The organism is Nonomuraea sp. NPDC059023 (genome assembly GCF_042740095.1).
Taxonomy (GTDB): Bacteria; Actinomycetota; Actinomycetes; order Streptosporangiales; family Streptosporangiaceae; genus Nonomuraea.
Genome location: NZ_JBHYIO010000047.1, coordinates 1 through 55,619, shown reverse-complemented (window position 1 = coordinate 55,619; position 55,619 = coordinate 1). Strand labels below are relative to the sequence as shown.

The following is a 55,619-nucleotide window of genomic DNA, read 5'->3' as shown; positions in this document are numbered from 1 at the left end:
GGGACGTCGGCGGCGAACTGCTGGTGGAAGCGGTCCTGCTTGATGGTCAGCTCGGTGCCCGTGCCGCCGCCGGGCAAGGGGTAGGAGGCGCTGCTCACCGTGTCGCCCAGGGTGCTACCGGGGAATTTGGCCGCCAGTTCGGCGGCGTTCTCGCCGGTGGCGGGGATGAACGCGGCGATGTAGACCAGGGCCTTGACGTTCGGGTTGCCGGCGGCGGCCTGGGTGATGACCGAACCGCCGTACGAATGGCCGGCCAGGATGACGGGGCCTTGCACGGTGTCCAGGAGGCTGCGCACGTAGGCGGCGTCGTCGTGCAGGCCGCGCAGGGGGTTGGCCACGGCGATGACGCGGTAGTGGTCGCGGCGCAGTCGCTTGATGACGTCGGCCCAGCTGGAGGCGTCGGCGAAGGCGCCGTGGACGAGGACGACGGTCGGCTTGGCCCTGCTCGAACCCCTGTCATGGGAGGCGGCGGCGCCGGTCGTGGTGGCGGCCAGCAGGGAGCCGATCACGAGGGGCGCGAGAGCCAGCTTGGCCAGGTTACCGACGGCCGGGCGAGAGGTGGTGCGTTCGGGACGGAACATGATGTCTCCTTGCGGAAGGGGCGACCGGTGCGGGAACTCCGTTCCGCGCTTGCGTGGGTCAGTTCTGGTGGAGTGCGGTGCGCAGTGCGTGGACGGCCTGGTCGATGGCCGCTTGGGCGGCGTGGGTGTCGCGCAGGGCGTTGAGCATGACGAAGTCGTGGATGATGCCGAGGTGGCGAACGGCGACGACGGGGACCCCGGCGGCGCGGAGTTTGGCGGCGTAGGCTTCGCCTTCGTCGCGCAGCACGTCGGCCTCGGCGGTGATGACCAGCGCCGGTGGCAGTCCGGCCAGATCCTCCAGTGACGCGCGCAGGGGCGAGGCGGTGATGTCGGCGCGTTCGGCGTCGATGGTGGTGTACTGGTCCCAGAACCACCGCATGGCATCACGGCGCAGGAAGTAGCCTTCGCTGAACTGATGGTAGGAGGCGGTGTCGAAGCTCGCGTCGGTGACCGGGTAGAACAACACCTGGGCCCACAGGGACACGTCCCCGCGTTTGTTTGGCCATCAGCGTCAGCGCGGCGGCCATGTTCCCGCCGACGGAGTCACCGGCCACGGCGACGCGCTCGGCGTCCAGGTTCTTGCCGGCGCCGTGGGTGACCACCCAGCGGGCGACGGCGTAGTTCTGCTCGATGGCGACCGGGTAGCGGTGCTCGGGCGAACGGTCGTACTCGGGGAAGACCACGGCGGCCCCGATGCCGACGGCCAGCTCGCGGACGAGACGGTCGTGCGTGTGGGCGTTGCCGAACACCCATCCGGCGCCGTGGATGTAGATCACCACGGGGACCGGTCCAACGGCGTCCCGGGGCCTGACGATCCGGGCTCTCACCGAGCCGGTCGGGCCGCCTTCGACGGTGACCCACTCCTCATCCACCTCGGGCTTGGCGACCTCGCCCGCCTGCACCTCGTCGACCGCGGCGCGAGCCTCCTCCACGGGGATCTGGAACAGGTAGGGCGGCTGGGCGGTGGCCTCGGCGAACGCCGCTGCCGCCGGTTCGAGCACGGGAGCGGTGGGGGTTCTCTCAGACATGCAGGCTCCTTGACCGGACAGCTTCTCCAAAACGCGAGAGCTTCTCTCGCTAGAGGGAGTATGCAACATAGATGCAGAGACATTCAACCAAGCGCAAGAGATTCTTTCCTTTACGCGCATGTGTTACGTTCGGCATAGGAAGTCGGCAGGCGGACAACGTGCTCGACACCGGCCGCCCCTGACGTCGGGTTCCGCATGACAGACACCTGCGACTCTTCCAAGGTCATCGGAGCGGATGAAGGCCGCGTACTTCCTGGGAGTGCCACACCCAGGACAGCACGCTCCCGCTTGCCGCGAATGCCGACAAATGACCCTTTCGTAGCGCTGCCCAGAAGGAGGGCCGGGAAGTGAGGAGAGGGCCAGGATCATGAGCGGCCCTGAGGAGTAGTTGTGACCGACCTGCCCTCGTTCGATGACCGGACAGACTTCACCGACGCCGACAGAGGATTCGTCGCGACCGCGGCGGAGACGAAGATCACCGGTGAGTCCGGGGCGGTGGTATGGGATCTGGAGTGGTACGCCTTCCTCGACGGCGACTGCCCGGACACGGCCAACCCGAGCCTGTGGCGCCAGTCCCGGCTCTGCGCCAAGCACGGGCTGTTCGAGGTCGCTGAAGGCATTTACCAGGTACGCGGGTTCGACCTGTCCAACATCTCCTTCATCGAGGGCGAGCGCGGCGTCATCGTCGTCGACCCCCTGCTGTCGGCCGAGTGCGCCGCGGCGGCGCTCAAGCTCTACCGGGAGCAGCGCGGCGACCGTCCGGTCACGGCCGTCATCTACACCCACTCCCACGCCGACCACTTCGGCGGCGTCCGGGGAGTCGTGCCCGACGGCGCGGACATCCCGATCATCGCCCCCTCCGGCTTCCTGGAGCACGCGGTGGCCGAGAACGTCTACGCGGGCACCGCGATGAACCGGCGGGCGATCTACATGTACGGCGCGGAGCTGGCCAAAGGCCCCGCCGGCCAGATCGGCGCCGGACTCGGCCAGACCACCTCCACGGGGACCATCTCGCTGATCGAGCCGAACCTGTCCATCACCGAGACGGGCCAGGAGGAGACGGTCGACGGCGTACGCATCGTCTTCCAGCTCACGCCGGGCACCGAGGCGCCCGCGGAGATGAACTTCTCGCTGCCCGACCGGCGTGCCCTGTGCATGGCCGAGAACGCCACCCACAACCTGCACAACATCCTGACGCTGCGCGGCGCCATGGTTCGTGACCCGCGGGTCTGGGCCGGCTATCTGACCGAGGCGATCGAACTGTTCGCCGGCCGCTCCGACGTGCTGTTCGCCTCGCACCACTGGCCGACCTGGGGCACCGAGGCGCTCACCACATTCCTGACCGAGCAGCGCGACCTCTACGCCTACCTGCACGACCAGACGCTGCGCATGCTCAACCAGGGCTACAACGGCGCGGAGATCGCCGAGATGATCCAGCTCCCGCCCACGCTTGCGCGGTCCTGGCACGCGCGCGGCTACTACGGCTCGGTCTCCCACAACGTCAAGGCCATCTACCAGCGCTACATGGGCTGGTTCGACGGCAACCCCGCGCACCTGTGGGAGCTGCCCGCCGAGGAGTCGGCCAGGAAACATGTGGAGTTCATGGGCGGCGCGGAGGCCGTCCTGCCCAAGGCCAAGGCCGCCGTCGACGCGGGCGAACTGCGCTGGGCGGCCCAGGTGCTCAACTACGTGGTCTTCGACGACCCGGACAACACCGACGCCCGCGACCTGCTCGCCAAGGTCTACGACAAGCTCGGCCACGGCGCCGAGAACGGCCCCTGGCGCAACTTCTACCTCCAGGGCGCCGCTGAACTGCGCGGCGACAAGGCGGACGCCAGCCTGGACACCGCCAGCCACGACGTCGCCCGCGCCCTGAGCGTCGAGCAGATCTTCGACTCCATCGCCATCCGCATCGACGGCCCCCGCGCCTGGGACACCCGCCTGACGATCGACTGCCACTTCACCGACCTTCAGCAGACGGTACGGCTCCGCCTCGCCAACGGCGTGCTCGTACAGACGCACGACCACGACGGAACCCCAGCCGACCTCACGTTGACGCTGACCAAGCCGCAGTTGCTCGGCATGGTCGCGACGCGCAGCCACGACGGCGTACGGAGCGAGGGCGATCCGCAGGCGCTCATCACGCTGCTGGGGCTCCTGGACACCCCGGATCGCGACTTCAACATCGTCACGCCGTAGCCCTCCCGCGGCCCCGAGATGAGAGATCGACTGGTCCCCTCCGCGCGGCGCCGCACGCCGGAGAAGCTCGGCGCGATGATCAACGCACCCCTCTCGCCCTGGTTCGTCCTGGGAGGGGGTTGCCCGCGCCGGGTCGCCGCAGAAGTTCCACCTCCTGTGCTGGTGCGGACCACGCAGCGCCCGCTGATCCCCGTGCGGCGGGTGGCGGGCTCGTGAAGCTGGGACGGCCCACCGGCCGGGACGCCATCGCCGGGCTGGTCACCGGGCTGTTCAGCATCCCCGAAGGCATGGCATACGCCAACATCGGCGGCTTCAATCCCGTGCTCGGCCTGTACTCCGGCATGGTGCCCACCCTCGTGGGCTCGCTGACCGCGCGCACCGTACTGATGGTGACCACGCTGACCAGCGCCATCGCCCTGTCGGCGCAGAGCGTCCTGGCCGAGGCCGGGCTCGACCCGCACAACCTGGGCAACGTGGCCATGCTGACCGTCATGGCCGGCGTCGTGATGCTGCTGTTCGGCTTCCTCAAGCTCGGCGCGCTGATGAGCTTCGTGTCGAACGCCGTCATGACCGGCTTCACCACGGGAATCGCCGTCCAGATCATCGTGGGCGCCTTCGGTGACGCCACGGGGTACGAGCCCGCGGGACACAACAAGCTCCGGCAGATCGCCGACTGGATCACCCACATCGCTTCCTGGAAACCGGTCACCGTCGGAGTCTGCCTCGCGACGATCGCGGTGTGGGCGGCGGCCTGGGCGCTGCGCCCGCTGCGGCCGATCGCCACGCTGGTCGCACTGGTCGTCGTCACCGTGGTGGTCGCGGTGGCCGATCTGAAGGTGGAACTCGTCGGTGACATCGCCAAGGTCACCTCCGGCCTGCCGCTCCCCCAGCTCCCCGGCCTCGCCGCCGCACCGGCCCTGGGGCTGGGCGCCTTCGCGGTGGCCCTGGTCGCCCTGGCGCAGGCCGCCGGGATCGGCGCCGCCGTACCCAATCCCGACGGCAGCCGCACCGACGTCGACGCCGACTTCAAGGCGCAGGGCTACGCCAACGTCCTCGGCGGGCTGTTCCAGGCGCTGCCCACCGGCGGCTCGCTGTCCCGCACCGGCATCGCGACCAGCGCGGGAGCCCGCACCAGGTGGGCCGGGATCTTCGCCGGGCTGTGGCTGGCCGTCATCGTGCTGGCGGCCGGATCCGTCACCGAGCTGATCCCCATGCCGGTGATCGGCGGGCTGGTGATCGTCATCGGCGTGGAACTGGTCGTCCACCGGCTGGGCGACATCAAGCTCGTCGCCGCCACCTCCTGGGCGCCGCTCACCTCGATGATCGCGACCTTCCTGGCGACCACGCAGTTGCCGCTCCAGCACGCGATCCTGATCGGCAGTTTCCTGTCGCTAGCCCTGTTCTGTGGGCAGATCGCCAAGAACGCCCGGCTCGTCCGGCTCACCCGCTCACCGCGCAGCGGCCGATGGACCGCCTCCGAACCCCCCGAGCAGCTCGAACCCGGGCAGACCCTCGTGCTGCGCTACACCGGGGTCAGCTTCTTCGCCGAGCTCAACAGGATCAACCAGAGCTGGCCGCGCATCGACCACGCTGATAGGAGCATCCTCGTGCTCTTGTTGCAGACGCTTCCCGACGTACCGTCATCGACCTTGATGAAGGCCTTCCAGAAGCACGCCACCAAGATGCGAGACGTCGGCGGGACCCTGATCCTGGCCGGGGTCCAGCCGTCCCTGCGCAAGGTCCTGGACAAGACCGGCACCACCGAGATCATCGGAGCGGACAACATCATCCCCGCCGGCGCGGACTCCTCCGACGCCTTGGACGAGGCGCTGGCTCGCGCCGGCAGGCTACGTTCCCCTTGAGACGGGGGACGCCAAGAGCGGCCAGGCAAAAGGGCGCGGTGCCGGAGAGAGTGCCAGCCGCGCCCTCGCACCTAGCCGGGATCAGCGCAGAGCTGGGCGGTCAAGGCAGTGCGAGCCCACTCTTCCCAGGCGTCCGGCGGCCAGCCGCGGTCGCGGACGAAGATCAGGTAGAGCTGCGGGCTGAGCAGGCCGAACAGCAGGTCCGCCGCCATCTCGACCGAGAGGCCGGGACGGATGTCGGGCTTGCCGGCCAGGGCTACGGCCGCCGCGTACTGCACGGTGTAGCGCGGATCGGGGGTGTCCGGCCACTGCTCGGCGATCTCAGGGTCGGTGGCCGCGGCAGCCGCGATCAGCGGCATGATCGGAGCGACCCGGCCCAGGATCTCGCGGGTGCCGCGGACGTGCGCCCGCAGTTGCCCCGCCGCGGTGGGCTCGGCGCACGCGGCGCGAAACCACTCTCGATCCATGGTGGCGACCGGCTCGGCGTCACCGGCGATGGACGTGTCGACGACGTCCTTGAACAGCGTGCGCTTGTTGTGGAAGACGAAGTAGATGGTCTGGACGGCCACGCCCGCCCGGTCCGCGACCTCCTGCAGGCTCGTCGCCCCGTAACCCTGCGCGATGAACAGCTCCCGAGCCGCCTCGATGACCTTTTCACGGGTACGCCGCGAGCGCTCGGCCCGCTTGTCCGGCCGCTTGACCTTTTCCATATTGGGAGTATATCTCTAGAGTGCACCACTAGAGTTCAACTCTAATCTCTTGGAGGAGACGATGAACGAACCGGACCTGGCCTCCGCACGGCAGGAGGAGAAGTCCGTCCACCGCGCGCTGGAGGGCTACTACCGCGCCGGCAAGCCGCCGTGGGACACCGGCGTGACCCCGCCCGAGCTGGTCGCCCTGGTAGAGGGGCACGGCGCACTGCCACCCGGCCGCGCCCTCGAACTCGGCTGCGGCACGGGAACCAACGCCGTCTACCTCGCACGGCACGGCTGGGACGTGGCGGCCGTCGACCTGATCGACCGCGCCGTCGACCAGGCCAGAACGAAGGCCGCGACGGCCGGCGTAGCGGTACGGCTGCTGCACGGCGACGCCACCCGCCTCGACGAGCTGAACGTGCCCGGCCCCTTCGACCTGTTCTTCGACCTGAGCTGCTACTGCGGCATCCCACCGCACCGCCGCGACGCCTACGCCGCCGGGCTCACACACCGCGCCGCTCCCGGCGCACGGCTGCTGATGTTCGGGTACGGCCCCGAGCCGCTCGGCAACCCGGTCCCCGAGGTCACGTCGTGGGCGGCGGGCGTCACGGCCGACGAACTCCGCACCAGGTTCCGCGGCTGGGAACTCCTCGACGTCACACCGGGCACCAACTCGGTGCCGACCTTCTGGTTCACGCTGCGCCGCGACACCTAGCGAGCTCCGGCCGCGGATCCCTCGGCTGGGCGCCAGCTTGACGCGCTTGCCGGCCACACAGCTCAGGGAAGCAGCAGTGGCGGAGTCCAGGAGCGGGCGGTGCGCGGGGCGTCAGGGGCCAGGTCGGCGAGGATGTGGAGGATCTTGGTGTGGTCGGCGTCCTGGGCCAGCGCCAGGCAGAGGAGGCGGGCCGACAGCGGGGCGGGGGCGAGCCGGGCCAGGGACGCCAGCGCCAGCGCGCGCTCCCGCGGGTCGGCGATCGACGCGGCGACGGCCTGTGCGCGGTCGAAGTCGCCCAGCTCTCCCCAGGCGCCGGCCAGGCACCTCGCCGGGAAGTCATGGTCGCTGCCGGACACGACGCCTTCATGGGCGGGAGATCGGCCCTCATCCGGTCACCTTCCTGGGCGGAGCGTCAACCACGTGACCTCAGGCCGGGCACGAGTCAGTCGAGCCGTACCCCGCTGTCGGCCTTCCCGCCACCGGAGGCGTCCGCGTGGCCGGTGCCTTCCACCCGGACGTCATCCGGCAGTACGCCGGCCGCCGCCACGATCCCGGTGTTCGCCTTGCCGCCGGGGCCGGCGGTCGCGTTACCGCAGCGCCCCCTGACGGTGTACGCCAGGCAAAGCCGCGCTCATATTGAAGTCAACGGTCTGGACCTGCCGGCAAATCAAACGAGTACGATGGTAGAACGCAGTGGTTCATCTTCATGAGGATCGGCCTTACCGGGCCATCCAAAAGTGCCTTCATGAGGAAGGAGATGAGGATGTACGGAAAACGTGCGCTATTCGCCAGCCCGCTGATCGCCGCCCTCCTGTTGGGGACGGTCGGAACATCGCAGGCCTCGATCGTTCAGAAGTCCACTGGTGAAAGCCAGGTCACGGCGGCCTCGGAGGCCGCGCCGCCCGTCTGCAGAAGCTTCGGGAAAAAGCAAAGGAAGATCTGCTCGAACGGCTACGCAGAAGGATTCGAAGCCGGAGCGAAGTGCGGCAACCCTTACTACGGAAGGTCCAACCAAGAGGCCTACGACATCGGCTTTGCCGCAGGATTTAGGGCAGGCCAGAGAACGTGCTAGACGGTAACTCCAATGCCACTTCATTAACCCTACGGCCATGCCAAGATTTCTCGGTGATGATTGTCCATCGTTTATGGCACAAACCCGCTCACCCACCTGGGCACCGCTCCGCCGAGCGGCCGTGCGGTGCCCGGTGTTGCGTGATTGCCGCGTGAAGGTCAGCCCGCGGCAGCGGACTCCGGCTCTGGCGCTCGTGAACGTCGTGCGTACACCTCGATCTCGAACTTCATGCGGGGATCGGCGAGGCCGCACACGAGCATGGTCGCGGCCGGGCGGATCTCGCCGAAGCAGCGGCGCAGGGTGGGCCAGCACGGCTGGAAGTCCGCACGGTCGGGGAGCAGGTATCTGACCCGGACGACGTCGGCGAACGAGCAGCCCGCCTCGGTCAGTGCCGATTCGACGTTGCGCAGGCACTGCTCGGCCTGCTCGACCACGTCGTCGGAGATGGTCATGGTCGCGTAGTCGAACCCGGTCGTCCCGGACACGTGCACCCAGTCGCCGTCGATCACCGCCCGCGCGTAGCCGATCTCCTCCTCGAACGTGGAACCACTCAAGATCACGCGTCGCTCACTCATGCGGCGAAGGTAGACACCCAGCGGTGATATGTCCAATACCTCTGCAGGAACCCTGTGATATCTCTGCAGATATGGACCGCCCTGAACTCGGACTCCAGCAGCTTCACGCCTTCGCGGTGCTCGCCGAGGAACTCCACTTCGGACGCGCAGCGGAGCGGCTGGGCATCGCGCAACCGCCGCTCAGCCAGCAGATCCGCCGCCTGGAAACGAAGGTCGGACACCCGCTGTTCACCCGAGGACCCGGCCGGGTCGCCCTCACCGCGGCGGGACAGGAACTTCTGCCCGCCGCCCGGCGCGCGCTCGATGAGATCGCCGCCGGCCTGGACGCGGCCCGCCGTACCGGCAGTGGTGAGGCCGGTCGCATCCGGATCGGCTTCTCCGCATCGCTCGCGCTGACCGTCCTGCCGGGCCTGTTGCGCGCTTACCACGACCGGTATCCCCAGGTGGACATGGAGATCCGCGAGATGACCACGGCCCCGCAGGTGATCGCCCTGCACGAGCACGTGATCGACATCGGGCTCCTGCGTGAACCGCCGGACGAGCCGGGGCTGGCGACGGAGACGATCCTGTCCGAGGAGTTCATCGCGATCCTGCCGGCCGCCCACCCCCTCGCGGCCCAGCGCGTCCTGCCCATCGAGGCACTCGCGGACGAGCCGTTCGTACTGCTGCCCCGCGGTGCGGGGCCGACGGTCCACGACCAGATCCTCGGCCTGTGCCGCAACGCGGGATTCGAGCCCCGCCTCGGCCAGCAGGCGGTCGAATGGCAGACGGTCTGCGCGCTCGTCGAGGCGGGACTCGGCGTGTCGCTCGCCCCCGCGAGCATCCGCCGGATCCGCCTCAAGGGTGTCGCCTACCGCCGGATCGAACCCAACAACATGCGCACCACCGTCGCAGCGAGCTCGCGCCGGGACGACCAGAACCCCCTGGTCGCCCGCTTCCTGGAGGTCGCCCGCAGCAGCTCCCCTTTCAGGTGATCTTCCGCCCCAGATGGCGACTCGGAGCCTCGCCGCTCAGCCTGGGCGCCGGTAGATCCCGGCCAGCCGGTGGAAGGTGGCCTTGGGCTCCCAGGCATAAGGGTCGGTGCGGGCGATTCTCGAGGCCGCGTTCCAGGGCGAGTTCGGCGGCCTCGCTCAGACGGCTGATGTCGGTGCCGAACACGCAGACGGCCGTGCAGTGCAGCTTCGCGGCGATGGCGCGCAGGTCCTCGCCCGCGTGGACGGCGTCCCATTCCGGCCGCGACAGGGTGCCGGGCACGTAGGCGGTGCCGACGTCGTAGTTGATCCCGCGTACCGGCAGTCCGCTCACCGGCTCGCGCGCCGCCCGCGCCCGCTCGGGGTGCTCGGCGCGAACGGCGCGGCGGGCATGCTGATCGGGGCGGGCAGCCAGGGACGGCCCGCGTCGGGACTGCTCGGCACGCGGATCTCAGATGGCTCGGGCGGGGCCGGCCATCTCGGCGATGTCCTCGGCTCCGTCACCGAGGAGTTTGTCGGCCAGGTCCATCAGCGCGCGCCCGGCGGCCAGTTCGTCGCCGATCTCGGGGATCGGACGGTCGTCGGGGTTACGGCGGGCGTAGCCGACGCTCTCGTGCCGCCTGTTGTCGATCGCGTAGAGCACGGCGGTAGCCGAGGTGCGCTTGTCCTCGTCGTCCTCGGTAATGAGGATCTTGACGGTCCACTCCTTGGTATTCATGACGCCTCCTGCCACAAACGTGACGATGCGGTCATATACCCAGCATCTCTCCAGAAGGGCACCGAGCGCGAGTGCCTGGTCCCGGTGGACAGGGCCGGGCTGTGGACGCTGCCCATCGAACCGCCCGCGCTCGTCGGCTCGGCCGTGAGCGAGGAGACCGCGCGCTGGTGCGCCGACGGGCTGATCACCGTGGGCGGGCCGCAGGGGCGAAAGTGGCGCGTGCCTGCAAGAAGACGGGCGGGTGCGGCCCCTTGGCTCGTTCGGCTTCGACGAGATCCATCCGTACCACGTGGGCAGCGAGCAGGGCCCGCTCATCGAGTCCTTCGCCGGAGTGAGGGGTCCGGAGAAAGCCGTCACATGGCCGGAGGCGGTGAACCCGGCAGTCCAAGCGTCCGGTGGATCATCTGGTGCATGTGGGCGCGGAAGCGCCGCATGGCGCGTAGGTCGTCGGGGCCGCGCCGCCGTCCCGACGCGTCGAACACGCCGCTGAGCACGAACCCGTGCACGCACCACACCAAGGTGTTGATCGTGAAGTGCACGTCGGCATCCGGGGCCTCGGTCACGGGGATGATGTTCTCTATGGCGAACTCGGCGAGCGGCTGCACGTACTCCGCCTCGAGGTTGCTGACGTCTCGGGCGTCGGACAACCACCGGTGCATCCACAGTGCGGGCACCTCGGGATTGTCGGCGGAGAAGTCGATGTAGGCGTCGATGAGCCGGTGGATCGCCGCCGCCTTCTCCGCGACCGGAGCGGTCTGCACGTCCTTGACCCTCGCCTCCACGACGGCCGAGTGAAGGGCGTGAGCGCGTTCCATGACCGCCAGGTAGAGGTCGCGCTTGGCGCCGAACTGGGAGGTCACGGCCCTCGTGCTCAGCCCTGCCGCCTCGGCGATCTGCACGACCTCCGTCGCGTCGTAGCCGAGCGCGGCGAACAGCCGGAACGCTGCCTGGAGGATGCGCTCCCGCTCATCCCCTTTGCCTGACGTCATACCAGTGACCCTAAGATCCGGCATCTGTTCGGCCAATCACGTGATCGACAAATACCAGTCAAATAGCTCCCGCACCCACTCATGTCCTGACGAGTGCGGAGAACGCCCAGCGGGGCGGCCTCCCTTCGGTCGGCAGACCTTCGCGACGGGAGCCCGGAGCCTGTAACTCGTCCACCAATCTTGACCTGCGGTGGTGACGGCGTAGCGGGTGTGGGGCGGGCCACCCCGGCCGGGTTCAGCGGCCGGCGGCTCGATCGGTGTCAGGGCGGCGAGCCGGTCGAGTGCACGGTAGGACGCGCGGGCGCGGGAGGTCGCCGAGCACTGAGTAGTCTCAAAAAGGCTAGCCGCGGGAGAGATGACATGGACGGCGGGTGATCCTTGGCCGTGTTGTTACGCCAGTTGGAGTACCTCGTCGCCTTGGCCCGCGAGCGGCATTTCGGGCGGGCGGCCGCAGCCTGCCATGTCTCGCAGCCGTCGCTGTCGGCGGCCATCGGCAAGCTGGAGCGTGAGCTGGATGTGCCGCTGGTGCGGCGCGGCCGGCGTTTCGCCGGGCTGACGCCGGAGGGCGAGCGGGTGCTGTTGTGGGCGCACCGCATCCTGGCCGACACCGACGCGCTGCGCCAGGACCTGTCGCGGATGCGCGAGGGCCTGGCGGGTACGCTGCGGCTGGGCGCCATCCCGACCGCGCTCACCGCGGCCTCGCTGCTGACGACGCCGTTCTGCGAACGCTATCCGCACGTGCGGGTCCGGCTGACATCGCTGTCGTCGCGGCAGATCGCCCGCCGGCTGGCCGACTTCGAGATCGACATGGCGATGACCTACCTCGACGACGATGAGGACCTCGGCGAGATGCGCGCCGTCGCGCTGTACGAGGAGCGCTACCTGCTGCTCACCCCCGCCGACGGCGAGCTGGCCGGGCGCGGCACGGTCCGGTGGGCGGAGGTGGCCGCGCTGCCGCTCTGTCTGCTGGCCCCCGAGATGCGCAACCGCCGCATCCTGGACGCCCACTTCGCCCGCGCCGGGGCGGTGGCCGTAGCGGCGATCGAGACCGACACCGTCTCGGCGCTGTTCGCGCACGTGGCCACGCACCGCTGGTCGAGTGTGATCGCGCACGCGTGGCTGCACATGTTCGGCGTCCCGGAGGGCATGCGGGTGGTGCGCCTGGAGCAGGTGGCCAGGCAGCCGAGGGTGGGGCTGGTGACGGCGGGCGCGGGGCCGGAGCCGGTGATCGCGCGGGCGCTGCTGGAGGTGGCCCGTGAGGTGGACCTGCGCGAGGTCCTCGACCGGCTCACCGTCGGGTACCTGGCATAGACGCCACCTATCACCCGATAGCCACAAACGCTTTGACCTGCGGATTTGCCCGTTGGACAGTGAGGTCATCCCCACCGAGGAGGAGCAGAGCCATGGCCAAGGTGTTGTGCGTGCTGTACGACGACCCGATCGGCGGCTACCCCACGTCCTACGCCCGCGACGGGCTGCCCGAGCTGACCGGCTACCCGGACGGGCAGACGCTGCCCAGCCCCAAGGGCGTCGATTTCACCCCCGGCCACCTGCTCGGCAGCGTGTCCGGCGAGCTTGGCCTGCGTCGCTTCCTGGAAGAACGCGGCCACATCCTGGTGGTCACCTCCGACAAGGACAGCGCGGCCTTCGAGCGGGAACTGGCCGACGCCGACGTGGTGATCTCCCAGCCGTTCTGGCCCGCCTACCTGAGCGCCGAGCGCCTCGCCCGCGCCCCCGAACTGAAACTGGCCATCACCGCCGGGATCGGCTCCGACCACGTCGACCTCGACGCGGCCATCACCCACGGCGTCACCGTCGCCGAGGTCACCTACTGCAACAGCATCAGCGTCGCCGAGCACGTCGTCATGATGATCCTTTCTCTGGTACGCAGCTACCTGCCCGCCCACCGGACGGTCCTGGACGGCGGCTGGAACATCGCCGACGTCGTGACCCGCTCCTACGACCTGGAGGGCATGGCCGTCGGCACCGTGGCCGCGGGCCGGATTGGGCTGGCGGTGCTGCGCCGGCTCCAGCCGTTCGACGTGCGACTGCACTACACCGACCGGCACCGGCTGCCCGCCGAGGTCGAGCAGGAGCTCGGGCTCACCTACCATCGCGACACCGCCTCCATGGTGCCGCACTGCGACGTGGTGACGGTCAACGCTCCCTTGCACCCGGAGACCGAGGGGCTGTTCGGCGACACGCTCATCGCCACGATGAAGCGCGGCGCGTACCTGATCAACACCGCGCGGGCGCGCATCGCCGACCGCGACGCGATCGTCCGCGCGCTGAACAACGGGCAACTGGCCGGGTACGCGGGCGATGTGTGGTTCCCGCAACCCGCCGCGGCCGACCACCCGTGGCGGAGCATGCCGCATCACGGCATGACCCCGCACATCTCCGGCTCGTCGCTGTCGGCCCAGGCCCGCTATGCGGCAGGGACCCGCGAGATCCTCGAATGCTGGCTGGACGGTACGCCCATCCGGCCGGAGTACCTCATCGTCGATGGCGGCGCCCTGGCCGGGACCGGCGCCCACTCCTACAGCACCCGAACCCGCTAGAAGGACGGGCGCCGCCACCAGCCTGATGGTGTTCGCCCTGTCGGTGGTCATGCTGGCGATCGCCAACGCTCGCCGCCTGGCGCCTGCATCGCACCGACACGATCAAAGCCTGAATGACCCTTAGCGCCCTGATTGCCGGCCCTTTCCCGGGGTACTCTTGCCCGCACTCACAGGGCACGGCAGCTTCTGAGGTAGCTGAGGAATGAGGCCTGCAGGCCGGTCACGTGCGTTTCGTGCAGGATCGCGCTGGTGACGGCTCCGCCGCGGGAGGTGAGGCGGTGCAGGAGCGTGGCCGTGTTCTTCGTGATGCTTTGGTAGACGGCCAGGTCTCCGAGAAGCTCCCGGTCGTTGAAGGTCACGTGAAGCTTGGCGGCATGGCGGCTGTCACCCATCTCCTTGAGCTGGGTGAAGACCTGGCTTTCCGCGCTGGCGACGCCGGGGCTGCCCGCTCCGATGCTCTCGAAGAGCGTGCTGCCGCTGAGCCAGGTGTAGAGGCTGAAGAGTCCGGCGTAGGAGTAGCCGTAAAGGCCGTGACCGCTCGTGGCTGTGCCGTAGTCGCGTTCGATCCGGGGGTGCAGGTCCGCGGTCAGGAAGCTCAGGAACTTGTCGGCGCGGGTGTCGCGTAGTTCGGCGAGGTAGGCGTCGGCCTCCTCGCGTGTCCTCCCGCCCGTCCGAACGCCCATCTCCACGGCGTCGATGAACTCCTGGGCGATGGGCTCGCCGGGTGGCACGAGGTCTCTGTTGCGCAGCCGGGCCCAGTGCTGCGCTTCCTCGCCCGCGTAACCGACGCTGACCTGGATGTAGGGCTTGATCTGTTGCATGGGGTCCAACTGGGTGACGATCAGCGGAGCCGTCATGCCCACGGCCCAGTTGCCGTCGAGCACGTACACGACAGGCGCTTGCGTCGTGGCGGGATCGTATCGCGGTGGCGTGGTGACCCAGATGCCGTAGTCGTGACCGCCGCTGGAACGTGTCTCGAAGTAGTCGGTGTCGGCGAGGCAGCCCTGCCACATGGCGCTCATCGCAGGTCCTTCACGACGCGGCCGGCCTGGACGACGACGATGGCGTTGGCGGGGTCGGCGAAGAGTTTCGGATCTTCGAGCGGGTCACCGTTCCAGAGCACAAGGTCTGCCTGCATACCGGGTGCGATGACCCCGACCTGGCCGGCCAGGCCAAGGATCTCGGCGTTGGTCTTCGTGGCCGCCACGAGAGCGTCCATCGGCGTCTCGAGCTCCGCGCGCAACCTGAGCTCCTCGCCTCGACGCTCCTGGGCCGGACCGATGAGATCGGAACCCAGCCCGATCCGCACTCCGGCCTTCCTGGCTACGGCGAGCGCCTCCGTCATCCGCTCGCGAACACCCGTCACCCGATCGCGGGCCGACTCGCCGAGGCCGGCTCCAGCGGGGTCACGCAGCAGTTGCTCGACGACAGCGAACGTGGGCACGAGGGCGACGCCGCGGGTGGCCATCAGGGTGGCCGTGGACTCATCGAGGTCGGTGCCGTGCTCGACACAGCGCGCCCCGGCCTCGACCGCGTTCCGAATGCCGTCGTTGTTGTGGGCGTGAACCGTCACATAGGTGCCCCGCGCGGCGGCTTCTTGAACGGCGACGGCGATCTCCTCCACGGTGAACTGGGTGTCGGTCAGCCGGTCGAGCGCACCGACCACTCCGCCGGTCACGCAGAGCTTCAGGAAGGAGGCTCCGCGACGGAAGGCCTCGCGCACGTTGCCTCGCAGCTCGTCCGCGTTGCCCGACATCATGGACAGGGCGCACAGGCCCGGAGTGTGATGGCTGCTCCACAGCTCGGTGGGTTCCCAGTCGGCTCCGTAGTAGCCGTGCCCACCGATCTGGCACTGCACCGGTCCGCACGACAGGACGCGCGGCCCCCTGACCTTGCCCTTCGCGATCGTGGTGACGACGCCGCCGTCGATCCCGCCGGTGTCCCGGACGGTCGTGAAGCCGGCATCGAGCGTCGCGCCGGCCGTGGCGAAGATGTCCGCCGCGATCTCGGCGGCACTGATCTGAAACGAGAACTGCGGCTGGATCGGGCTCGACAAGCCCAGGTGAACGTGAGCGTCGATCAGACCGGGCGTCATCGTCAGTCCCCCGGCATCGAGGCGCTCGCCGTCAGCGCCGGAGGCACCGAGCTGGGTGATCCGCCCGTCTTCGACGGTGACGTCGACGTCGGCGGGGTCGCGACCCGACCCGTCGACGACCGTCGCGCCAACCACCTGAAAACGTCCCACGAGTCGTTCCCTCCGCCGTTGCGAGCCGACTGCGACCATGTGTGAAGCAACACGGCCCTTCTTTTCCAATGGATAAACTGTGGGAGTGATCCTGTCAAGCACGGAACGCAAAGGCGACGCACGCGAGCGTCTCCTGGCTCGGCTTCTCGACGCCTTCGGCGAGGACCTTCCCTCACCGGAGGTGTCGCTCCGCGAGATCGCCGCACGGACCGAGACCAGCCACGCCCTGCTCCGATACCACTTCGGGTCACTCCCGGGCGTCTTGGCCGCCATGCTCAAGGCACAGCGAGCCCGCGACAACGCGGCGCTTTTCGACCTCGCCCAGCGGGGCACCTTCGACGATCTCGTCGTGGCGATCTGGCGGGCGTACACCCGGCCGGAGCAGTTGTCGCGGGTACGCGGCTTCTTTCACGTGGTGGGACTGGCCGCGTACAGGCCGGAGGACTTTCGTGAGTTCATCGACTCGCTCGACGACCTGACCAAAATGCTGGCCGCGCTCGCGGAACGCGAAGGCCACGGCACCGAGGAAGCGCAGACCGTGGCCACCGTCGCCGTCGCCGCGATTCGTGGCCTGCTCTTACAGCAGGTTCTGACGCCGGCGGCCCAGTCGGAGGACGCCGTCACCTTGATCCTGCGCATGAGCAAGGGCCAAGCCGTTCCACGTCCGGGGCCTTGAACGGGGAGCCGCCTTTCACCACCACGAGAGCCCTCCCCCGAACAGCATCGGCAGGCGGCTTGCCCGCGCTGACCTGGCGGCGGGCACGCCGGATGAGTTCACTGCGCCTGTACGGCCCGCGCCCGTGGCGTCATGCAGTAACAGAGCCGCCAAGATGGCCGCCCACCGAAGTGCCCAACTCGGGCACGCGGTCGGCAAGGACGGCGACGTCGTGCCGAAACCAAGGGATTGCGCAACCTGGCGGCCAATGTCCGCGGCAAGCGGTCCGGTGATCGCGAAACGGCAGGTGAGCGATGCGCCGCCGGACCTATCCCTCCGACACCACCGCCGCGGGATGGGCGTTGATCGAGCCCCTGCTGCCCACACCGGCCTCGCAGGCCCCTGCGGGCGGCAGGGCGGAGAAGCCCCGCCGTGACATCAGCTACGTCACCGGCAACGGCTGCAAGTGGCAGGTTATTGAGAATGTTCGGTAACGATGGTGATGGCGACGTGCTCGGGCGTGGTTTTCGGTTCCGTCGGCTGATGCCTGGTGGCTGGCGTGATCGCCGATAGGCTCGGCCCATGTCAGACGATGGGGCGGCGAAGCGCAGGCCGAGGCAGCTTGGCGAGCTGAGCGATGTCTTCGACTTCCTTGAGGAGGTGCGGCTCCGTCCGGGGATGTGGGCGCGCTCGCTCGAGGACCTGAGCTCCGTCTTGATCGGGTATAAGGTCGCCGTCAAGATTCACGGCATCACCGAGCAGGTCGACTTCTGGCCGGATGGTCCCTTCGCCGAGTGGCTGTGGACGAAGCTTGGACGACAGAGTTCCCTTGGCTGGGCGGCCGAGATCGGGCGTGAGGCCGAAGCGGAGAACGTGAATCCGCTGGAGCTGTTCTTCACGTTCGTGGATGACTACCGGGTCGAACGCGCGCGCCCTGAGCCGGAGGCGCTGTGACGGATCGGTTCAGGGTTTCTCCTTGATGTTGGGGTCTTCGGCTGATCTGACCAGACCGTTGGTGAGAACGGCGAGTGGGATGAAGGTGCTGGTAGTGCCGAGCTCACAGGAGGTTGAGCCAGCCGGTGTAGGGATGTAAGCGAGCCCTCAATAGGCGCGGCAACCGCCTACCGGTCGCCTTCGAGGGCTTCCTGCTCCTCGGGACGGGCCCCTGACCACCGTGGCCCTGAATTGCCGACAGCGGGCGCGGGTTGCCGCGTATGGTCGACGGCGGCAACAAACATCACGGTGATCTTGGTTTGGGGCCTTATGCGGCTGGGACGAACTCCTCGGCCGTCGCGCGCCCTTCTGCCTGTACGCGCACGGCCACCGGCTTGACCGTCCGCTCGTACCGGGCCAGCGCCGCCTCCAGGTCGCCGCCCGCCCGTAGCTCGCCGGCCAGGGCGTGGGCGGCGGCCAGCGCCATTCCCGCGCCCTGCCCGGTGAGCAGGGACATCGCCTGGCAGGCGTCGCCCACCAGCGTCACCCTGCCCCGGCTCCAGGCCGGCAGGTCGATCTGGGCCACGCGGTCGTAGTACGGCCGCGCGGGGCAGTTGTCCAGGAGCCGTGGCACGAGCCAGCCGCGCCCGCCGTACACCTTGCGCAGTTCGGCACGCGGGTCGGCGGGCAGGGGCGCGCCCGGCGCGGTGCGGTGCGTGAACAGGGTCGCGACCCGCCCGTCGTGCGCGGGATAGGCGCCGACCTGCTGACCGGGCGCCTCCAGCATGTGCAGGTCGTTGCCCAGGGCGCGGGCGGTCTCGGGGTCGTCGAAGACGTAGGCGGCGGTGTGGAAGCCCAGGTCGAGCAGGGTGTGCCCGGCCGCGCCGAAGGTCAGCGTCCTGATCCGCGAGTGGATGCCGTCCGCGCCGACGAGCAGGTCGGCGCGCTCCACGCCGCCGTCGCTCAGTGTCACGGCGAGACCGTCGCCAACGTCGTGGTAGGAGTGCACGGTACGGCCGAAGCGGACCCGGGTCTGCATCGACCGGTACAGAACGTCTTCCAGCTCACCCCGCATCATCGACAGAATCCGGTCGGCGCCGGGCCGGTCGTCGATGTACCGACCGGTCACGGTCCCCTCGTCGTCGTGATGGACGAGCTCCGACAGGGTGAAGGCCCGCGCGCGCAGTTCGGGCAGCAGCCCCATGCTCTCGGCGGCGTCGAACCCGGGCCCCTGGCAGTCGAGCATGTACCCGGCTCCGTGGGGCGCCGGAGCACGCTCGACGACGACCACCTCGTGCCCGTCGCGCTCCAGCAGCCCGGCCAGGGCCAGCCCGGCGATGCCCGCGCCACAGATCAGGACTCTCATCGGTTCCCTTCCTCGTCTTCCGTGCACAGCAGAGCGACCGTGGCGTCCACCGCGTCCAGGTGCCTGCCGCGTACGCCGTCCGGGTCCACGAGAATCGCCCACATCAGCCCGTCCATGACCGCCATGATCAACTGGGCCAGCGCCTCGTGGTCCTGGCCTGGACGCAGCCGTCCGCACTCCTCGGCCAGCCGCAACGCCACGAGCAGGAGGCCCCGCGACTCCCTGGTCACTTCCGCGATGGCCGCGGCGAAGTCGGGGCGGGCCGCCGCCTGCGCGTAGAAGGCGGCCCAGACCAGGGCCTCACCACGACGGGCCGCGTCCAGCGGAAGGACCGCGAGGATCACCGTGCGCAGCATCTCGGGGAAGCGCCGGCCGTCCGTGGTCAGGGGGAGGTGGCGCAGCCGTTCACCGGAGGCCTCGATCACCTCGGCGAGCGCGAATCGCAGCATCTCGTCCTTGCTGGTGAAGTGGCGCTGGATGGCGCCCACGGAGCATCGGGCCTCGGCCGCCACGGTCCGCACGCTGACCGCCTCCATGCCCTCCCTCTCGATGACCCGCAGGAGGGCCGCCGCGATGTGGCGGCGCCGTTCCCCGTGATCGACCTTCTTGGGCACTGGTGTAGCTCCGCTGTTGAATACACTCGTATCGGTACGATCGTATTCTAACCCGGGCGGTCCCGCCACCCGCGCCGGCAGCGCGCGGAGATCGACATGCAGGGGGAACCGGGCACCTCGCTTTCCTGGGCATCCAGTACGGCGTCGCCGTTCTGTTCGGCCCAGCGGCACAGTGCGTCGACCGGTTCCAGTGCCGATTTCCCCAGGTCGGTGAGCGTGTACTCGACCCGCGGCGGCGCCTCGGCGAACGCCTCGCGGCGCACCAGCCCGTGGTGCTGAAGCCTGCGCAAGGTCTGGGTGAGCATTTTGGTGCTGACGCCGCCGATGAGGGCCTTGAGCTCGCCATGGCGGCGCGGGCCGTTGCCGAGGGCGTAGACGATCACGACCGACCATTTGTCGCTGAGGATCTCGACGGCGAGCCGGGCCGGGCAGTCCGCCAGGAAGACGTCACCCGGCCGGTCAAAGGTACTCATGGTGCGTAAGGTACCGAACGGTACCTATCGGATCTTTAACGTGGGTCGGGCGAGCCACGGCATCGCCGCGACTCATCACCCGTACAACAGCGCTCGAGAGAGCGTGCGCGAAACCAGGAAGGCAGCACATGATGCGATCGATCAGGGTCCTGGGTGCGCTTCTCGCCACACTCCCACTGGTCATCACCGTCGGCGGCCCCGCCGGAGCGACGACGAAATATCCAACCTCCCTGTCCCTGCCCGACGGCTTCCGGCCCGAAGGCATCGCCATCGGTCCCGGACCGTACGCGTTCATCGGCTCCATGGCCGACGGCTCCATTTACCGCGCAGACCTGCGCACCGGACACGGCAAGATCATTAGCCGAGGTTCCGGCAGGCCGGCCCTCGGGATGAAGACCGACGAGCACGGACGGTTGTTCGTCGCCGGCGGCACGGCCGGCGACGCCCGCGTCATCGACACCCGGACCGGCCGGGTGCTGGCCTCCTACCGGCTGGCCACGGGCCCGGCGTTCGTCAACGACGTCGTCCTCACCCGGGACGCCGCGTGGTTCACCGACTCCACCAACCCGGTGCTCTACAAGCTGCCGCTGCGCGGCGAACAACTGCCCGCGGACGCGGAACGGATCCGGCTCACCGGAGATCTGAAGTACGGCAAGGGCTTCAACGCCAACGGCATCACCGAGACACCGGACGGCCGGGGCCTGCTCGTGGTCCAGTCGAACACCGGCGGGCTGTTCCGCGTCCACCCGTCCGGCAAGACCCGCCGGGTGAACCTGCACGGCCAGTCCCTGCCCGACGGGGACGGCCTGCTGCTGCGCGGCCGGACCCTGTACGCGGTGGAGAACGGGGTCACGAACAAGCGCAGCCGCCTGACCACACTGCGCGTGAACGCGGCGGGCACCGACGGCCGCGTCGTGCGCCGGGTGGGCAGTCCCCGATTCGACATCCCGACGACCGTGGCCGCGTTCAGGTCCCGGCTGTACCTCCCCAACGCCCGCTTCACGACAAAGCCGACGCCGGCCACGCCCTACGACGCCGTGGCCATCACCCGCCCCTGACCTGCCGCACGCGCAGCAACAAGCCGGAGAATTCCGGAAACGCGCCCCCTGAAACAGGTCAGGCACATTCCGTGTTTTTACAAACCCGCTGAGTGTTGTGATCTTTGTCATGCTCGCGAGCATTCACAACCAGTAAATCTCATCGTTAGATGGACGGGCGATATCCCTTTACTCACTGCCGAGCCAGAAGATTGGAGAATCCATGTTCAACGCTGTTCGCATGGCCGCCGCAGTCGCGGTCAGCGCCGTCGGGCTCATCGCCGCCGGCAGCCCGGTTCAGGCCGGAACCGCGGCCGCGCAGTACGTGGCGACCATCAACACGGGCGGGGAGAGCTTCCGCGTGCGCCTCGTCGACGCCAACGACGTCGATGCGGCGTACCGCAACATGTCCGGCCAAGGAAATCGTCAGCACATCAATGGAAAAATTCTGCCGGGGACCGACGTCAATGTCGGGTGGAGCTGGCACCTGGATCCCGGTGACCTGGAGTTCGTCGACATATCGATGGAACTTTGCGACGGCAAACCGTCCGATGTGGAAAACGGCACGCTGTCCGGCGACCGCTTCTGTCCCTGGGGCACGCAAGTAGTCGACATTCAGCCACTTTAGCCCGCTAAATAGCCGTCGCAGGCCGCTGTTGGAGACGGCGGTCTGCGCGGCCACGACGCGCGATGTCTACTTCGCCAGGGTGGCGGTGGCTTCCGAAGTCGTCAGGTCGGCGGTGCGGTACCAGCGGTAGTCGAGTCCGTCCGAGTCGCGCTCCAGCACGATCCATCCGATGCGGACGCAGGTGTTCTTCGGGTCGTCGGTGATGTTCTCGCGCACCACGATCTGGCCGGTCACGCCCCGGTCGGGTTCGCGGGTGAGGGTGCCGGAGCAGCCGAGTCTGAGGTAGGTGATGGTGCCCGCCCGGCTTCCAGGCAGCGCGCCCCTGGTGAGGGTGAGCCGCACCCGATACCGCCCAGAACCCTGGTGGACGGTTCCGCTCCACCGTCCCGCCATCGCCTTGGTGATCGGGGTCGGTGTACCCGTCTCGCCGGCCGACGTGCTGCCCAGCCGTACCGGCCTGCTGCTCGGAAGCCACTGCGCCAGGAGCTGGAGGCTGAAGACGATCACCATCAGCATCGAGGCGACGATCGTGGCGACGGCGAGGGCGCGGCGGAAGACGAGGTAGCTGAGCGGCGGCCGGCCCTCCTGGCGCGGTCTGACGTCCCAGGGACGGCGGGCGTCCCCCGTGGTCAGCTCCTGGGCGGAGGCGTCACCGAGGTCGGCGCTGAGCCGCAGACCGGTCAGCCAGCCGAGCATCTCGGCGATCCGGCCCGGCTCCGGCGGCAGCCCCGAGGACAGGTAGCGGACCTGGGCGCCCTGGTGGTCGAGTTCACGGACCAGGTTGCCGAGCCCCATGAGCGTGAGCCACTTCCGCACCTCTTCGACCCCGCGGCCGGAGGTGGTCTGCTTCAGCAGGTCGGCCTTGGTGAGGACGACCGCGACCCGGCGCTGCTTGCCGCCGTCGGCGCGGCCGGCCAGTTCGTTGCGCAGCCGGTTGAAGGTGTCGGCCGGGTCTTCTCTCGACAACATGACGCCCTTGGCGGTGAGCGCCTGACGTTCGCTCTCCAGAAGGTGGTCCTGGACCTCCGGCAGCGCGAACGGATCGATGATCAGAATGAGCGCCTCGCCGTGCGAGAGGTAGCGCATTTCCTCGATCTTGCTGGCGCCGGTGTAGTGCTCGCCCGAGGGGTCGAACAGGTAGAGAATGCGCTTGCCGCCCGTCCTTCCGGGCAGGGCCACGTCCAGCATCACCGCCTTGGGCAGATCGGGCAGGGTCTTGCTGACCCGGCCCGAAGCCAGCTCCCTCCGCAGGTTTCTGAAGGCCTGCTCGTCGCTCTTCTGGGCGAACAGCACGCTGCCTCCGGCGGTGTTCACCGCGCTGTGCATGGCGTCCACGGCCAGCGCCATGAACGTCGTCTTGCCCGCGTCCGGCCCTCCGGCGAAGGGCAGCGGCTCGATCCTGACCCGGCCGACCCTGGTGGGCAGCTGCCGGTCACACATCGGGCAGAACGCCTGGAGGCGGTAGCGGCCGAGCAGGATGGTCGTCGGCAGGCGGGTCCCGCACCGGCACACGTGCCGGGCGGCGCCGTTGGTGTCGGGCGTCAGCCGCGCGTGCCGTGCCCCGCAGGTGGAGCAGGCGTACACCGGCAGGGTGAACCGCGCGTAGCAGCCCGGATAGGGGCAGGTCTGCAGGATGCGGCGGACCACCATGAAGACCTGCTCCAGAGCGCGCAGGACCGCCACGCAGGCCAGCCAGCCCAGAAGGCCGAGCACGATCGCCACGAGGTACATCGCGACGACGAACAGGGCGATCACCCCGGCGGGCACGAAGGCCGCCACGATCCCGGCGACGACGCCGATCCAGAGCGGGAACAGGAACCAGGCCTGCTCCCCGCCGACCAGTACGCGGGTGGCGGCGTTCACCGCCTTCTCGGCCCGCGCGACGACCCGTGGCGTGGTCCCGCGCACGATCACCCGCCAGTCCTTCCACACCTGGCCGACCAGATAGTGCCGGTACGCGGGGTCGCGACCGGGCCTGCCGTCGGGCAGCGTCACCGGCGAGGGACCGCCGGCATGGTCGGGGAAGAGGGTGGCGTGCACGTGCATCAGATGGATGCCGACGGCGGTCACCGTACCGGCCAGCAGGACGACCGGGAAGATCATGACCGCCACGAAGACGGCCAGCATGACGGCCGCCAGCCAGAAGGCGGCCAGGAAGAGGAATCCCCACATCAGGGACCTACCCAGGGGAGGAGCCTGCGGCGGCGCGGCTCGACGAGGCGCTGCACCCCCGCCCACAGTTCGCGATCGGCTTTGAACCGGCTCTCCAGCGGCCCGAGGGAGCGGCTGTTGACCAGCGCTCGCGCCCACTCCTCCAGGACGCCGATCACCAGCTTGTGCCGGTGCAGGCGGATGGCCATCTCCAGCAGGGCGGCCTGTTCCTCGCGCCCGGCCTTGGGGTTGAGCCAGATGTCGAGCAGCCAGTGCCTGGCCCGGTCGGAGCCGCGCCGCAGCACCTCGATCCGGAGCTCGGTCGAGCACCTCGCCAGCTCCTTGGCGGCCCGCTTCAACACCTGCTCCCGCAGCGGCGCGTAAACGGACAGCTCGCCGAGCCGTTCGACGTCGTCGAGCAGGCGGGCGAGGGGCCTTTCCGCGGCCATCCCCACGGCCAGCAGCACCGCGCTGGCGTCGTCGGCGGTGCTGCCGCGCAGCCCGGCCCGCGCGGTCAGGGCGGCGACCTCCCTGACGTCCTTGTCCTTCAGCCCGGCGTGTACGAAGAAGCGTCCGGGCAGCTCGGCCAGCGTGTAGAAGTCCTCCAGCCGCTTGCCCAGGGTCTGCAGCAGCCCGTGCAGTTCGGCGGCGGTGGGCTCGGCCCGCCAGATCGCGGCCAGCGACGCCTCCCGCTCCGCCGACTGCCCGTCACCGGGCAGGGACAGGATCCGCACGCTCGCCTCGGCCCGGTCCAGCTCGCCCGCGCTCACCTGCCAGGCCAGCACGGCCGCAGCGAGCGATGGGGCCGCGCTCAGATCCCGGCCCGCCAGATCCCGGCAGAACTCCGGCGTCAGCGCCGCCTCACGCGTATGGCGAGGAGCTGCCTCCAGCCCCGCGAGCAGCCCGGCGAAGACCGCTTCGTACCAGGCGATCGGCACGCGTTCCAGCAGCGCCTGCCCGTCGTGTACCCCCATCCGGGCCAGCCCGGCGACCGCCACCTCCACCTCCGCGCCGGGCAGGGACAACGCGCACTCCCTGGCCACCCGCAGCACACCGACCACGTGCGCGAGGTCGCGCGAGGCCCTCAGCTCGGCCCGCGCCACCTCGCTCACCCGATGGCGGAACGCCTCGGTCAGCGGGCCCGGCGGCGGCAGCCCCGGCTCGCGCAACGCCAGGACGGCGCAGCGGGCCGCGCACGGAGCCGCCGCCTCCGCGGGCCCGTGGGACGCGACCGTCCGGGCGAGCGGGTGATCGAGCAGATCGGCCCGCTGACCCAGCAACGGCCACACCCACTCGGGAAGGCCGTTCGCGGCCAGTGCGGCCACCGCCGCCTGCTCCTCGGCCGACAGGGTGGCGCCCGCCAGGCAGAGCGCGACCACGGCCGCCGCCGTTTCCGGATCGGCCGGGCCGAAGTCCGCGAGCTCGTCGATCCCGCCGAAGTCGGCGGCGCGCCACAACTCGCGCATCGTCGTGGAGAAGCGGCCGGCCTCGATCGGCTCGGGCGGCCCGGTCAGCTTGAGCACGGTGGCGTCCAGGTCCGCGGGGATCCACACGTCCGGCGTGGTGCCGATGATGAGCTGGGCGTTGGCGGCCGGATCGCCGCTGTAGGTGACGAACGACAGGCGCAGCACCGTCTCCCAGGGCAGCGAGTAGGAGATCACCGCGATCCATCGGACGATCTCGCCGGCGTCGGGGTGTACCAGGACGATCCGGCCGTGGCCGGTGGCGAGGCTGCGCCGTACCAGCTCCAGAAGGACGCCGAGCCACTCGTAGGCGAACCCGCCGTGCTCGCTCAGCCACTCCCCCAGCGACTCGGGGTCCAGCGCCGTGCCCGGTAGCAGGTCGTCCAGGTGGGGCAGCTCGGCGCCCGATGGCGCGGGCCGCCCGTCCCACAGGGGAGCCTGCCAGAACTCGACGGGCCGCACCCCCACCAGCTCGACCTCGTCGGCCACGACGGCCTGGCCGAGGAAGTTGCCGTAGCGGCCCGAGTAGTCCTGCCCGAGGTAGGCGCAGCGGGTCAGGGTGAGGTGGTCGCCGGCCGGGCCGTAGGACATGGCGATGGGCATGGCCGCGATCTCCTCGCCGGTGGGCGCGGTCGGGGTGGTGGGCGGAGGGCGATAGGTGAAGTACGGGGTGACCTGCGCGTCGAGCTCGGGAGGGAAACCCGGGCTGCGGGCGACGATCTGGAACCCGGCCCGTCCTGACGGCCCGTTCTCTGCCGAGGTGTAGTGGAGTTGCCAGGCCATGGGGCTACCTCCGGACGCCGTTGAGCATTTTGAAGCGGTACAACAGCCACAGCAACGGGTCCTCGACCCGGTACGGCCGGATGCCGCTGCGGGCGACGGCCTCGCCCTCCGGCACGGAGCCGAGTGCCGACAGGCCGAACAACGCGTAGGTGGTGTAGTGCTGCTCCAGGTAGCGGTCGATCATTCCGGCCTCCCACTGGTGCAGCAACGATCGGACCTGCTCGTCGACCGCGTCCCTGTCGTCCAGGTCGAGGGCGCCGATCGGCTCGCGGGCGCGGTGGAGGGCCGACTGGTGTTCCATGGACTCCCGCAGTTCGTCGATCTTGCTGAGGGCGACCGCCGCCGGGATCGTCAGCTTTCCGCTCTTGCCGCGCAGCAGCTCCGTCACCCGAGCCACCACGTCCATCTGGTCGCTCATCAGGTCGCTCGCGAGCGTGCCCGAGCGCGCCCTGGCCGCGCCGGTGAGCGCGGCGTGGGCGCCCGGCAGCTCCAGGGGATCGAGCAGGAAGATGACGGCGTCGGCGGCGCTGAGATAGCGCAGGTGCAACTCGCTCATCTCGCGCTGGCGCAGGTCCTCGCCCGCGGTGTCGAACAACACCAAGGTCAGTGATACCGTACGCCGCCGCATCCGCCCCACCGTGCGGGTGAACAGGTAGACCAGCGGGTCACGCGGGCTGGCCGACGCGGACTGGGTGCTGAGCAGCAGTTTCCGCTCACCGTACAGGGGACCGGCGAAGTCCTGTTTGTAGCGCTCGATCGTGCGGTCGTCGCAGGGCACGATCGAGGAGTGCAGTTCCTCCCCCACCCTGTTCATCAGCTCGTGGACGAGCACGGCGATGTAGGTGCTCTTGCCCGCGTGCTTGGCGCCTACCAACGCGACGATCTTGCCCGGGTTCGCACAGTATTCCGCCGGCAGCCGGTTGTGGCAGGACGGGCAGACCCGCCAGGCCGACTCGCGGGAACAGGTGGGGCAGGTGGCGCGCCGGCCCGCGCGCTTGGCGCTGAAGACCGGCGGCAGCGCGGGGGCGCCGGTGCCGCCGCGGAACGCGCCGAGCACCGTGTCGGGCTGGGGCGCGCACCCTTTGGCCCGCCCGCTGGCGCCCAGGCAACGGAAGGCGATGCGGCCGGGGGCCACCTTGGTGAAGCAGTAGGGGCACGTGATCACGGACTCATCCCGCCTTCAGAACACGGACGGGCGGATCGACGAGCTCGACCGGCCCTTCGGCGAAACAACGCAGCCAGTACGGCCGGCGCTGTCGTGGGCAGGCCACCGTCAGCAGTGCCGGGGTGGTGACGGCCGCCCATTCCCCGATCACCCGCCCCTCGGCGGCGGAGGCGGGCTGGATCCGCCCCGCCTTGATGACCAGCACGAGCCGGTCCAGCAGCGCCGGGACGTCGGAGGTCACCTCGACCTGGAGCTCCCGCCGCCACGGCCAGCCCTGCCTGCGCAGGTCGTAGCGGACCGGCGGAGCCGAGGCGAGTGGCGCCGGCACCGCGGAGCCGTGCACGCGCGTCCCCTTCACGACGGTCGTCGGCACGAGCTCGATGGCGGGCGTCTCCTGTTCGGGTATGTCCAGCCGGATGCCGCCCTGGCTGCGGTAGGCCGCGGCGCTCACCAGCAACCGGCGTGAACTCCAGCGCACCTCGATCTCCGGGACGTCCGCCGGCCACTCCAGCCCGATGAGCACCGCCGTCCCGCGGCGGACGGCGCTCACCCGCTGGGGCGCGCCCAGGTTGACGTGCTCGCGGCAGGCTCCGACGACGGCGCGGTCACCCGCGACGGTGACGGCCAGCAGAAACTGCGAGCCGTCCCCGGGGCGCACCACGTACCCGCCACGCACGGGCCGGGCGGGCAGCACCCTGCCCGCCGCCCGGATCTCCTCCAGGCTCACCTCTGTCTCGTACGGCCAGCGCGGCTCGGCCGCCAGCGACAGGAACTCCACCACCCCGGCCGCCGGCTCCGCGCAGCGGATCAGCACCTCGCCCGGGGCGCCGGGCGCGGATTCGAGCGTGAAGCTCGCGACCGGCTCGGGGCGGGCCACCGGGACGACCGAGCGGCGCACGCCGGGCGTGGTGACCTGCCTGGGCCCGTCCTGGTAGACGGCGGCGATCACGTACTCATACGTCGCGCCGTCGCGCAGCCCGCGCTCGCGGAAGCCCGAGCCCTCGGCCTGAACCGGCCTGCCGTCGCGGGTGACGACCACGCGCACGGCCTCGGCCGGGGACCGCCAACTGCCGGTGACGACGCCGTCGGAGCCGGACAGGCGCACCTCGTCCGGCTCCGGGCGAACGGCCAGCGGACGCGCCGCCACGGGAGTGGAGGCGGCCTGCCCGCGCCTGGCCACGACCGCGTACGTCACCGGCTTGTTCACCGGCGGGTTCTCGTCACGGGCGCTGGCCCGTCCGGTCTCGGCGCAGGTCATGCCGTCGCGCAGCACCTCGTACACGATCTCCCCCGCGCGGGACGCGGACGGCTGCCAGGTGATCACCACGGCCCGTTCGCTGACGGCCGCCCGCACGTCGCCGGGAGGATGCGGGGCGAGCCCGGCGAGCATGGCCGTCGCCCCGGCCAGGTCGGGCACCCGGTCGAGAGCTTGCTCCAGCATGATCCAGGCCTGATCCGGATCGTGCTCGGCACGGGCGGCGTCCCGGAGGCGGATCGCGTTGGCCAGCCGGGCACGCACGTCCGTGGCCAGCTCGGCCGCCTCGTCGGCCAGCGCCTCCGCAGGCAGCGCCTCGGCGAACTCGGCGGCCGCCTGGATCTGGCCCGCCTCGACCAGCTCGCGCAGCCTGCTCCCCGGCCCGCCCAGGACACCGCTCTCCTGGCGGATGGCGAAGATCAGCGCTTTGGCGTCTCCCTCGTCCAGCCTGAGCTCGCCGGTGGCGTACCGCATGAGCGTGTCGTCGTAGGGATGCTCGCGTACGCGCTCGCGCAGCCGCGCGATCACGTCGAAGCGCACCAGGTCCGCCGCGCCGGTGGCGTGACGCAGCGCGGTCAGCACGGTTTCCGCGCTCACCGTCCACGGCCCGCGCGTCCGGGAGTGCGCCTCCTGCTCCAGGCGCTCGACCCTGCTCATGACCTCCGGCATCGGGCCCAGCACCTTGATGGCGGCGGCCCCTTCGCCGAAGACGTACGCGGCCAGGTTCGGCTGGTTCATCGTGTCGAGCGCCTCGCGCACCTTGGCGTAGGCGGCGTACGGCGCGGCCTGCGGCAGCTGATCCGGCTCGCGGATCTCGATGCCCAGCTCCCCGGCCTGACTCCTGGCCTGCTCCTCGCCGAGCCCGACGGACCTGGCGATCCCGGCCACCACGTCAGGAGGCAGCAGGCGCAGCTTTCCCGCGGCGTCGTCCAGGCGCCGCCGCAGGTCGCTCAGGCGCTTTCCGGCCCGCTCAGCCGACTGCTTGATCTCCGCCCGCAACGGGCCGAGATCGCCCTCCGCCGCCGCCTGGAAGATCGCGCTGAACTTGCTGCCGTGCTCGGCCTCCAGGGCGTCGATCAGCTTGCGGTACTTCAGCTGCCCGCGTGAGCGCCGCCAGCACTGCCGCACCTGCCGTACGGTCGCGGTGACCTCGGCGGCGCTCATGGACTCGTTCAGCTGGTAGCGCTCGCGCAGGTCGGGCGGGGGCACGCCACCCGACAGGCGGGCGGGTTCGAGCACCTGCCGGAGATAGCCGCTCTCTTCGAAGGGCATGGGTCAGCTCACGTTGATCTCGGCCAGGGAGTCGCGGGAGGCGGCGGCCTCCTCCTCGGACATGCCGCCGATCTGGATGTCCAGGTCGAGTTGCTGGCCGCGTTCGTTCTCCCGGGCGGTGACGTGGAGGAGCCCGGAGGTGTCCAGGGAGAAGGTCACCTCGATGGGGAAGCCGGCCGGCTTGCCGGGCGGGATGCGCAGGTCGCCCGCGCCGATCTCGTTGTTGTCCTCGACGTTCCTGGACTCGCTGCTGCCCGCCTGCTCCATCACCTGGATGGCCACGGTGTCCTGGTTGTCGTCGAGGGTGGCGAAACCCTTGGTCACCGCGGCGGGCAGGGAGTCGTTGGCGTGGACGAGGTGGGCGACGTAGTCCTGGCGGTTGTGCGGGTTCGTGGTGATGATGCCGAAGGAGCGCGAGGCCACCGTCTTGATCGTGCGGTCCTTGATCTGCTGCTGCTGGGTGGTGGACAGGCCCGCCCCCAGGGCCATGGCCTCCGCCTCGGCCTCCCGCCCCGAGCTGATCAGCCGCCGGTAGGTCTCCTCGAAGGCGTACAGCGCCGCGCCTTTGGCGACGGCGAGGTCCGGGTCCTTCGGCTTGGCCTCCATCCCGAGTTCCTTCTGGATGGTCTCGGCGACCACGGGCATCCGGGAGGAGCCGCCGACCAGAACCACGTGGTCGAAGGAGGCCGCCCCCTTGTCCCGCGCGGTCGCGATGGTGCGGTGGGTGATGGAGACGGTGCGGTCGAGCAGGTGCCGGGTCAGCGCCTCGAACGACTCACGGGTCAGCTCCACGGTGGTCACGCGGCCTTCGTGCATGACGCGTGCGGTGTGCTTGAGCTTGCTGGAGAGCGTCTTCTTCAGATCCTCCGCGATCTTGCGCAGGTCCTGCTCCGTGGTGTCGCTCTCCAGCGGATCGCTCACGTCCTGGTGTTCCTGGCGGAACCGCTCGGCCAGGTACTCCACCAGGACGTCGTCCCAGTCCGCCCCGCCGAGGCTGTGGTCGCCGTCCGTGCAGACCACCTCGATGTTGCCGGCGCGCAGGGTGATGACGGTGGTGTCGAAGGTGCCGCCGCCGAGGTCGTAGACGAGGATGTGGCAGTCCTCGGAAGGGTTGAGCACGCCGTAGGTGATCGCGGCGGCGATCGGCTCGGAGATGATGTCGATGACGTTGAGCCCGGCGATCTTCCCGGCCTTGCGCGTGGCGTCGCGCTCGGCCGCGCCGAAGTAGGCGGGCACGGTGATGACGACGTCCGAGACCGCCTGACCGACGTCCGCCGCCACGTCCTCGGCCAGCTTGCGCAGCACGAACGCCGAGATCTCCTCGGGGCTGTAGTCGCGGCCGTGCATCGGCCGGGGGACGGCCTGCCCCATGTCACGCTTGATCCGGCTGACCACCAGCTTGGGCTCGATGACGGCGCTGTCCTTGGCGGCCTGCCCCACCACGATGTTGTTCGGGGTCTCGAAGTAGACCACGGAGGGCGTGGTGTCCGCTCCGTCCTGGTTGCGGTACACCTCGGCCCGTCCGGCCTCGTTGATGCCCGCGATGCACGAGTAGGTGGTGCCGAGATCGATTCCGTAAACCGCCATCTACCTGTCCTCCTCCTGGAGCGGCGCCCTGCCGAGCACCACGTCGGCCTTGCGAACAATGCGCCCGTCCTGCTCGAAACCGGCCGCCGCCACCGCCACCACGAGGCCGTCCGGGCCGTCGGCCACGCCGATCGGGCGATGCCTTTCCCTGTCGTACGGCTGGCCGGCCTCGACCTCCATCAACTCGACTCCCGTACGGGCCAGTACCTCGGCCACTTCCGCGGCGATGGCCGCCATCAGCGCGCCGAGGTGACCGTCGGCCTGCGGATCGGCGCGCAGCCTCGCGACTTCGCGGCTCACCTGGTCGTGCAGGCGGAAAAGGCCCCTGCGGATCGGCACCAGCGCCTCCTGGAGCAGGCCGTGGCGGAGCCGCTGGTTGTCCTCCTGCAGCCGGTCGATGATCTCTTCGCGGTGGGCGGCGCGGTCGTGCTCGCGCTTGATCTCCTCAGTGAGAGCGGCCAGCGCGGCCGCCACGTCCGAGGTGTTCTCCTGATCCATGGAAGCTCCTCAAGGGGGAGGCGGGGTCTTCCGAATGAGTTTCTGGCCGGTGGCCGCCGCGAGCGCCTTGCCGTACAGCAGGCTCAGGGCGCCGGCGCCGTCGAATCCCTCGGAAACGACGGAGGCCCGTTGCGCATGCGAGAATTCGGCCGGCCGATAATCGGGCGCCTCGTCGGGAATGGCCAAATAGACGCGGTCATAATGTTGAAGCAAAGGCACGAGGTCGGAATCCTGGTCGGCGACCTCGCCATCAGTGACCGCGACCAGAATCCGCCGCTCGCATTTCGCGCGGGCACGGCGATGGCCGCGATCGAGGGCCTTGATCGCGGGCGCCAGGAAAGTGGCGTCGTTCTGTTCGACGCCGGCATTGGATTCGGCCGCTCCGGCCAGGTCCGCGGCGCGGGTGGGGGGCAGGGTGAGCGCCGCCGTACTGGCGAACTTGGCCGTCGTCAGCAGGTCGTCGGGGCGCATCTCACGCGTCATGAACGGCCGCAGCAGCGCCAGCGCCTCGTCCCTGGTCTCGATGTTGTCGTTCATCGAGGTGGAGAAGTCGCCGGCCACGTCCAGGCAGACGATGCCCGGCGTCTGCCTGGCGCCGGCCAGGGCGGCCTCGGCCAGCGTGTCCTGGCGGCTGTTCACGTACCAGATCGCTCCGGCGGCGGCGAGTGCCAGGAGCAGGACGGCGGCGATCGCCACGCCGGCCAGGCGGCCTGAGCCGCCCGGCCGGCCCGGAAGGGACCCGGTGGAATTACCCGGCAGTCTAGGGCGATCCATCCCCATCGCCTCCTTTGGAACGTGCCAAGGATCAGTAGAATATGCCAGTTATTCGCATTGGCAACCACGGTTACCGGAATGAGATCCATATACGCCACGGGGCGTTTATCGCGCTATATTTTGCCCGGATTTATCGTGATATAGGTGGATGATCCAGACCGCCGGTCCGCAGCACGTCGACCATGAACTCGGCGGCGTTCCTGGCGGCGATCGGCTGCCATGTGTCGTCCTTGTCCATCCCCCAGTCCGCGATGGCCTTCACGACGATCCAGTCGACCTTGTCCTTGGCCGCCGCCGCGTAGACCCCCAGCCCTTCCATCTCGCCGCCGATCGCCTCCGGCTCGGCCTCGATCATGCGCTGGCGTTCGGTGGGCGAGTCCAGCAGGACGTTGCCCGACAGCAGCGGACCGAAGTGCACCGCCGGCCCCTCCTGCGTCAGGCGGGCGTTCTGGCACCTGTCCAGCAACGTCACCGACGGCGTGACCCGATCGCCACGCAGGCGCTCGACCGGCCGGCCCAGCGCCGGCTCGGCGATCTTCCTGTGATCCATGACCCGCAGCTGGGTGCAGACCAGGATGTCGCCGAGCTTCTGCTTCTTCGTCACCAGGCCGTAGCAGATGCCGGTGAGAAGCAGGTAGTCCGGGTCGAGCTGGTCGATGAGGGACTGCGCGGTGAGCGTCGCGGCGCCGGGCTCCGTCGAACCGGGCCGGGTCTGCGCGAGCAGCACCTGGGCGCCGCTCACCACCCCCAGCTCGAACGCGGTGTGCCAGCGCAGGTCACGGCGCCGCGGCGCCTCACCCGTGACCTTGCCGATCGCCTCCAGCACGGCCTGTCTCTCCACCGGAGTGGCCACCATGATGAGAACTGTCGTCGTGCCCAGCACAGGATTCATCCTCTCCACGAATCGCGCCATCCTTTCCTTGTGCGCCGCGGCCATCCGCACGGCCGTGACCAGCAGGATCAGCGGGACCATCCACGCGGCGATCGTGGTCAGCCAGCCCACCGTCCACGCCTGCGCCGTGACCGGGATCAGGTCCGCGGGGTTGCCGCCGATCAGCCGCCAGGCCAGCCATCGCACCGCCTCCGGGTAGCCGGCCGGCCGGCCCGCGCAGTCCGTCCCGCACGCGTCCCGCTCCGCGTCCGCCACCAGCACCGCCTCGGCCAGCACGATCACGACGAGCCCCATCAGATACAGGCCGAGAAACGACCCCGACTCGAACGGCTTGGCCAGCCTGATGGCCGGTCGCGACCCGGTGGCCATGAACCGCACACCGGTGCCGCCGGGCCCCGCGGCGTCCACGCTCGCCTTGACCACCTCGTCTCGCGCCGCGGCGCTCGTCGCGCCAACCGGCAGGCACAACAGCAGTTCGTTGACCTCCACCGTGCGCGTCCGCGCCGCCACGTCCTCCGTGGCGTGCACCACCTGAGCCCTGACCAGGTCCCGCAGCCGCTCCTTGGCACGCTCCAGCAAGATCGGCGCCTCGTCGGCGTCCGCGCAGTGGAACAGCGGCATGGACCAGTGCAGGAAGCGCAGATCCCCCGCCGCCCGCCACTCCCGCTCCCGGCGCAGCGGAAGCCCGGCCGCCCACCGGACGAAGATCGTGACGACCATCGCGGTCATCAGCACGCACACGTGCAGCATCGCCAGCAGGGCCGCCAGAAGGGCCGCCCACAACGCCACCGGGGACCACTGACGCAGCGCCACCAGAAGCAAGGCCAGTCCCAGGAGAGCCGCCGGGGGAACCATCATCGTCAGCAGTTCCCAGTACCGATCGGCGATCCTGCTCAGGCCCGCCGGGCGGCCCCGGGTGCGGGAGCCGTACGGGGGCTCCAGGAGGGCGAAGGCCTCAGGCCCCCGCCACACCAGCCGCCCGTCCAGGGCCGCCGCGTAGAGAATCAGCGAGAGCGGCGCGCGCTCCCTGAGCATGCCGTATATGCCCCTGGGCCGCAGCCCGGCCGCGGCCTGCCGCCCCAGCTCCGAACGCCGGACCGCCACCGCCACACGCCTCGCGGCCCGCAGCGGCAGCACCTGCGAATGTGCTGTCCACGAGGCCGGCATCAGGGTGCCGCCGGCGGTCGTAAGTGTTGCCCCATGAGGTCACGCCCCTCTCAGGAGGCTTCCCACCGTAACAAAAGGTCATCGTGACCTGAAGGGGTAAGTCATTTTTTGGTCAGACTGACCCAAACATGAGGCCGACTCGTCAGAACACCGGCCTGATTCCGAAGGTTGTTCACCATTGATTGATTGGGCGCCTGGCTCTGAACCCGATCAAACTCCCCCGTGCTACATCGGAGCTGTAACGCCTTCGCCACCGCGACAGGCGGGGGTACGAACAGCGATTCGATCAGGGGAGAAAATCGTGAAACGCGGCTTACGAGGCAATGCCATGAATGCTCGCCAGGGCGCCGCCCGGGCCCGACGGCTGCTGGCGGTGATCGCCTCGGCCCTGCTCATCACCGGTCTCACGACCGGGACCGCCACGGCAGCCAGTGCGCCCGACGGGAAGTTCTGCGTCGTCGAGGTCGGCAAGTCGGTCGACGGGGGCTTCTCGCCGGTGAAGTCGGAGACGTGCAGCGACGACCCGGCCTCGCCGGCCTTCACGGCGGCGGCCGCGCCCGACGTGCTGCTCATGGAGTGGTTCTGGAACGCGCACAACAACCCGCCGAACCTCACGCGCATCATCGTGTCGGCGGAGGATGGGCCCTGCGACTCGTCAGGCTACCGCCTGCGGCCGAACCTCATCTGGGACAACGAGATCTCCGGCTTCTACACGTACAGCAACTGCCGTTCGGTGAGCATCTACGACGGCTACAGCTTGGACGGCGACGGGGCGTACTGGTTCGACGGTAGGGGCGACGGGCCCAACGTGGGCTATGTCGGCGACCGCATGAACGACCGGACCAGCTCGCTCTGGATCCGATACTGACACCGGCCCGGCGATCACGGAGACGTGAGCGCCGGGCCGAACGATCTGAAGGTCAGCAGTTCCAGCCGTCGTGATAGACGCCGTAGACGTTGGCGAAGTTGCCCAGTTGCACCTGCGTTCCCGGCTGGACGCAGTAGTGCTCGTTCTGACTGAATCGCCTGGTCACCCAGATCCTTTCACTCACGTTCGCGCAGTTGCGGTAGTACTCCGTTCCCGCGTTGGTGAAGTGGCCGCACACCGGTGCTTGGCGTGCGGTTGCCGTCGTGCCGGTGGTGGCCGCGGCGGGGAGCGCCGTGGCGGCGGGGCCGAGGGCCAGCACGGTGGTCGCCGCCAGCAGGGCCGCCTTGAGCTGAGTGCGCATGGGAGTTCTCCTTCTCGTGTTCGGTGTGTGGAGAGGTGCCGGCGCGTGAGGGGGCGCTCGGCCGGTGGGCGGTTCGCCGCACCTCGCTCGCGGTGGGTGTCCGTTCGATCACCGCTGCGTGGTACGAGCAAAGCCGGGTGAAGGAGGTGTCCAACAGGCCCTCGGACAGACTCGGCCGAAGTCGACCACCACGCGGCCACCCTCGGACAGGCAGGAGCGGCCGACACCTGAGGGTCACCGCAGACGGTCACCCTCAAAGAAGCGAACTCAGCACCACCGCCGCGCTCGCCGCCATCAGAACCAGCGCGAACACCTCGACCACCAAAGCCACCCGCAGGACGCGCGCCCGCCACCTGTTGTGCTCGCGCAACGCGGCGAGGATCTGAGCCCGCAGCACATGCTCCTCATCCGCATGATCACCGCCGCCCGCCTCGCGCGGTCGAGGGCTGTGAGCGGCCACTCGAAGCCGCCGTGGCCAAGCAGCCCGCGTGACAGCAAGCCGATGCGACTCCGGACTTGCTCATGGGACGGCCCCGTCTCTACGTTCTGCTCCTGGCCGCCGCGCTGATGCTGCTGCCCGAAGGCGCGGTGCACATGGGGCGCCGCTCCTGCGCCCAACCGGCCGTCCGCGCGGGCTCACTCGTAGGCGATCGTCACGGCGGAAAGGTCGTCAGCGCCCTAGATGTCTTTCGATCGTGCCTTGCACCGCACATCGGGTCCCCAGCGATCGAAGACGAACTGGGCGGTGATGTAGATCCGGTCTCGGCGCAACACACGCACGGTCTTCGAAATACCGCCTGACCCCTTACGGACGTTGTCCCGCGAGTTCCAATGATCCGGCCGGCGGCCTGCTGACGACGGCTACCTACTCTGACGCGTCGACGTCGTCGTAGGACGTCACCTGATCATCGGGAGGTGGCTGAATGTCTGTCTCGGTGCCCCATCTGGACAGCCGGATGTCCTCGGTGACGGGGAAACGCTCGTCGATCTGCAGACCAGGTGCGATGATCGGCTGGGCGTAAGAGCTCCGGCATCGGCGCACGAGCTGGTCCTTGCCGAGCCATATCTGCCAGGTCACCGGGATCTTGGCGTACTTGCCGGCAGGTTTGGTGTCGAGCGGGATCCGGAAGGCGCTGTTCGCCTTGTAGAGCTCGCCCAGGGTGATGCGGCCCTGGTAGAGAGTGGTGCGCACCTTGTCGTACGTTCCCGCCGGACGCTTGACCGTGGCGGTCCGCAGCACGGCCTTCAGCGTGGCCGGATGGCTCAATTCGATAGGCCCGCAGTCCAGCATGGGACCGTTCGGCGGGGCCGGGAAGAGAAACCACGTCTTTCCGTCCGGCAGCGACTTGTCACGCGGGTATTCACGCCTGTACCAGCGGTCGGGAAAACTGATGACCCGGGCCTCGGGCGCCGCCTTGGAGTCGCGATAGACCACGTCGGCTGCGACAGCTTTTCCCTTGCCGAACTCCACGCTACCGGTGGTTCTCCACGTGCCGGGCTCAGCGATATGCAACTGCGCGATCTTTACTCCCCGGCCGTCCACGAGCTGACGCTGGAGAGCGGTCGCCGGATCGATCCGCGCATCTGCGCTCGCCTCGAAAACCATGGTCAAGCTTGCCGCCGCACAAAGAACCGCCACCCACGGCTTTACCATGGCTCGCTCCTCCCTGCCTGTGATCTGCCGGGAATCTTCACAGACCAAGATCTCGGGCCAATCACGACTGTCCCGCTGGTCGAGGTTGGGAGGCGCCCTGACGGACGGTGACCCCATGTCACCCCTGGCGGAACCTGGGCGAATTCCTGAGATGTGATGACATAAGAGGTCGACGGGGAAAAATCCATGCCAACCGGTGACGCATGCCTCTGGGCGGCGCGGGGCGGCGTTCCTAGCGTGTGGGGCGAAATCCGCAGCATACCTAGGAGGCAACACCGTGCCACTCCTCCGGCGCGCCGCCGTCGCCGCCCTGGCCGCGACGGCCCTCACCGCCTCGCCGCTCCTCGCCGGAACCGCCCACGCCGCGGGCACCCACACCTGCTTCAGCGGCATGCTCACCCCGGGGCAGAACGGCGGCCACATCTCGGCCAACCCCTGCGACGGCTGGGGCGGCGCCGACGTCGTCGTCGTGCTCCGGTTCGGCCGCGACGCGGGCACCTACCGCTGCCACACCGCCTTCTCCTGGAACGGCTTCCTCGGAGCCGACGGCTGCCGGCCGGAGGCGACGCCATGAAGATCCTGATCGCGGCCCTCGCCGCCGCCACGATCTCGGCGGGAGCACCCACGCCGCCGCCCGCCGAACGGGCCTACGTCTGCGATTGGGGCATCTACTACTTCAACCCGCTGGCCAGCACCATGAACATCATGGCCAGCGGATGCACCGGCCCGTCGGGCACCGGGCCCGCCACCATCACTCTGCTGTCCGGAGTGATGTCCCCACCGGCGACCTTCTCCTGCCGGGCGGCCTCGATGCTCGACGGGCGGGTGCTCGGCAGCTCCTGCTGAGCCGCGTCAGGTAGTCAGCGCGCCGGCACCTGGAGGGTGTTCGACGTCCTCGGCGTCTCTCGCGATCCAGGATCCACTCGATGATCAGCAGGACGGTGGCCGGGTGGTGGCGCGGACGGATGCCGGGCTGAACTCGAAGCGGAGCGTGTCGCTCTGGGGAAGCAGCAGGGCGACGCCTTCCGCGCGTGACCAGTCCGCGGGGACCAGCAGATACTGGTCGCCGGAGCGCAGCACGAGCTTCAGTCCGTCATAACGGAACCGGTAGGCGGTGTCGGGGTCCTCGCAGCGGGTCCGCCGGATGCCGGGCACGTGCTGCAGGCTCAGGCCGTGGGCGCTGTAGACCACGACGGCCGGGGCTTTCGAGAGCTGGGAGACGAACTCGCGGGCCCGGGAACGGCCGACCGCGGCGGAGTAGTCGTTGGCGGCCCAGAAGAGGCTCATGCCGACCAGGACCAGCACAACCGTCAGTTCCAGGATGGTGACCCAACGCGGGCGGGCGATCTGGGTCAGGCGCGGCGCGTACACCAGAAGCAGCACTCCGGCGGCCAGGCTCAGCGGTGCGACCGCCAGCGGCCGGTTGAAGATCGTTTCACCGAAGATGCGGGAGACCCCGTTGAGGAACAGCATCAGCCCTGCCGCGACCATCACCGGGACCAGCACCCTGGGTGCGGGGATGACGCGGATGCCCAGCCGGTTCCGCGCCCACCGGAGGACGAGTACGGCCAGCCCCGCGCAGGCGGCCGTGACCAGGGGCACGAACAGGCCGTCCACGCTGAGGAACACGTAGTCCTGGGTGGTCAGGCCCAGCAGGGTCGAATCCACCCCGAGGTAGTCGTAGAACCAGAACGCGCGGGACCAGCCGAAGTAGAAGAAGATCGCGGTGAGCGCGGTGGCGGGAGCCACGACCGCCCCGAGGACTCTGATGATCGGAGAGTCGGTCCCGAGCCAGCTCGCCGCCTCATCGGCGGCCGGCCGCGGCCGCTTCGTGGCGGCGGTGGGGCCGGCTCCTGGCGAGCCCTCCGTCACGGACTGACCTCCGGCTCCAGAACGTCGGGCGAACGTGGGGCGGGAGACTTCCCGGTCGACGGGGACGAGTCGCCGGGGTCAGGGGTCACCGGCGTCGGGCAGGGCTCCTTACCGGTGACGATCACGACGGTGGAGCCCTGTCTGACCTTGCTTCCCTGCTTGGGCTCCGTCTCGTCGAACTGGCAGGTCGAGAGAGAACCCCGGTCGCGCGCCTCGACCCTCACCTTGACGCACAACTCGTGCCGAGGGCACTGCCGCCGTATGCCGTCCTTGATCACCTTCATCATGTGATCGAGAGGGCGGCCAGAATCCTCCGTTTTCGCGGGGATCTCGATCGGGGCCCCGTACGCCTCCGCATCCCCTCTCCCACCGGTAGGGGCACCAGGCGCCTCGGCCTCCTCGCCGGTGGGGTTTACGCCACCGGCGGGTTCCTCGGCTTCCCGCCCGAGGGGAGCACCACAACCGACCAGCACCAGGCAAACCAGGAGGGCCAGCATGTTCGCGCTCAATCGTGTCATAGCACCATTGTCCGCTACTGTCAGCGACCTTCGATAAGCGGCCGGTAGTCATCGCGATCTCTGCTTCTTGTCGGCATCGTCGATGAAGGTCAGGAAGCCTGCCCGTTCGTCGGGTGTGAGGTCGTCCACACCAAGGTTCTCCGCCAGCGTCCGCACCTGCTCGATCGGCCGGCAGGCTCCGCAGGACCACACCCGGACCGTGCCGTCGTCATGCGCCGTGGCGAGACGACCGTCCGGGATGTAGGTGACGCTTTCGACCGACGCTCCAAAGCGGTGATACGCGACGGGGGCGCCGCCGTCGACCGGCCAGATAGTTCGATGGTGGCGATGCGGCGTTTGGTGGCCTCGGTGGCCTCGCCAGGCGCGATCAGCCGCCGGAACAGTTGCTTGGCAACGCGCTGCTGGCGGGTGTCGAACGTGGTGAACACGCTCTCGGCCGTTCTGGCGAGCGCGCGTTCGATTCCGCCGGTCGCGTGAAACCCGGCCAGCGTGAGGGCGTTGCCTTGACGGCGGCGCCACGTTTCCAGCAAGGCGTGAGACAGCAGCGGAAGCACACCCGGCCGCCCGTGAGCCTGCGCCACCAAGTGCGCGACCAGAGCGCTTTCGACGGTGCACCGGGCACGGGCCGCGGGCTGAACGATGACCCGGCGTATCTCGTCGGCGGTCATCGGGCCTACGGTGACCTGCGCGTCCTGCAAGGCGCCGACCAGATCGGGCTGTGTACTGCAGTGCGGGTAGAAGTCGGCGGCCAGAGCTGAGGGGAACCAGCGTCGAACGGCCATCGCGGAAAAAGGAGTCTCCATGAGGCCGATCTCGATACCGGCCATGCTCTCCGCCGCTCAGGCAAGTCCGTAGTTCAGCGCTGACGTCAGCCCGTGCCCGAGGTGGTTCGTTCGGCGTCGACGGTGAGCACGTGGGTGAAGAAGTCCTTCACCCTGCTCACCACACCGGGACCGTAGTGGCCGACACCCGGCACGACGTCGTAGCGGACCGGGATGCCGTGTCGTTCCAGGCTGAGCCGCAGTGCCCGCAGGCGTGTGGTGCGCGGGACGCCCTCGTCGTTGACACCGGGAATCCAGGCGGGATGGCCAGCGGGCACGCTGTTCGACTGGGTTCCCGTGTCGTCGGCGCCGATCACCAGGTGCATGGCCGTACCGCCGAGCGCGGCCGGATCGACGTTCCTGCCCAGCACCGCCTCGGCTCCGGCGAGGCCGGCGGGCCAGGGCAGGGCCTCGTCGAGCAAGGTCACCGCGCCCGGCGCGCCGATCGAGGCCGCGCGGACCCGTTCCGGATACAGGTAGACGAACCGGTGCGCGAACTGCCCGCCGCCCGAGTAGCCGAACAGCAGGAACCTGGCCCCCTCGACCCGGTAGCAGGCGGAGATCTCCTCGACCATGGAGAGCAGGATCTCGTCGAAGCGGATGCCCCGGTGTTCGAGGTACTTGTAGCCGTCGAGCTCGCCGGGGTCGGGGATGCCCGCGGGAAACAGCGGGGCCAGCACGATGCAGTCGTTGGCCCTGCCGAAGTCCACGAAGGAGTCCCGGTACGACTGGACGTCCCGTTCGGTGCCGTGGACGAGCACGACGAGGGAGTACACCTTGTCCCCCTCCGGCGCGTAGTCGTCGGGGACGTACAGGCAGTAGGAGAAGCGCTGGTCGTACTGGCACGCGTACAGCGGAGTGCGGCCTATGTCCCACACGGAGAGTTTGCGCGATTGGTGCATGATCCCTCGTATCAGGAAGTGACGTAGCGAGGTACGGCGGCGTGGACCGACGACCAGCCGCCGTGCACGCACTGGTTCACGGTGACCTCGGCGACCGCGCCGAGCAGCTCGTACGCCTCGCCGGGAAGGTAGCCGCACTCCTCGACCAGCCTGCGCCGGAGTTCGGTCATCGCCGAGCGGAGGTTGTGGTCGACGCTCACGCCGTGGGCACAGCCCACGGCGCCGATCCGATGGGGTTCGTCGAGGTACGGCCCGGCCATCGCCCGGCCCAGCCCCGGCAGCAGCTCGACCGTCACGGTGACCTCGGCCGGGGCCTCCAGCGCGGTGCCGGTGATCTCGGCGTCGCCCATGAGCGCGTGCACGTCCCCGAGCGACACCAGCCCGCCCGGCACCTCGACCGGCAGCACGAGCACGCTGCCCGGTCGTAGCGCCTGGCAGTCCATGTTGCCGCCGCAGCGGGCGTGCGACAGCAGCGAGGGGAACGCGGCACCCGCTGGGGCCACACCGAGGGTGCCGATCATGGGCCTGGCCGGGAGCGCCAGGCGCCCCCGCGAGGTCGGGAACCACACCGTGCCGCCCTCGACGGGGCAGACGCGGGTGTCACCGTCCGGCAGGCCGAGTTCGGGGTCGGCGTGGAGCACCGTCACGGCCCGCGCGCCGAGGCTGACGCGCTCGACGGTGATCGCCAGCGCGTCTCCGGGTACGGCGCCGCGGACGGCCACGGGGCCGGCGACCGGGTTGAACGCGCCGACCAGCTCGATCAGCTCGGCCTCGGAGCGGAAGCGCTGCTCGGGCGAGGTCAGCAGGTTGGAGAAGCAGTCGAGAGTCTCGAAGACGAGGCTGGTCCCGCTGGCGACCTCTGCCACGGCGGGCTCGCCGCGGTCATAGAAGAACCGGCGTGGACCTACCGGCACCCGCACCGCCTTCAGCGTCTCACCCATGGACCTGCTCCTGCGCGACCGGCCCGCCGTACACGGAAGGAACGGTCTCGTTCGGCGCGTTGAGCGCGCCGCGAGCCTGGTCGAGCGCGCTGCGGTCGAGCTCGGCCATGATCAGCCCGGCGCCGTCCCGAGCGCACGCGAGCACGCGGCCCCAGGGGTCGACGGCCAGGCTGTGGCCGTGGGTGACGAACCCGTCGGGGCTGACGCCCTGCTGGGCCGGGGCCAGGACGTAGCAGAGGTTCTCGATCGCCCGAGCCCGCAGCAGCGGCTCCCAGTGGACGGCGCCGGTGACGGCGGAGAAGTTCGACGGCACGCACAGCACGTCCGCGCCCGAGCGGGCCAGCGCCCGGTACAGCTCGGGGAAGCGCAGGTCGTAACAGATCGACAGACCGAAGCCGAACCCCCGGTAGGAGACGTTGACCAGGTGCTCGCCCGGGGTGGTGTAGGCGCCCTCGTCCTCGTTCACCTCGGCGGCCCGCAGCCGGAACAGGTGCACCTTGCGGTACTCCGCGGCGAGCTCCCCGCCGGGACCGACGAAAACGCTGGCGTTGTACGGCCGGCCAGGATCACCGGAGGCGAGCCAGAGCCCCCCGGCCAGGACGGCGATCCCGTGACCTGCCGCCTTCTCCGACATCAGCGACAGTGTGGGCCCCGTCCTGTCCTCGACGTGCTCGGCCGCGAGCGTGCCCCGGTAGGAGCACGCCTCGGGGAACAGGACGAGCTCCGCCCCCTCGCCGGCCGCCCGGTCGAGCGTGGCCGCCATCCGGCGGAGGTTGTCGGCCCGGTCGTCCCCCGAGGACATCTGGGCCATGGCGATGCGCATGGATCTCCGTTCTTGACGTGGCTTCACGGGCGGCCGAGGTCCGGCGTGGCCGCGAGGAGCGCACGGGTGTAGTCGTGGGCGGGGTCCGCCGTCACCTGCCTGGCCGGGCCCTCCTCCACGATCTTTCCCCGGTGCATGACCACGATCCGGTCGGCGACGTGGACGGCGGTGGCCAGGTCGTGGGTGATGAGCAGAATGCCCAGTTCCCGGGTGCGGCGCAGGTCTCCGAACAGGCTGAGCACGCCCGCTCTGACCGAGACGTCCAGCATCGAGACCGGCTCGTCGGCGATCAGGTACGCGGGTTCGAGAACGAGGCTCCCGGCGATGGCGACCCGCTGCCGCTGCCCGCCCGACAGCTCGAACGGCCTGCGGTCGAGGAAGGACTCGACCGGGGTGAGCCCGACGGCCATCAGCGCCTCGCGAACCCGCTCGTCCCGTTCGCCCTTCGGAACGCCGTGGATGGCCAGGCCCTCGGCGACGATGTCGCTGACCCGCTGGCGTGGAATCAGCGACTCGTAGGGGTCCTGGTAGATCATCTGGACGCGGCGGCGGAAGTCCTTGAGCCGCCTGCCCCGCAGGGTGAGCAGGTCGGTGCCGTCCAGGCTGACCCGGCCGGCGGCCGGCTCCTGCATGCGGACGAGGCAGCGGGCCAGCGTGCTCTTGCCCGAGCCCGACTCGCCGACCAGCGCGACGATGGACCCCTTGCCGAGGGTGAGAGCGACCCCGTCGAGAGCGCGGGCCCGCCCCCTGCGGCCGTAGGTGACGACGACGTCGTCGGCGACGAGACTCACGCGGGCACCTCCGTCAGGTGACAGGCGCAGGATCTGCCGCCGGCCAGCGGGAGCAGCGGCGGCGCGGCGCTCGCGCACCGCTCCAGCGCCTCCCCGCAGCGGGGCTGGAAGGCGCAGCCGGGCAGCGGCCCGTCGAGCCTGGGCGGCGCGCCGGGGATGGAGGTCAGCGGGCGCTCGCCGGCCAGGTCGGGGGTCGCCTCGACCAGGCGCCGCGTGTACGGATGGCGCGGGCCGCGTACGAGGTCGGCGCACGGCGCGTTCTCCACGACCGAGCCCGCGTACATCACGGCGGCCCGGTCGCACAGGCGAGGGACCAGCGCCAGGTCGTGGGTGACGAGCACGACGGCCAGCCCGAGCGAGTCGCTCAGCTCCTTCAGCAGGGTGACGATCTGGTCCTGCACGATCACGTCGAGCGCGGTGGTCGGCTCGTCGGCCAGCAGGATTCTGGGCCGGCACGACAGCGCGAGCGCGATGACCGCCCGCTGCCGCTGCCCGCCCGACAGCTCGTGCGGGTAGCGGGACACGGCGTCCCGCGGCAGGCCGACCAGGTCGAGCACCTCGCGGGCGCGCAGCCTGCCCTCCTGCCGGGAGCCGCCGTGGATGCGGACCGCCTCGACGATCTGGGCGCCCACCCTGCGGACCGGGTTGAGCGCGTTCATGGCTCCCTGGAAGACCATCGCGATGTCGGTCCAGCGGTGCGGCCGCATCGTGCTCTCGCCGCCGGCCAGGATGTCCGTGCCGTCGAGCAGCACCTGCCCGGAGACGGTGGCGCTCGCGGGCAGCAGGCCCATCATGGCCAGCATGGTCGTGGTCTTGCCGCAGCCCGACTCGCCGACGAGGGCGACCCGCTCGCCCGGGGCGAGGTCGAGGCTGACCGCGCGCACCGCGCGCACCTGCGCGCCGCCGGTGGAGAAGGCGACCTCCAGGTCGCGGATGCTGAGCAGGCTCATCTGTTCACCACCTGGAAGTACGTCCGGGACGCGTGCGCGACCTTGAGCCGGGGGTTGAGGGTGTCCTCGATCGACTGGGACACCCAGTAGCAGCACATGACGACGAGCGAGATGGCGATGCCGGGCGGCGCGAAGGCCCACCAGGCGCCCTGTGTCATCGCCGTCCGCTGGAACGCGAAGCGGATCATGGTCCCCCAGGTGACGGTGTCGGGGTCGCCGAGGCCGAGGAAGGTGAGCGCGGTCTCGGTGAAGACGGCCAGCGCGATGGTGAGTGCGGCCATCGCGCTGAGCAGCGGCGCGAGCTGCGGCACCAGGAAGCGGACGATGACGCGGAGGTGGCTCGCGCCGAGCCCGAGGACACGCTGGATGGCGGGACGGTTTCTGAGGGAGGCGGTCTCCGCCCTGATGACGCGGGCGGTGGTCGTCCAGAGCAGCAGCGCGATCACCACCACGAGATGGCCGATGCTGCTGCCCCACACCGCCGCGATGACGATGCCCAGCGGCAGGGCGGGGATCACGATGGCGTAGTCGGTGATTCTCATGAGCAGCCCGTCGATCCAGCCGCCGAAGTACCCGGCCACCACGCCGATGACGCCGCCGACCAGGATCGCGACCAGGGCCGCCGCCGCGCCGACGAAAAGCGTGGGGCGGGTGCCGTACAGCAGAAGGCTGAGGACGTCGTGCCCGCCGTCGTCCAGGCCCAGCGGGTGGGCGGGCTCCGGCGGGCCGAAGACGGGGCCCACCTGCTCGGCCGGGCCGTACGGTGCGAGCCATCCCGCCAGCAGGGCGACGGCGGTGAGCAGCAGCAGGACGGCCACGCCCGCGGCGGCCCTGGGGTTGGCGCGCAGGCGTCTCATCGGGCCACCCGCGGGTCGAGCCGGACGTAGAGCAGGTCGGCCAGCAGGTTGAGGGTGACCACGGAGACGGTGAGCACGAGGAAGACTCCCTGCAGCATCGGGTAGTCGCGCTGGACCACCGCTTCGTACATGGCGCGGCCGACGCCCGGCCAGGAGAACACGCTCTCCACCAGGATCGAGCCGCCGATGAGGCCGCCCAGCGAGAGCGCGACGAGGGTGGTGATGGGGAGCATGGCGTTGGGCAGCACGTGCCTGGCCAGCATGCGGACGGGTCCGGCGCCGAGCGCCCGCGCGGTCAGCACGTGGTCGTCGCCGAGCGTCTCCATCATCGAGGAGCGCACCACGAGCGTGTACTGGCCGAAGACGATGAGCGCGATGGTCATGGCCGGCAGCGTCATGTGCTTGACCAGGTCGGCCACGAGTTCGGCCCCTGTCGGGTCGACCAGGAACTCGTCGCGCATCCCCTGCGCGGGCAGGTAGCCGCCGAACATCATGATCAGCAGCAGTCCGAGGAAGTGCGTCGGGACCGAGTAGAAGGCGATCGCGGTGTTGGTGCTGAGCCTGTCCACCCATCCGCCCCGGTACCAGGCCGCCAGGGCGCCGCTGACCAGGCCGAGCACCAGGGCCAGCAGCAGCCCGACGGTGACCAGGGGCAGCGTGTTGGCGAACGCCTCGGCCAGGCGGGCGCCGACCGGTTCCTGCGTGGCGAAGGAGACGCCGAGGTCGCCGCTCGCCAGGCGGCCGAGATAGATCCAGTACTGGTCCCAGAGCGGCAGGTCGAGACCGAACTGCCGGCGCAGCGCCGCGGTCAGCTCCGGCGAGCCGCCGGGGACCCGTGACATGTTCGCCACGGCGTCCCCCGGCAGCACGCGGAACAGCAGGAAGTTCAGCGTCACCACCGCGTAGACGGTTATCAGGGCCGCCAGCAGGCGCCTGATCAGATGGCTGGTACGCGACACGGGCGATCCTCAGGATCCGGAGCCGGCGGACAGCAGGCCGAAGCGGGACTGCGAGTCGAGGATGCCGAGCGCGGAGGTGGCGAACCCGCTCCAGCTCTTGGTGTGGGCCTCGACGACGTCGTCGTAGTGCGTGACGACGTACGGCCGGGCGTCCTTGACCGTCTTCTGCATCTCCCAGACGAGCTTCTTGCGCGCGCCGTCCTCGACCGTGCCCGCCTGCCGCTCGTACATCTCGTCGTACTTCTTGTCGCAGTAGGCGCTGTCGTTCCAGCTGCCCCACTGGTCGCAGGTCATGGCGTTGAGCAGGAAGTCGGGGTCGCGCTGGGCGATCCAGCCCCACTGCGCGACGGTGTACTGGTCGTACTTCTTGTCCGTGCCGGTCATCTGGTCGAAGGCGGTGGCGTTGTCGGCGGGCCGCGGCTTGAGCTGGACGCCGATCTTCTTGAAGTCCTCGGTGACGATCTGCAGGGCGCGTTCTCCCTCTCCGCCCTCGACGTCGGGGATGATCACCTCGTACGACATGGTCGCGCCGCCGGCGACGCGGATGCCGTCCGGGCCCGGCTTGTATCCGGCCTCGTCGAGCAGGGCGGCGGCGCGGGTGAGGTCGAAGGCGTCGGGCTTGACCGACGGGTCGTACCAGTCGCCGCTCACCGGGGGGATGATGGAGCTGCCGGGCGTGCCGAAGCCGAGATAGGCGACCTCGATGATGCGCTTCCTGTCGACCGCGGCCTCGAACGCCGCACGCACCTTCGGCTCGCGCAGCTCGGGGTGGGCCTTCTGGTGGGGCGACTGGTTGATGATCAGGTTGTGCATGCGGAAGCCGGGCTGCCTGGTCACGGTGAACCCCGCCTGCTCGACGGGCTTGGCCGCGGTGATGGGCAACGGCGCGGCGTAGTCGATCCTGTTGGTCTTGAGCGCGTTCACCATGGCGTCGGGGCTGCTGAAGAACTGCAGGCCGAAGCCGGCCGGCTTGGGCTTGTCGCCGTACCAGTGGGGGTTGGGCTCCATGAGCGCGATCTGGTCCTTGGTGTACTTGGCCAGCCGGAACGGTCCACCGGCGACCAGGGGCGCGGCGTTCGGGGTCTGCTTGAGCCGCATCCCGTCGCCGGTGGCGTACTGCTGCCAGACGTGGGCGGGGAGCACGGGGATCTTCACCAGGCGGCCGAGCACGTTGGCGGTCGGCTTGTCGTAGGTGACGGTCACCTGGGTCGGGCTGGTGGCGGAAGCGCTCTTGACGTTCTTCACCGACGCGGCTTCCGAGGCGGTCGGACCCTTGCGGTATTTCACGATCGTGTTGATGGTGAAGGCCACGTCGGCGGCGGTGAGGGGCTTGCCGTCCGACCACTTGGCGCCCGGACGCAGGTCGAACGTCCAGGTGAGGCCGTCGGGTGAGGTGGTCCACTTCGTCGCCAGATCGCCTTCGACGGCGCCGGAACTGATGTACTGGACAAGGAACGGGTAGTTGTACCGGAAGATCATCGCGCAGGTCGTACCGGTGGACGCGAACGGGTTGATCGAGTTACAGGTGAACGTGGTGCCGATCCGCAGCACGCCGCCCCCCTTCCCCGCCGCGGGGGAAGACGTGCCCTGACCACTGGAGCACCCCGCGGCCAGCAGGCCGACCAGGGACAACGCGGCGATCCGAGTCTGAGGTTTCACCGTCTTGCCTTCTTTCTCCGTGCCCACACGAGGCTCTGGCCGCACACGGGTTCGCGGGCGTGGACCAGGCCGCGCCCCGGCGGTGGCCGTGCCGACCTGGGGGATCACCGGGGTTCGTCGCGGAATGGCGGCCAGTATATCGGTCAGCCGAATTCCGACAAGACCCCTGTTACCAGCCACTCACTGGGCGCATTTCCCCGGGGGATCGCGGCCGGAGGCGATAGCCGATATATTTGAGCGGTGCCCCTCCCGCTAGTGAAGTCAGCAAGGCGCTACACGAGCGCTCAGCAGTTCGCCTACGAGGAGCTGCGCAGTTGGATACTCAACGCAGTCCTGCAGCCCCACGAGGTCGTGCGCGACGTCGAGATCGCGCAGTTCCTCGGCGTGAGCCGCACGCCCGTGCGCGAAGCGCTCATCAGGCTCGGCCAGGAAGGACTCATCGAGGCCAGCGCCAGCCGGATGACCCGGGTCGCCGGGCTGCCCCTCGACCGGGCGCCGCACCTGTTCCAGGCCGGCGCGCCACTCGACGCGCTGGCCGCCGAACTGGCCACGCCGTTGATGACGGAAGCCGATCTGAACCTCATGCAGGGCCTGCTCGACTCGATGGCCCGCACCACGGCGCCCGACCGGCTCAGTGCCCTCGACGAGGAGTTCCACCGGGTCTACTACCGAAGAGCCGGCAACCCGGTACTGATCGAGCTGCTCGAATCACTCGACGAACAACTGCGTCGCATAGAGCGGCACATCTGGGGCTACGTCCCCGTTCACGAGGAGGCCTACGAGGAGCACCGCGTCCTGCTCGCCGCGCTGCGCGCCGGCGACGCCCAGGCCGCGGCCGAAGCGGCCCGCGCCAACTGGCTGCGTTCCCTGCGGCGCGGCGAGGAACTGCTGAAGCCGGCACCCCTGGAGGCGTGACCCGGGGCCTCAACCGGCGTGGCGCCTGCCCGCGGTGACCGGCGCCCCGGCATGCCCGCCCGCCACACCGCGATCAGGTCGCCCGGACGGGCGGAGGCGACCCCGGTGATGGCCTTGCCGCCCCGGTCGTGTCACAGCCGATCGGGGCATCTCGTCTCAGGGGGCATGACGAACTCGGAACAGACCTCGGTGCTGATCACCGGAGGCAACAAGGGACTCGGCCTGGAAACGGCCCGGCGGCTCGGGGAACTCGGATGGACGATCTTCCTCGGTTCCCGCGACCCGGGGCGAGGACGGGCGGCCGCCGGCAGGCTGACCGACGGCGGCGCGAACGTGGTCATGGTCCCGCTGGACGTGACCTCGGACGAGTCGGTGCGCGACGCCGAGCGGCTCGTACGCGAGCACACCGACCGGCTGGACGTGCTGATCAACAACGCCGGCGCGCCAGGGCGGGCCGTCGCTCCCGCGGACGCGACGGCTGAGGAGATCCACTCCGTCTACGACACCAACGTGTACGGGCCGGTCAGGGTCACGCACGCGTTCCTTCCCCTGCTGCGGGCGGCGGACAATCCGCGGGTGGTGATGGTGTCCAGCGCCGCCGGGAGCTTCGCGGTCGTGACCGATCCGGACCAGCCCGCCTCGAAGATGCACGAGCTCGCGTACACCTCGTCGAAAGCGGCGCTCAACATGATCACCGTCCGGTACGCCCACGCGCTCCCGGACGTCAAATTCAACATGATCACTCCCGGCGAGGTCGCCAACCACAAGTTCACCGCCACCGACATGAACCATCACACCGGCCAGCTGACCGTCACCGAGGGCACCGACCCGATCGTCGAACTCGCGACGATCGGCGCCGACGGACCGACCGGGCTCTTCATCGATCGACTCGGCCCCATCGCCTGGTAGCCAACCCCTCGGGAGGTCACGCAGGGAGGAGGCGCTCGCGGACGGCTTGGATGTCCTGCCCGGACAGTCCCGCCGTCCGCAGGTGGTCCGCCACGTCGAGTCCGTCCAGGGCGTCATGGATGGCCGCTCGGGCCGTGGTGTTCTTGCGAGCCAGGATGTCCTGGATGTCGGCTGTCTGGTCGTCGATCCCCAGGGCGGTGAACAGCCGGGGCAGGCGCGGGATGCTCAGTTCGTAGTCGGCGGCGATGTGGTGGGGACTGACTCCGGCCAGGGCAAGGAGCAGCATGGCGATGAGCCCGGTGCGGTCGCGGCCGAGGCCGCAGTGGATGAGGACGCCACCAGGTCGAGCCCGCGCGACGGCGGCGATGGCAGCGGCGCACTGCCGTGCCTTGCGTTCGAGGAAGATCCGGTAGTAGAGCGGCGAACCGTCCAGCTTGTTGTCCCACAGATAGGTCCAGAACTGGGTGTCGTCCGCGTCGTCCAGCGGCACGTGCACCGTGCTCAGGCCTGTGGGGCGCGCCCACTGGTCGCCTTGGCGCTCGTTGGGGTTGCGCAGGTCGACGACGGTTCGCACGCCGTACGCGATGAGCGCCGACCAGCCGGCAGGGGTGAGCCGCTCGGGATTGTCCGAGCGGATGACGGCCCGCCATCGGATCTGTTCGCCTCCGAGTACCGGGATGCCGCCGAGGTCACGGGCGTTGAAGCAGCCGTCCCAGTCGAGGTTTCGATCGGCGGGCACTCGCTCAACATCGATCTCACTCATGCCTGATCAGATGCGCGCGGCGCCGGATTGGTTCTTGCTCGCGGGCGGCGGGAAACGTGCCCCCTATGGCGCGGTCACCAGCGGCAGCGACACCGACGTGCCGGCCAGGTCGACGGTGACCCGGGCCCCGGTGCCGGGTTCGACGTCGGTCCCGGAGCCGTTGCCGGACATGTCGAGGTTGAAGTCGTCGTTGGCCCCGGTCAGCACCAGGCCGAGCCGGTGTCCCGCCTTGAACTCGTAGTCCAGCGGCAACATCTTCCAGGTGATCTGGTACGGCCGGCCCGGCGTCAGCGGCGTCTGGCGGCTGAGCGACTTGTGGTTCTGCGCGTCCAGGATGCCGCGGGTGACCACGTGGAAGCCGGAGGCCGCCGTGTTGTCGCCGGCCTTGAAGTAGCAGCCGTCGTCATCGGCCGTGCTCTGGCCGACACAGTCCTCGCCCCCGATGATCTTGAGTCCTTCCCCGGACGTCGCGCCGCGTTCGCGGTAGTTGATCCGGGTGTCCTGGCCGTAGTCGACCAGCAGGACGCCCAGGTTGGCGGTCGGCTTGTCCAGCTTGAGGCGCAGGCTCACGGACGGCGTTCCGGACGCTCTCATCGCCTTCTTCAGCGGCGGGGTCAGGTAGGCCAGCCGGTTCGGGTTGGCGGTGGCGGGGTCGGCGGCCATCGCGATCTCGGTCTTGGCGATGTCGACGTAGCCGCCGGTTCCGGTCGAGGACTCGCGGCCCAGAGACCCGTCCTGCCGCGGCCGCAGAGTCGTCGACCGCGCCGGCGCCGGCCAGTCGGCCTGGCTGATCCACCGGTCCGGGCCGAGCTGCACGTCGACGCGCGGCCGGCGCATGATGTCGTTGGAGACGCCCATCAGTTCGTGGTCGAACCACTTGTTGAGGGCGGTGAGCCACGCCTCGCGACGGGCCCAGAACGGGTCGATGTGCCCGTACTGGGTCACCCACGCCTTGCGCCGCACGTCGCGGGGCAGCGCGCTCCACCACTCGGCGAACTGGCTGCCCACCACGTTGCGGTCCTGCATGCCCATCACCGCGAAGACGCTGGCGCGGACGTCGCGCGCCTTCGCGATCGGCCCGGTCCGGTAGTTGCGTTCGTTCCAGTAGGCGGTGTAGTTGCCGGTCTCATCGCCGGATTCGGCGTCCATCTGCCGGCGCACCGCCTCACACTTCTCCGCCGGGTCCTTGTCGACATGCTCGGACTGCCACCTCGCGCCGCCCTTGAACCAGGTGAGGACACCGTTGGCGTGGCCGTTCTCGTATCCGCTAGTGTAGGCGGAGAGGGGCACGATCGTCTCCAGCCCTTCCACGCCGGTACCGGCTACGCCGACGCCGAGCGCTCCCTCGTACGAGTGGCCGATCATCCCGGTACGCCCGGTGGTCCAGGTGGCCTTGACCGGATCGCCCTTGTCGTCGTAGGCCACCGCCCGGCCGTTCAGCCAGTCGACGACCGCCTTGCCGCCCAGCACGTCGGAGGCGCCATAAGACGTCGGGCAGCCGTCGGACAGCCTGGTGCCGATCATGTCGACGGATACGAACGCGTACCCACGGGGCACGAAGTAGTTGTCGTAATACATGGGGAACTTCGTCACGTTCCCCTCAGCGTCGTACTTCTTCTTCTCGATCTCGAAGCCGACGCCGGGGTTGTCGTAGTACGGGCTCTCCTGCATGATCACCGGGACCTTGAGCCCGGAATCGGACTCCTTCGGCCGGATGATGTCCACCCGGACCAGGTCCTTCTTGCCATCGCCGTCGCTGTCCACCGAGGACCGCACCCGGACGTGCTCACGGATGGCGTCCTCATAGGAAAAGACCGGCTGTGTGGCCCCGCCGGAGACCTTGATCTCCGGCTTCGCCGTCGCGGAGGCGGCGGGAGCGGTGGCGATCACGAGCGTGGTCGCGAGGGTGACATTGGCGAGGAACCCTCGCCGTCGCGTGCTGAACATGCGCCTTTCCCTTGGGGTTGATGGTCAGTCCTCGATCACCTGGTAGAGCGTGCTCCAGAAGTCGAGGATGGCCCGTGTCGAGTCCGGGTTGGTCGTGCCGACCTGGGTGAGCAGGATGCCGACGAGCTGCTTGTCCGGGTCGCCGTAGGTCGAGGTCCCGGCTCCGCCGTCCCAGCCGAACTGACCGACGGAGGCGTAGTCGGCGCGGTAGGTGCGCACCGCCATCCCGAAGCCCCAGCCGCCGTGCTGCCCCTGGCCGAAGGACACGTGGACGAACTTCTTGCCCATGGCGGTGCGGATCGCCGTCTCCTCGGGCGTCAGGCGGTTGGTGGTCATCATCTCGACGGCGGACCGGGACAGGATGCGCCGGCCGCCGTGCTTCCCGCCGTTGAGCAGCATCCGGAAGTAGGCGTGGTAGTCGTCGACGGTGGAGACCAGCCCACCGCCGCCGGACTGGAAGACCGGAGGCTTGCTCACGCTTCCGCCCACCGGCTCGTCCCAGACGTTGAGCTTTCCCGTCTTCGGGTCGGGCGCGTAGAGGGGCGGCAGCCGGTCGATCTTGCCGGCGGGCACGTGGAAACCGGTGTCCTTCATGCCCAGCGGATCGAGGACGCGCTCGCGCAGAAACGTCTCGAACGACTTGCCCGCGACTCTCGCGACCAGCACCCCGAGGACATCGTGGCTGATGTTGTACTGCCAGTGCTCTCCTGGCTGATAGATCAGCGGAAGCGTGCCCAGGCGGCGCATCCATTCATCCGGCCCAAGGATCGGCAACCCCGCGGGCGGGTAGAGCCCTCTCTCGAAGATCGCGGCCGTGATCGGAAAGCTCAGCACCGTCGGATCGATGCCGAGACCGAACGTGGCGGTCATCAGGTCCCGCACGGTGATCGGCCGCTGTGCCGGGACGGTGTCGTTCAACGGGCCGTCGGGCCGCTTCAGCACCTGCCGGTCGGCGAGTTCGGGCAGCCATTGATCCACCGGGTCATCCAGCCGCACCTTGCACTCGTCGAGCAGGACCATCATCGGCGCCATCGCCACCGGCTTGGTCGTGGAGGCCATCCGGAAGATCGTGTCCCGGCGCATCGGCGCACCGCCTTCGGCGCGCATGGTTCCCATCGCCTCGACGTGCGTCTCCCCACCGTGGCTGACCAGGGCGACCAGCCCTGGAATCCGCCCGGACTCGACATGCCGGGCCAGCACGTCACGCACTCTGCGCAGCCCTGTCCTGGGGATCGGGCCGGTGCTCGCCTTGGCCACGAGGCCACCGGCCGCCAGCGGGACGGCGCCCAGCGCGCCGAGTACCGAACGGCGCGAAGGGCCGTCCTCAGGCGAGGTCATGAAGTCGCCTGTCATTCAGGCGCCCCAGGTGACCGGGAGGCTCTTGACGCCGTAGATGTCCGCGCTCTCCGGACGCAGCGCGACCTCGTCAGCCGGTACGGCCAGCCGTAGCGAGGGAAAGCGCTTGACCAGCGCGGTCAACGCGACCCGCATCTCGACACGGGCCAGCTGCTGGCCGAGGCACTGGTGGACGCCGTGGCTGAAGGCCAGGTGCCCGCCGTCCTGCCGGCGCAGGTCGAGCAGGTGGGGGTCGCTGAAGCGCTCGGGATCCCGGTTGGCGGTGTTGTAGGACAGGAGGACCGTCGTCCCGGCCTTGATGCTCTGGCCGCCCAGCTCGACGTCCTCCAGCGCGACCCGCACGGAGCCCTTGGCGACGCTGAGGTACCGCAGCAGTTCCTCGACGGCGCTGTCGATGAGCTCGGGGCCGGCGCGCAGCGCGGCCAGCTGGGCCGGGTTCCGCAGCAGGGCGAACGTGCCCAGCGCGAGCATGTTCGTGGTGGTGTCGAGCCCGGCCGCCAGCAGGATCAGGCTCATCCCCTTCAGCTCCTCGTCGGTGAGGTCGCTGTCGGTGAGCTCACTGAGGATGTCGTCGGTGGGCTCGGCGCGCTTGGCGGCCACCAGTTCGGCCAGATACGTCTGCACCGCGGTGTAGGCCGCGATCAGTTCCTCGTCGCTGGTCTCCCCGCTCATGAACTTGTCGATGTTCTCCTGGAAAGAGCCCCGGTCCGCGTACGGCACGCCCAGCAGCTCGCAGATCATGACGGCAGGAATGGGCTTGGCGAACGCGGTGACCAGGTCCGCCGTGGTTCCGGCCTGCTCCATGGCGTCCAGGTGCTCGGCGGTGACC

At 69.6% G+C, this 55,619-nt stretch carries 55 protein-coding genes and 2 pseudogenes (1 of these 57 running past the window's edge); 18 read left to right on the top strand and 39 right to left on the bottom strand.

Translation table 11 applies throughout. The features are described 5' to 3' along the window. Both ACFWYW_RS50165 and ACFWYW_RS50160 read right to left on the bottom strand, forming a co-directional pair. A protein-coding gene (locus tag ACFWYW_RS50165; RefSeq protein WP_379610972.1) for an alpha/beta fold hydrolase crosses the window boundary here: on the bottom strand, positions 1-581 show its 5' portion. Its footprint begins 268 nt before the window's first position; the window shows 581 of its 849 coding nt (coding positions 1-581); the start codon lies at positions 579-581; its stop codon lies beyond the left edge, outside the window. 58 nt (positions 582-639) lie between these two features. Beyond that, a pseudogene (locus ACFWYW_RS50160) lies at positions 640-1,609 on the bottom strand (alpha/beta hydrolase). Positions 1,610-1,999: 390 nt separating this feature from the next. Between ACFWYW_RS50160 and ACFWYW_RS50155 the strand changes: the two are divergent. From ACFWYW_RS50155 to ACFWYW_RS50145, 3 genes are read left to right on the top strand one after another with little or no spacing between them, the layout of a single operon-like run. Further along, positions 2,000-3,808 (top strand): alkyl/aryl-sulfatase, encoded by a 1,809-nt coding sequence (locus tag ACFWYW_RS50155; RefSeq protein WP_379610971.1) that lies wholly within the window; start codon positions 2,000-2,002, stop codon positions 3,806-3,808. Between the two features lie 18 nt (positions 3,809-3,826). Then, positions 3,827-4,024, top strand: a complete 198-nt coding sequence (locus tag ACFWYW_RS50150; RefSeq protein ID WP_379610970.1) for a hypothetical protein — start codon at positions 3,827-3,829, stop codon at positions 4,022-4,024. After that, positions 4,021-5,670 carry a SulP family inorganic anion transporter gene (locus ACFWYW_RS50145; protein WP_379610969.1) on the top strand — a complete coding sequence of 550 codons (1,650 nt, stop codon included), beginning with the start codon at positions 4,021-4,023 and terminating at the stop codon, positions 5,668-5,670. Before ACFWYW_RS50150 ends, ACFWYW_RS50145 begins: the two co-directional genes overlap by 4 nt. Positions 5,671-5,741: 71 nt before the next feature. On the opposite strand, the gene ACFWYW_RS50140 is transcribed toward ACFWYW_RS50145, so the two are convergent. After that, entirely contained in the window at positions 5,742-6,380 is a 639-nt protein-coding gene (locus tag ACFWYW_RS50140; RefSeq protein ID WP_379610968.1) for a TetR/AcrR family transcriptional regulator, read from the bottom strand. A gap of 61 nt (positions 6,381-6,441) precedes the next feature. Here ACFWYW_RS50140 and ACFWYW_RS50135 point away from each other — a divergent pair, with 61 nt between their 5' ends. Beyond that, positions 6,442-7,080, top strand: a complete 639-nt coding sequence (locus tag ACFWYW_RS50135; RefSeq protein ID WP_379610967.1) for a class I SAM-dependent methyltransferase — start codon at positions 6,442-6,444, stop codon at positions 7,078-7,080. 62 nt (positions 7,081-7,142) lie between these two features. Here the strand turns inward: ACFWYW_RS50135 and ACFWYW_RS50130 are convergent, their stop codons facing one another. Next, complete coding sequence (locus ACFWYW_RS50130; RefSeq protein WP_379610966.1) at positions 7,143-7,436, bottom strand: hypothetical protein; 294 nt, start codon at positions 7,434-7,436, stop codon at positions 7,143-7,145. Positions 7,437-7,825: 389 nt separating this feature from the next. On the opposite strand from ACFWYW_RS50130, the gene ACFWYW_RS50125 reads away from it, so the two are divergent. Next, on the top strand, positions 7,826-8,152 hold the full coding sequence (locus ACFWYW_RS50125; protein WP_379610965.1) for a hypothetical protein: 327 nt from the start codon (positions 7,826-7,828) through the stop codon (positions 8,150-8,152). Between the two features lie 158 nt (positions 8,153-8,310). Here ACFWYW_RS50125 and ACFWYW_RS50120 read toward each other — a convergent pair whose 3' ends face one another. Further along, the gene (locus ACFWYW_RS50120; protein WP_379610964.1) at positions 8,311-8,727 is read right to left on the bottom strand and encodes a RidA family protein; all 417 of its coding nucleotides are present in this window, start codon (positions 8,725-8,727) and stop codon (positions 8,311-8,313) included. Positions 8,728-8,798: 71 nt separating this feature from the next. Between ACFWYW_RS50120 and ACFWYW_RS50115 the strand changes: the two genes are divergently transcribed. Beyond that, a complete protein-coding gene (locus tag ACFWYW_RS50115; RefSeq protein WP_379610962.1) occupies positions 8,799-9,701 on the top strand; it encodes a LysR family transcriptional regulator in 903 nt (300 codons plus the stop codon). On the opposite strand, the gene ACFWYW_RS50110 is transcribed toward ACFWYW_RS50115, so the two are convergent. From ACFWYW_RS50110 to ACFWYW_RS50100, 3 genes are all read right to left on the bottom strand, one after another. Beyond that, positions 9,694-10,032: a hypothetical protein gene (locus ACFWYW_RS50110; protein WP_379610960.1), complete on the bottom strand. Its 339-nt coding sequence runs from the start codon at positions 10,030-10,032 to the stop codon at positions 9,694-9,696. The two genes, ACFWYW_RS50115 and ACFWYW_RS50110, sit on opposite strands and share 8 nt — an antisense overlap. A 117-nt stretch (positions 10,033-10,149) precedes the next feature. After that, the gene (locus ACFWYW_RS50105; protein WP_379610959.1) at positions 10,150-10,416 is read right to left on the bottom strand and encodes a DUF1876 domain-containing protein; all 267 of its coding nucleotides are present in this window, start codon (positions 10,414-10,416) and stop codon (positions 10,150-10,152) included. Between the two features lie 353 nt (positions 10,417-10,769). Beyond that, positions 10,770-11,405, bottom strand: coding sequence for a TetR/AcrR family transcriptional regulator (locus ACFWYW_RS50100; RefSeq protein WP_379610958.1), 636 nt, complete (start codon positions 11,403-11,405; stop codon positions 10,770-10,772). Between the two features lie 384 nt (positions 11,406-11,789). Between ACFWYW_RS50100 and ACFWYW_RS50095 the strand changes: the two genes are divergently transcribed. Further along, positions 11,790-12,716, top strand: coding sequence for a LysR family transcriptional regulator (locus tag ACFWYW_RS50095; RefSeq protein WP_379611138.1), 927 nt, complete (start codon positions 11,790-11,792; stop codon positions 12,714-12,716). Positions 12,717-12,808: 92 nt separating this feature from the next. Continuing rightward, a complete protein-coding gene (locus ACFWYW_RS50090) occupies positions 12,809-13,966 on the top strand; it encodes an NAD-dependent formate dehydrogenase (protein ID WP_379610957.1) in 1,158 nt (385 codons plus the stop codon). A gap of 167 nt (positions 13,967-14,133) precedes the next feature. Here the strand turns inward: ACFWYW_RS50090 and ACFWYW_RS50085 are convergent, their stop codons facing one another. Then, entirely contained in the window at positions 14,134-14,988 is an 855-nt protein-coding gene (locus ACFWYW_RS50085; RefSeq protein ID WP_379610956.1) for an alpha/beta hydrolase, read from the bottom strand. Continuing rightward, on the bottom strand, positions 14,985-16,280 hold the full coding sequence (locus ACFWYW_RS50080) for an amidohydrolase family protein (protein WP_379610954.1): 1,296 nt from the start codon (positions 16,278-16,280) through the stop codon (positions 14,985-14,987). The genes ACFWYW_RS50085 and ACFWYW_RS50080 overlap by 4 nt, the downstream gene beginning before the upstream one ends. Before the next feature lie 16 nt (positions 16,281-16,296). On the opposite strand from ACFWYW_RS50080, the gene ACFWYW_RS50075 reads away from it, so the two are divergent. The 3 genes and pseudogenes from ACFWYW_RS50075 to ACFWYW_RS50065 all read left to right on the top strand — a co-directional run bounded on the left by ACFWYW_RS50075 (position 16,297) and on the right by ACFWYW_RS50065 (position 17,820). Next, positions 16,297-16,887 (top strand): TetR/AcrR family transcriptional regulator, encoded by a 591-nt coding sequence (locus tag ACFWYW_RS50075; RefSeq protein ID WP_379610952.1) that lies wholly within the window; start codon positions 16,297-16,299, stop codon positions 16,885-16,887. Positions 16,888-17,180: 293 nt separating this feature from the next. Continuing rightward, a pseudogene (locus ACFWYW_RS50070) lies at positions 17,181-17,345 on the top strand (transposase); the annotation flags it as partial. 103 nt (positions 17,346-17,448) lie between these two features. Continuing rightward, on the top strand, positions 17,449-17,820 hold the full coding sequence (locus ACFWYW_RS50065; RefSeq protein ID WP_379610951.1) for a hypothetical protein: 372 nt from the start codon (positions 17,449-17,451) through the stop codon (positions 17,818-17,820). 307 nt (positions 17,821-18,127) lie between these two features. Here the strand turns inward: ACFWYW_RS50065 and ACFWYW_RS50060 are convergent, their stop codons facing one another. Genes ACFWYW_RS50060 through ACFWYW_RS50050 form a run of 3 tightly spaced genes read right to left on the bottom strand, consistent with a single transcriptional unit; the run spans position 18,128 to position 20,252 of the window. After that, entirely contained in the window at positions 18,128-19,165 is a 1,038-nt protein-coding gene (locus ACFWYW_RS50060; RefSeq protein WP_379610949.1) for an FAD-dependent monooxygenase, read from the bottom strand. Next, positions 19,162-19,779, bottom strand: coding sequence for a TetR/AcrR family transcriptional regulator (locus tag ACFWYW_RS50055; protein WP_379610947.1), 618 nt, complete (start codon positions 19,777-19,779; stop codon positions 19,162-19,164). Before ACFWYW_RS50055 ends, ACFWYW_RS50060 begins: the two co-directional genes overlap by 4 nt. A 47-nt stretch (positions 19,780-19,826) precedes the next feature. Then, complete coding sequence (locus ACFWYW_RS50050) at positions 19,827-20,252, bottom strand: winged helix-turn-helix transcriptional regulator (protein ID WP_379610945.1); 426 nt, start codon at positions 20,250-20,252, stop codon at positions 19,827-19,829. A gap of 128 nt (positions 20,253-20,380) precedes the next feature. Here ACFWYW_RS50050 and ACFWYW_RS50045 point away from each other — a divergent pair, with 128 nt between their 5' ends. Further along, on the top strand, positions 20,381-21,310 hold the full coding sequence (locus tag ACFWYW_RS50045; protein WP_379610944.1) for an SMP-30/gluconolactonase/LRE family protein: 930 nt from the start codon (positions 20,381-20,383) through the stop codon (positions 21,308-21,310). A gap of 202 nt (positions 21,311-21,512) precedes the next feature. Beyond that, positions 21,513-21,917 carry a hypothetical protein gene (locus tag ACFWYW_RS50040; protein ID WP_379610943.1) on the top strand — a complete coding sequence of 135 codons (405 nt, stop codon included), beginning with the start codon at positions 21,513-21,515 and terminating at the stop codon, positions 21,915-21,917. A 66-nt stretch (positions 21,918-21,983) separates the two neighbouring features. On the opposite strand, the gene ACFWYW_RS50035 is transcribed toward ACFWYW_RS50040, so the two are convergent. The 8 genes from ACFWYW_RS50035 to ACFWYW_RS50000 form a co-directional block, all read right to left on the bottom strand. After that, the gene (locus ACFWYW_RS50035; RefSeq protein ID WP_379610942.1) at positions 21,984-24,089 is read right to left on the bottom strand and encodes a hypothetical protein; all 2,106 of its coding nucleotides are present in this window, start codon (positions 24,087-24,089) and stop codon (positions 21,984-21,986) included. After that, the gene (locus ACFWYW_RS50030) at positions 24,089-26,314 is read right to left on the bottom strand and encodes a hypothetical protein (protein WP_379610941.1); all 2,226 of its coding nucleotides are present in this window, start codon (positions 26,312-26,314) and stop codon (positions 24,089-24,091) included. The genes ACFWYW_RS50035 and ACFWYW_RS50030 overlap by 1 nt, the downstream gene beginning before the upstream one ends. 4 nt (positions 26,315-26,318) lie before the next feature. Further along, complete coding sequence (locus tag ACFWYW_RS50025; protein ID WP_379610940.1) at positions 26,319-27,479, bottom strand: hypothetical protein; 1,161 nt, start codon at positions 27,477-27,479, stop codon at positions 26,319-26,321. A gap of 4 nt (positions 27,480-27,483) precedes the next feature. Beyond that, positions 27,484-30,006 carry a hypothetical protein gene (locus tag ACFWYW_RS50020; RefSeq protein WP_379610939.1) on the bottom strand — a complete coding sequence of 841 codons (2,523 nt, stop codon included), beginning with the start codon at positions 30,004-30,006 and terminating at the stop codon, positions 27,484-27,486. A gap of 3 nt (positions 30,007-30,009) precedes the next feature. Then, on the bottom strand, positions 30,010-31,593 hold the full coding sequence (locus tag ACFWYW_RS50015; protein ID WP_379610938.1) for an Hsp70 family protein: 1,584 nt from the start codon (positions 31,591-31,593) through the stop codon (positions 30,010-30,012). Continuing rightward, positions 31,594-32,091 (bottom strand): nucleotide exchange factor GrpE, encoded by a 498-nt coding sequence (gene grpE / locus ACFWYW_RS50010; protein ID WP_379610937.1) that lies wholly within the window; start codon positions 32,089-32,091, stop codon positions 31,594-31,596. A gap of 9 nt (positions 32,092-32,100) precedes the next feature. Beyond that, positions 32,101-32,787, bottom strand: coding sequence for a hypothetical protein (locus ACFWYW_RS50005; protein WP_379610936.1), 687 nt, complete (start codon positions 32,785-32,787; stop codon positions 32,101-32,103). A 208-nt stretch (positions 32,788-32,995) separates the two neighbouring features. Continuing rightward, positions 32,996-34,861 carry a hypothetical protein gene (locus ACFWYW_RS50000; RefSeq protein ID WP_379610935.1) on the bottom strand — a complete coding sequence of 622 codons (1,866 nt, stop codon included), beginning with the start codon at positions 34,859-34,861 and terminating at the stop codon, positions 32,996-32,998. Positions 34,862-35,252: 391 nt separating this feature from the next. Between ACFWYW_RS50000 and ACFWYW_RS49995 the strand changes: the two genes are divergently transcribed. Further along, positions 35,253-35,792 carry a hypothetical protein gene (locus ACFWYW_RS49995; protein WP_379610934.1) on the top strand — a complete coding sequence of 180 codons (540 nt, stop codon included), beginning with the start codon at positions 35,253-35,255 and terminating at the stop codon, positions 35,790-35,792. 52 nt (positions 35,793-35,844) lie between these two features. Here ACFWYW_RS49995 and ACFWYW_RS49990 read toward each other — a convergent pair whose 3' ends face one another. From ACFWYW_RS49990 to ACFWYW_RS49980, 3 genes are all read right to left on the bottom strand, one after another. Then, positions 35,845-36,153, bottom strand: a complete 309-nt coding sequence (locus ACFWYW_RS49990; RefSeq protein WP_379610933.1) for a DUF6355 family natural product biosynthesis protein — start codon at positions 36,151-36,153, stop codon at positions 35,845-35,847. 253 nt (positions 36,154-36,406) lie between these two features. Continuing rightward, entirely contained in the window at positions 36,407-36,550 is a 144-nt protein-coding gene (locus ACFWYW_RS49985; protein WP_379610932.1) for a hypothetical protein, read from the bottom strand. 468 nt (positions 36,551-37,018) lie between these two features. Then, the gene (locus tag ACFWYW_RS49980) at positions 37,019-37,807 is read right to left on the bottom strand and encodes a hypothetical protein (protein ID WP_379610931.1); all 789 of its coding nucleotides are present in this window, start codon (positions 37,805-37,807) and stop codon (positions 37,019-37,021) included. Between the two features lie 277 nt (positions 37,808-38,084). On the opposite strand from ACFWYW_RS49980, the gene ACFWYW_RS49975 reads away from it, so the two are divergent. Together ACFWYW_RS49975 and ACFWYW_RS49970 are read left to right on the top strand one after the other, a co-directional pair. Beyond that, positions 38,085-38,381, top strand: coding sequence for a hypothetical protein (locus tag ACFWYW_RS49975; protein WP_379610930.1), 297 nt, complete (start codon positions 38,085-38,087; stop codon positions 38,379-38,381). Continuing rightward, positions 38,378-38,653 (top strand): hypothetical protein, encoded by a 276-nt coding sequence (locus ACFWYW_RS49970; RefSeq protein ID WP_379610929.1) that lies wholly within the window; start codon positions 38,378-38,380, stop codon positions 38,651-38,653. The genes ACFWYW_RS49975 and ACFWYW_RS49970 overlap by 4 nt, the downstream gene beginning before the upstream one ends. An 84-nt stretch (positions 38,654-38,737) precedes the next feature. Here the strand turns inward: ACFWYW_RS49970 and ACFWYW_RS49965 are convergent, their stop codons facing one another. The 11 genes from ACFWYW_RS49965 to ACFWYW_RS49915 all read right to left on the bottom strand — a co-directional run bounded on the left by ACFWYW_RS49965 (position 38,738) and on the right by ACFWYW_RS49915 (position 48,900). Further along, complete coding sequence (locus ACFWYW_RS49965; protein WP_379610928.1) at positions 38,738-39,679, bottom strand: hypothetical protein; 942 nt, start codon at positions 39,677-39,679, stop codon at positions 38,738-38,740. Further along, the gene (locus ACFWYW_RS49960; protein WP_379610927.1) at positions 39,676-40,176 is read right to left on the bottom strand and encodes a hypothetical protein; all 501 of its coding nucleotides are present in this window, start codon (positions 40,174-40,176) and stop codon (positions 39,676-39,678) included. Before ACFWYW_RS49960 ends, ACFWYW_RS49965 begins: the two co-directional genes overlap by 4 nt. Positions 40,177-40,286: 110 nt before the next feature. After that, positions 40,287-41,024, bottom strand: coding sequence for a hypothetical protein (locus tag ACFWYW_RS49955; RefSeq protein ID WP_379610926.1), 738 nt, complete (start codon positions 41,022-41,024; stop codon positions 40,287-40,289). Between the two features lie 41 nt (positions 41,025-41,065). After that, positions 41,066-41,920 (bottom strand): hypothetical protein, encoded by an 855-nt coding sequence (locus ACFWYW_RS49950; RefSeq protein WP_379610925.1) that lies wholly within the window; start codon positions 41,918-41,920, stop codon positions 41,066-41,068. Between the two features lie 11 nt (positions 41,921-41,931). Further along, complete coding sequence (locus ACFWYW_RS49945) at positions 41,932-42,861, bottom strand: acetamidase/formamidase family protein (RefSeq protein WP_379610924.1); 930 nt, start codon at positions 42,859-42,861, stop codon at positions 41,932-41,934. Continuing rightward, the gene (locus ACFWYW_RS49940) at positions 42,854-43,684 is read right to left on the bottom strand and encodes a carbon-nitrogen hydrolase family protein (RefSeq protein WP_379610923.1); all 831 of its coding nucleotides are present in this window, start codon (positions 43,682-43,684) and stop codon (positions 42,854-42,856) included. Before ACFWYW_RS49940 ends, ACFWYW_RS49945 begins: the two co-directional genes overlap by 8 nt. Before the next feature lie 23 nt (positions 43,685-43,707). Further along, positions 43,708-44,475, bottom strand: a complete 768-nt coding sequence (locus ACFWYW_RS49935; protein ID WP_379610922.1) for an ABC transporter ATP-binding protein — start codon at positions 44,473-44,475, stop codon at positions 43,708-43,710. Then, the gene (locus ACFWYW_RS49930) at positions 44,472-45,425 is read right to left on the bottom strand and encodes an ABC transporter ATP-binding protein (protein WP_379610920.1); all 954 of its coding nucleotides are present in this window, start codon (positions 45,423-45,425) and stop codon (positions 44,472-44,474) included. Before ACFWYW_RS49930 ends, ACFWYW_RS49935 begins: the two co-directional genes overlap by 4 nt. Beyond that, positions 45,422-46,282 (bottom strand): ABC transporter permease, encoded by an 861-nt coding sequence (locus ACFWYW_RS49925; RefSeq protein ID WP_379610919.1) that lies wholly within the window; start codon positions 46,280-46,282, stop codon positions 45,422-45,424. Before ACFWYW_RS49925 ends, ACFWYW_RS49930 begins: the two co-directional genes overlap by 4 nt. Next, a complete protein-coding gene (locus tag ACFWYW_RS49920; protein ID WP_379610918.1) occupies positions 46,279-47,241 on the bottom strand; it encodes an ABC transporter permease in 963 nt (320 codons plus the stop codon). Before ACFWYW_RS49920 ends, ACFWYW_RS49925 begins: the two co-directional genes overlap by 4 nt. A 9-nt stretch (positions 47,242-47,250) precedes the next feature. Beyond that, complete coding sequence (locus tag ACFWYW_RS49915) at positions 47,251-48,900, bottom strand: ABC transporter substrate-binding protein (protein ID WP_379610917.1); 1,650 nt, start codon at positions 48,898-48,900, stop codon at positions 47,251-47,253. A 240-nt stretch (positions 48,901-49,140) separates the two neighbouring features. Between ACFWYW_RS49915 and ACFWYW_RS49910 the strand changes: the two genes are divergently transcribed. Both ACFWYW_RS49910 and ACFWYW_RS49905 read left to right on the top strand, forming a co-directional pair. Continuing rightward, positions 49,141-49,815, top strand: a complete 675-nt coding sequence (locus ACFWYW_RS49910; RefSeq protein ID WP_379610916.1) for a GntR family transcriptional regulator — start codon at positions 49,141-49,143, stop codon at positions 49,813-49,815. Positions 49,816-49,980: 165 nt separating this feature from the next. After that, positions 49,981-50,724 carry an SDR family NAD(P)-dependent oxidoreductase gene (locus ACFWYW_RS49905; RefSeq protein WP_379610915.1) on the top strand — a complete coding sequence of 248 codons (744 nt, stop codon included), beginning with the start codon at positions 49,981-49,983 and terminating at the stop codon, positions 50,722-50,724. 16 nt (positions 50,725-50,740) lie between these two features. Here the strand turns inward: ACFWYW_RS49905 and ACFWYW_RS49900 are convergent, their stop codons facing one another. The 4 genes from ACFWYW_RS49900 to ACFWYW_RS49885 form a co-directional block, all read right to left on the bottom strand. Next, positions 50,741-51,487 (bottom strand): tyrosine-protein phosphatase, encoded by a 747-nt coding sequence (locus ACFWYW_RS49900; RefSeq protein ID WP_379610914.1) that lies wholly within the window; start codon positions 51,485-51,487, stop codon positions 50,741-50,743. 63 nt (positions 51,488-51,550) lie between these two features. Next, positions 51,551-53,434 (bottom strand): CocE/NonD family hydrolase, encoded by a 1,884-nt coding sequence (locus tag ACFWYW_RS49895; RefSeq protein ID WP_379610913.1) that lies wholly within the window; start codon positions 53,432-53,434, stop codon positions 51,551-51,553. Between the two features lie 24 nt (positions 53,435-53,458). Then, on the bottom strand, positions 53,459-54,772 hold the full coding sequence (locus ACFWYW_RS49890; RefSeq protein WP_379610912.1) for a serine hydrolase domain-containing protein: 1,314 nt from the start codon (positions 54,770-54,772) through the stop codon (positions 53,459-53,461). A gap of 15 nt (positions 54,773-54,787) precedes the next feature. Beyond that, positions 54,788-55,619 (bottom strand): cytochrome P450 (locus tag ACFWYW_RS49885; protein ID WP_379641322.1); only part of this gene is annotated, 832 nt, incomplete at its 5' end.

Excerpts from the sequence above, each read along its gene's own strand:
- ACFWYW_RS50150 (WP_379610970.1), top strand. The coding sequence starts at position 3,827 with ATGAGAGATCGACTGGTCCCCTCCGCGCGGCGCCGCACGCCGGAGAAG.
- ACFWYW_RS50140 (WP_379610968.1), bottom strand. The coding sequence starts at position 6,380 with ATGGAAAAGGTCAAGCGGCCGGACAAGCGGGCCGAGCGCTCGCGGCGT.
- ACFWYW_RS50135 (WP_379610967.1), top strand. The coding sequence starts at position 6,442 with ATGAACGAACCGGACCTGGCCTCCGCACGGCAGGAGGAGAAGTCCGTC.
- ACFWYW_RS50125 (WP_379610965.1), top strand. The coding sequence starts at position 7,826 with ATGAGGAAGGAGATGAGGATGTACGGAAAACGTGCGCTATTCGCCAGC.
- ACFWYW_RS50120 (WP_379610964.1), bottom strand. The coding sequence starts at position 8,727 with ATGAGTGAGCGACGCGTGATCTTGAGTGGTTCCACGTTCGAGGAGGAG.
- ACFWYW_RS50115 (WP_379610962.1), top strand. The coding sequence starts at position 8,799 with ATGGACCGCCCTGAACTCGGACTCCAGCAGCTTCACGCCTTCGCGGTG.
- ACFWYW_RS50105 (WP_379610959.1), bottom strand. The coding sequence starts at position 10,416 with ATGAATACCAAGGAGTGGACCGTCAAGATCCTCATTACCGAGGACGAC.
- ACFWYW_RS50100 (WP_379610958.1), bottom strand. The coding sequence starts at position 11,405 with ATGACGTCAGGCAAAGGGGATGAGCGGGAGCGCATCCTCCAGGCAGCG.
- ACFWYW_RS50090 (WP_379610957.1), top strand. The coding sequence starts at position 12,809 with ATGGCCAAGGTGTTGTGCGTGCTGTACGACGACCCGATCGGCGGCTAC.
- ACFWYW_RS50085 (WP_379610956.1), bottom strand. The coding sequence starts at position 14,988 with ATGAGCGCCATGTGGCAGGGCTGCCTCGCCGACACCGACTACTTCGAG.
- ACFWYW_RS50065 (WP_379610951.1), top strand. The coding sequence starts at position 17,449 with ATGTCAGACGATGGGGCGGCGAAGCGCAGGCCGAGGCAGCTTGGCGAG.
- ACFWYW_RS50060 (WP_379610949.1), bottom strand. The coding sequence starts at position 19,165 with ATGAGAGTCCTGATCTGTGGCGCGGGCATCGCCGGGCTGGCCCTGGCC.
- ACFWYW_RS50050 (WP_379610945.1), bottom strand. The coding sequence starts at position 20,252 with ATGAGTACCTTTGACCGGCCGGGTGACGTCTTCCTGGCGGACTGCCCG.
- ACFWYW_RS50045 (WP_379610944.1), top strand. The coding sequence starts at position 20,381 with ATGATGCGATCGATCAGGGTCCTGGGTGCGCTTCTCGCCACACTCCCA.
- ACFWYW_RS50040 (WP_379610943.1), top strand. The coding sequence starts at position 21,513 with ATGTTCAACGCTGTTCGCATGGCCGCCGCAGTCGCGGTCAGCGCCGTC.
- ACFWYW_RS50035 (WP_379610942.1), bottom strand. The coding sequence starts at position 24,089 with ATGTGGGGATTCCTCTTCCTGGCCGCCTTCTGGCTGGCGGCCGTCATG.
- ACFWYW_RS50030 (WP_379610941.1), bottom strand. The coding sequence starts at position 26,314 with ATGGCCTGGCAACTCCACTACACCTCGGCAGAGAACGGGCCGTCAGGA.
- ACFWYW_RS50020 (WP_379610939.1), bottom strand. The coding sequence starts at position 30,006 with ATGCCCTTCGAAGAGAGCGGCTATCTCCGGCAGGTGCTCGAACCCGCC.
- ACFWYW_RS50015 (WP_379610938.1), bottom strand. The coding sequence starts at position 31,593 with ATGGCGGTTTACGGAATCGATCTCGGCACCACCTACTCGTGCATCGCG.
- grpE (WP_379610937.1), bottom strand. The coding sequence starts at position 32,091 with ATGGATCAGGAGAACACCTCGGACGTGGCGGCCGCGCTGGCCGCTCTC.
- ACFWYW_RS49995 (WP_379610934.1), top strand. The coding sequence starts at position 35,253 with ATGAATGCTCGCCAGGGCGCCGCCCGGGCCCGACGGCTGCTGGCGGTG.
- ACFWYW_RS49990 (WP_379610933.1), bottom strand. The coding sequence starts at position 36,153 with ATGCGCACTCAGCTCAAGGCGGCCCTGCTGGCGGCGACCACCGTGCTG.
- ACFWYW_RS49980 (WP_379610931.1), bottom strand. The coding sequence starts at position 37,807 with ATGGTAAAGCCGTGGGTGGCGGTTCTTTGTGCGGCGGCAAGCTTGACC.
- ACFWYW_RS49970 (WP_379610929.1), top strand. The coding sequence starts at position 38,378 with ATGAAGATCCTGATCGCGGCCCTCGCCGCCGCCACGATCTCGGCGGGA.
- ACFWYW_RS49960 (WP_379610927.1), bottom strand. The coding sequence starts at position 40,176 with ATGCTGGCCCTCCTGGTTTGCCTGGTGCTGGTCGGTTGTGGTGCTCCC.
- ACFWYW_RS49955 (WP_379610926.1), bottom strand. The coding sequence starts at position 41,024 with ATGGCCGGTATCGAGATCGGCCTCATGGAGACTCCTTTTTCCGCGATG.
- ACFWYW_RS49950 (WP_379610925.1), bottom strand. The coding sequence starts at position 41,920 with ATGCACCAATCGCGCAAACTCTCCGTGTGGGACATAGGCCGCACTCCG.
- ACFWYW_RS49945 (WP_379610924.1), bottom strand. The coding sequence starts at position 42,861 with ATGGGTGAGACGCTGAAGGCGGTGCGGGTGCCGGTAGGTCCACGCCGG.
- ACFWYW_RS49940 (WP_379610923.1), bottom strand. The coding sequence starts at position 43,684 with ATGCGCATCGCCATGGCCCAGATGTCCTCGGGGGACGACCGGGCCGAC.
- ACFWYW_RS49930 (WP_379610920.1), bottom strand. The coding sequence starts at position 45,425 with ATGAGCCTGCTCAGCATCCGCGACCTGGAGGTCGCCTTCTCCACCGGC.
- ACFWYW_RS49925 (WP_379610919.1), bottom strand. The coding sequence starts at position 46,282 with ATGAGACGCCTGCGCGCCAACCCCAGGGCCGCCGCGGGCGTGGCCGTC.
- ACFWYW_RS49905 (WP_379610915.1), top strand. The coding sequence starts at position 49,981 with ATGACGAACTCGGAACAGACCTCGGTGCTGATCACCGGAGGCAACAAG.
- ACFWYW_RS49900 (WP_379610914.1), bottom strand. The coding sequence starts at position 51,487 with ATGAGTGAGATCGATGTTGAGCGAGTGCCCGCCGATCGAAACCTCGAC.
- ACFWYW_RS49895 (WP_379610913.1), bottom strand. The coding sequence starts at position 53,434 with ATGTTCAGCACGCGACGGCGAGGGTTCCTCGCCAATGTCACCCTCGCG.
- ACFWYW_RS49890 (WP_379610912.1), bottom strand. The coding sequence starts at position 54,772 with ATGACCTCGCCTGAGGACGGCCCTTCGCGCCGTTCGGTACTCGGCGCG.